A 56,005-nucleotide genomic window follows, 5' to 3' on the forward strand; every position below is an offset into this window, starting at 1 on the left:
GACGGAGGAGCCGACAGCGGAGCAGAAGGCCCCGCGGACGGCGGCGCAGCCGGCACACCCGGCGCCCACGACGGAGGAGCCGACAGCGGAGCAGAAGGCCCCGCGGACGGCGGCGCAGCCGGCACACCCGGCGCCCACGACGGAGGAGCCGACAGCGGAGCAGACGAGTCCGGCAGCCGCTCTTGAGTACCCCCAGCACCAAGCTTCCGGGCGCCGGCGCCACAGCAGGCGCCGGGGTTCTGGAGACGCGCTTGACCAACCTGAGCCGGGAGGAGTTCGCCCGCGACATCTGGGCGCGGACTGCTCTGCTGACCCACCGTGCGAGCGATTTCTCCGACCTGTTCTCCGCCGACGACGTAGACGAACTGATCTCGCGTCGCGGACTGCGCACGCCCTTTCTCCGCGTTGCCAAGGATGGCGCCACCCTTCCCGATTCGTCATTCACCTCGTCCGGCGGCGTCGGCGCCACCATCTCCGACCAGCTCGACGACACCGCGCTGTGGCGCGGGTTTGCCGACGGCGCAACACTCGTCCTGCAGGCTCTGCAGCGCACGTGGCAGCCGGTCGCGGACTTCAGCGCCAGACTGAGCACGGAACTGGGACATCCAGTGCAGGCCAATGCCTACGTCACACCCCCGCAGAACCACGGGTTCGGCGACCACTACGACGTCCACGATGTCTTCGTCCTTCAGATCGAAGGCACCAAGCACTGGCTCGTCCACGAGCCCGTGCACTCGGACCCGCTGACCGATCAGCCCTGGACCGATCGCCGCTCCGCCGTGGCCGAGGCCGCGAAGAGCAAGGCCTACATCGACACCGTGCTCAAGCCCGGCGATGTCCTCTACCTACCTCGGGGCTGGCTGCACACTGCCCAGGCGCAGGGCCAGGTCTCGATCCACCTGACGCTCGGAATTCACAGCTGGACGCGCTACGCACTGGCCGAACAGCTCGCCCAGTCCGCACTCGCGGTGCTGCGCGAGGATCCCCAGATGCGCTGCACCCTGCCCTTGGGCGTGGAGGGGCCGGCCGGCGAGATCGACATCGTCCGCGAACGCCTCGTCGCCGCCGTCACAGAGGCCGATTCCGCCCCGCTGTTCCACCGCACCCGGCGCGGGCACGGACGCCCGGCGCCGCTGGGACCGCTGGCTCAGCTCACGGCCGTCGACGACCTCGGCCCTGAGTCCCCGGTGCGGCTCCGTGAGGCGCTGGAAGCACGGCTGGACGGCTCGCGCCTGACCACACGCGTGGGCTGGCTCGACTTCCCGGAGACCGACCTGCCGTCGGTAGCCCGCCTGCTCGACGGAGAGGCCCGCACCGCCGGTGATCTCGGCGTCCGACTCGTCGAGAGACTGCTGCGCGCGGGCGTACTGGTGCCCGCCGAACGGTGACTGCGCCGCGGTGAGTGCAACAGACCGCTTCTTCTGCGCCGACGTCGCCCGGATGCGCGGCGACTCGATCGTGGGCACCGCACCGCACGGCTCTGTCTGGGTCCTCATCGAGTACCGAGGCGGCTGGCCTCCCAACGGCTTCGACGGCCTGAATCTTGAGCCTGCCACCAAAGCACGCGTGTTCTCCGCCGCCCAGGCGATGCGGGCACGAGTGCTTCTGGTCAGGCGGCAAGGGCCCCGCAGGCCCGAAGGCCCCAGGCGCTGGGCTGTACTGCGCTATGACAGCTCCGGCGCCTACCGCCAGCAATGGGGCACGTGGAGCCGTGACGAGGACTTGGCGCAGATCGTCGGAGCCCTCGGTGCCCCCGGAGAGCTCGGCCGTCCGCCCGTCGTCCTCGTCTGCACCCACGGTCAGCACGACACCTGTTGCGCCGTGCACGGGCGGCCCGTGGGACGCGCCCTGAGTGAGCGCTGGCCGAACCTGGTGTGGGAATGCACCCACGTGGGCGGTGACAGGTTCGCCGCCAACGTCGTCGTCGCACCCGACGGCGTCTACTACGGCGGGTTAGATGCCATGTCGTCCGTCGCAGCGATCGAAGAGCACCTGGCCGACCGTATTCACGCAGAGCACCTGCGCGGATACACGGATCTTTTCCCGCCGCAGCAGGCCGCTGTCGCAGCCGTGCTCAGACGCTTCGGCCCCGCCGGCCGCCACGACTACGTAGTCGCCGAGACTTCCCGCGACATCGACCACTGGCGGATCCGCATCACCGGACGCCCGCCACGTCCCACGGCCATCGACGTCGAGGTGCAGGCCTACCGCACACCACCGTGCCAGCTGACCTGCCGCGGACCGTCAATGAGCTCGGCCGTGGACTACAAGGTCACGTCGATCCGCATCGGGTGAGCCTGTCGTCCTACCCACCGGCGTTGGGACGTGGATTCGGGGCGACCGGCCCGAAGGGGCGCTAGCTCGCTACCTCGGTCGTCTTTCCCCGTCCGCACCGACTACCGCCCATGCGTAGCTCGCGGCTTCGAACCCGCTGCAAGCCCTCAGCCACACGCCCGCCTCGTTGCGAACCCCCATCGACACCAACGCACTCCGGCGCCGATGGCCAGGGCTGTGAGCGCGGTGCCGGAGTGAGCGGTTAGTGCGTGCTCGTCGAAGCCCGGTGGCCTGCCACCGCTTTGGCCACGCCATTTATCGCGCGGATGCCGCGCTTCCGCAGGTCTCAGCGACATCAATTCACACCCAGGAAAGCGACGAGGTCCCCGGCGTAGCCGAACTGAGTCTTCATGGCCCGCATCCGTATCGCTTGGGACTGGAAAAACTGGTTCAGGGCGATGTCGTACTCGAAGACCGGCGAGATGGTCGGCTTCGATCTGGGCGGCGTGCGGGTGCCGGCCTTCGCCGAACAGGGCCCGCAGCTGTGCCTCGGTGATTTCGTCCCCGGCCGCCAGGCCGAGGGCGGGCAGGCCCCGGCCGGTCCAACGCCCCACCGGGACGCCTGCCTTCTCTTGAGCCTTGCGCAGCGGCTTGCGGGCCGGACGGCGGCCGTCGCCGACGATGACGACCTGGTGCAGGTAGTAGCGGTACATCTGCCCGCCGGTGACCTTCGCGATATCCATCATGCAGGCCACGCCACACCGCCCTGACCTGCAAGAAAAAACCGGTCAGCGGCGCCTCCCGCCAGGCGGGCGCAGCGGCCGAACTTTCATTCCGAGCGCCCGTCAGGCGGGAAGCGGCTCCGGCCGGCCGGCGAGTGTCATCACTCTCCAGCAATCCCATCAACACCACCGCCAACCAGCAACGAGCCCGCAGCACCACAGACCTCCCGCCCCAACCCGACACCCCTATCCCCGAAAACCAGCGGGGCTTCGGTCGGCAGTGAAGCCCCAAAGCCGCTGGACGCTGCCCTCGCCATGGACCTCCGCCGACCTCAGGACTACTACGACCGCGTGTGGACGCTCGCCCTCCGCGCCAACGATCTCGCAGCCCTCGACGGCGATGCCCCCGACTCCTACGAGGCATTCGCGTGACTGCCTCATCGCACCGCACCGCCCAGGCCCTCGACGCCCGCAGGCAGAAGACCGCCGCCAGCCTGGTCAGGATCCGAACCACGGTCGACAAACTCGCGGCCAGCGGGGGCACGACCACCATGGCCGTTGTCGCTCGCCAGGCAGATGCCTCCCGCACCTTCCTCTACGAACACCCCGAAGCACGACGGCTCGTCACAGACACCGCTGCCCAGGCTCGCGGACTTACGGTCGATGCCGAGGAAGCCCAGCACCAGATGATCGAGGCTTCCTGGCGTGAGCGCGCGCTGAACACCGAAGATGCCCTCAAAGCCGCCCTCGCCGAGATCGCCAACCAGCGCAAGCGCATCGCCGAACTCCTGGGCCAGATCGCCGAGCTGCAGCTGGACTGGACAGATGCCGACGTCGTACGCGTCACCACCGCCAACGTGGCCCTGCGCCGTGAGATCAGAGCATTGACGAACGACAACGAACGCCTCAGCAAGCGCCTCACGGCCGCCCGAGACAACGCTCGCTTCCCCGACCGGCGCATCGCTGCACTGGAGGCCACCATCGCCGAGCAGCTCATGGCGCCGCCCGCCGACGGCTGAGAACGGCACGTCGCACCAGATGGTGCCCACGGCCCCGTCCGCCCGCGTAACCGCGCGGGCGGACGGGGCCAGCGCCTCACGCTGCCGCAGCGCATAAACATGCACGCTTCCGTGGTTCGCAGACGGCCGGCTGCAGGCTGGTCATTCCTCTGCGTCGCGGACCCGGAGTGCGATCTGCACCCGGTTCTCGACCGCCAGCTTGGCGAACAGGCTGCCTGTGTGCGCCTTGACGGTCGCGATGCTGATGTGCAGCCGCTGGGCGATCTCCGGGTTACCCAGTCCGTCCGCGATGGCCCGAGCGGTTTCGAGTTCTCGTTCGGTCAGTGCGGACAGCTGTTTCCGTGCGGCTTCGCGGGATGAGCTGCGAGCGTGAGCGGACTGCGGACCGGTGGCTGCGGCGATCACCCGTACCGTGGCCGCTGGAGACAGCACGGGCTTGCCGTCCGCGACGGTCCGCACCGCATCGAGAATCTGCGGCGGTTGGGTGTCTTTGAGGACGAACCCGAGGGCTCCGGCGCGCAGTGCGCCGAGCACCAGATCGTCGGAGTCGAATGTGGTCAGCATGAGCACCCGCGGCGGCGCCGGTCGGGTGAGGAGTTCCCGGGTTGCGCTGAGACCGTCACGGCCGGGCATGCGCACGTCCATCAGTACGACGTCCGGCCGATGCTCGTCCACCACAGTGATCGCGGCGTCCCCGTCGGCCGCCTCCGCGACGACGGTCAGGTCCGGTTCGCCGTCGATGACGAGCCGCAGCGCCATTCGCACCAGCTGTTCGTCGTCGACGAGGACGACGCGCACCGGCTCCCGCTCGCTGTCCACTCAGGTTCTCTTTTCGTGGGTGGGGTCCGGCCAGGGTAGTTGGGCGGTGAGGATGTATCCGTTGTCGGGTGTGGGGTGGTGGTTGAGTTCTCCGCCGGCGAGGTTGATTCGTTCGGTGAGGCCGAGCAGGCCGAATCCCGATGCCGGTGGTTGTGCGTTTCTTGTGGTCGCCGGGGAGTTGCGGACGCTGACGTTGAGTTTGTCGCCTGCGTTTCCTTCGAGGGTGATGTGTACGTGTGCGCCTGGGGCGTGTTTGGCGGCGTTGGTGAGTCCTTCCTGGACGATCCGGTAGCAGGTTCGTCCGGCGACGTCAGATGGTTTTCCCGTCACGGTGGTGGTGAGCGTGACGTCCAGTCCGGATGTGCGTGCGTCGGCTACCAGGTCGGGGATGCGATCGAGGGAGGCTTGGGGTGGTTCCGGGCGGCCCGGGTCGGCCCGGAGCACTCCGAGGACATCCCGTAGTTCTTCCAGGGCTTGGTGGGAGCCGTCGGCGATGCCGCGGACCAGCACGCGGTTTTCCTCTGCTGCGAGGTCGCTGCGATGGTCCAGTACTCCGGCCTGCATGGCGACCAGGGAGATCCGGTGCGCGAGCACGTCGTGCATCTCGCGGGCGATCCGGTTCCGTTCCAGGGCCCGTGCCTGCGCCGCTCGTGCGGCCTGTTCCCGTTCCGCGCTCTCCGCCCGCTCTCGCAAGGACCGCACTTCGACACGCCGCGCGCCGATGGCCATGCCCACGGCCACCGCGATGCCCGCGGTCAGTGCCGGGAACGCCAGCTGGAACCATAGCGAGCCGGGCGTGCTCTGGACCGGGTAGAGCCCGACGGCCAACTGTGACGCGGTCACGTAGGCCAGCCCGACGACCCCGATCTCCACCGGACGGCGACGGGTGGAGAGCGAGGCCAGCGCCAGAAGCGCGGCGCCGGTGGCGAGTGCCGACGCGGGCGAGGCGACCGCGACCGCCATGGCGACGGCGAGCGGGAACCGCCGTCGCCACAAAAGCGCCGTCAGGCAGCCGAGAGCCACCAGCGGATCACCGATGAGGAACCAGGAGCCCGTTCCGGCCGCCTGCCACCTCAGCAGCACACCGATGGAGAGCCAGGTCGGTATGCCCACTGCCGCGGCTGCCGCCAGCCGCCAGGTCTGCTGCCACCCCCCGAGCCGTGGCGCGACGTCTGTATTCACCTGGCCATTGTCGCGAAGCCGTACGGCCGGTGAGTCAGACCGGAGGCTGATGTGTCCTTCGACCAGAGTCGAATCACCGTCTCGACTCTGGTCGAAGGCGATCGAGCCGCCGGGCTGATGTGCCGGCGGCGTCGCACGGACAGACTCGTCGAGGCGGTCGGGATGGTGATCGCAGCCCTGTCCGCCCCAGCGCTGATCCGCGGCGGGGCCGTCCCAAGCACGCCCGTTCCGGCGCCCCCGTGCGCCCCTCAGGAGGACATCAGATGCACCGAACCTTGTCCCTCGCCATCGCCGCCACCGCGGTGGCGGCGACCACGATTCCTGGAGTGGCGGTGGCGGCGACGCCAGACTCCGTGCGGTGGGGCCCGTGCTCGGAGAAGGCCGCCTCGGAAAAGGTCGCGGTCGCCTCGGAGATGGCCGCCTTGCCCCGTCTGGAGTGCTCGACACTCGAAGTCCCCCTGGACTACCGGGATCCGGACGGCCGGCAGATCGAGATCGCGATCTCCCGGCTGGCGAGCAAGGAACCCTCGCAGCGCCGCGGTGTGCTGCTGACCAATCCGGGCGGCCCCGGCATCACGGGACTCGGCTACCCGGCCGTCCTCGCCGGCTCAGGGCTGCCGCAGGAGGTGCTGGACTCCTACGACCTGATCGGCTTCGACCCGCGTGGCGTCGGACGCAGCACGCCGGTGACCTGCGATCTGACGCCGGAGCAGCAGGCACGCGGCAACGTCCCGCCGTACGCGCACACCGCGGCCGATGTCGCGCGGGAGGCGGCGAAAGCGCGGCCCATCGCCAAGCAGTGCGCCACCTCACGGACGGCGTGGATGCTGCCGCACACCACCACCGCGAACACCGCGCGCGACATGGACCGGATCCGGGCGGCGCTGGGCGAGCCGAAGCTCTCGTACCTCGGTGCCTCCTACGGCAGCTACCTCGGTGCGGTGTACACGACGATGTTCCCGAAGCGCAGCGACCGGGTCGTGCTCGACAGCAACCTGGGCCCCGGCGGTTACGACGTCACGGCCATGCGGTTGCTCGCCCGTGGACTGGAGGACCGGTTCCCGGACTTCGCGGCGTTCGCGGCCGCGCACCCCGAGTACGGTCTGGGCGCCACACCGGAGCAGGTGAGGGCGAAGTTCTTCGATCTCGCGGAGCGGCTGGAGGCGAAACCGGTCCAGGGCTTCGACGCGACGTCGTTCCGCGGGATCACGTTCGACCGCCTCTACAGCGATGCGGACATGCCCCTGGTGGCCAAGACCTGGCAGGCGCTCGACACGGACCAGCCGCCGCCGCCCATCCCACCGTTTCCGAACATGGAGAACTTCATGGCCGCCCGTTTCTCAGTGATATGCGGTGATACGCGCTGGCCGGAGACGGTCCAGGAGTATCAGCGCAACGTCGCGGTCGACCGGCTGAAATACCCGATGCTGGGCGGGTCCACGGCCGGGATCGGACCGTGCGCGTTCTGGCCGGACGAGCGGGCCGAGCCGCCGGTGCGCATCGGTGACCGGGGCCCGTCGAACGTGCTCATGGTGCAGAACGAGCGCGACCCGGGGACTCCGCTGGCCGGCGCTCAGGAGCTGCGGCGGGCGTTCGGGAAGCGGGCCACGATGGTGACGGCCGACCAGGGCGGGCATGGTGTCTATCCGTTCGGCCCCAACACGTGCGCGAACGACGCGGTGACCGCGTTCCTGACCACCGGGCAGCGCCCGTCGCAGGACCTCGCCTGCGCAGCGGAACCCAGCAAGTAACAGGAGTAGAGGCATGCTCAAGGAGTGGCGGCATCGTCGGGCTGTGCAGCAGGTCAAGCCCGGGGACGGGCGACCGTTGAAGCGTCTCCGCTGGTGGCAGATGCTTACCCGCGCACTGTTCCATCTTCGGCTGATGAACGACGACGGCCGGCAGACGATCTACGCCGTCGACGTCAAGCATCAGAATCAGTCGGAGGGCTACGTCAAGGCCCACCTGTACCTCGACGGCCGGCATCACGCCGAGTCCAAAGTCCCTGCCGTCTTCCCCGTCCAGGGCGGCACCGTCGAAGTAAGGACGAGCAGCTTCGGGCTCAAGAGCTGCCACTACGTCACCGCCGAGGGGACCGAGCACCAACTCATCCCGGACCCCGCCTCCGCCGAGGGGCGCCGCGCGCGCCTCGACCGCGTGCACCCCGCGCTGAGCCGCTGTATCGGTTTCCTCTCGTCGATCGTGCTCGTCATCGGCCTGGTTCTCCTGCTCCTTCAGCTCGCCGAACAGGTCACCCGGGCACCGGAGGGCGTCGCCCAGTACGTCGGGACGTTTACCTCGCCCATTGATCTGTCGGCATGGGGCAACGCCGTGGTCGGGCTCGTTACTGTGGCGGCCAGCACGGAGCGGGCGCTGCGGCTGCGCTACAACTGGCTGCTCGATGGCGGGGTGGGCTGACCCCCGCTTCTTCGGACGGTCGTTGTGAGAGTCATTCCGTCGCTGTGACGACCGCGACTCCAGCGGCCGACCTCATGTCCGTGATGGGCGACACCACGAAGGTGACCGACGACAAGCGGTGCAAGCAAGGTCGCTTCGGGGAGCTGGAGTGCACGCTGGGGGACCTGGCAGCCGGTGCATCACAGACGGTGTCCCTGAAGACGCAGGAAGCCTCAGAGCAGTGCAACGGCGAGTATGGCGGCCTCTTCTGGTCCTACAAGGCGGGCAACTTCCCTGAGCAGCCTGCGCCTGAGGCGAAGACGAGCATCTGTCCTCGAAGGTTGTTACGAACGGTGTTACGGGCTGGCGGCTGCGTCTGCGACTGCTGGCCCAGCTGATTGTGGAGGGCTGACGGGGCTGCGGCGCATCAGCCGGACGGGTGCGCGAGCGCCCTGCTCATCGGGGGATGCGCGCCAGCGGCGCCTCGTCACCTGCTCGGACCTGCTATCCCTTCGTCGAGGCAGTGGGCCCAGTCATCGCGGTGGACGTAGCAGTCGGCGGGCTGGTGCGGTGCGACGGCCCCGCTGCGTGTGCCGGTCACCAACGTCGGTCATACGCTGAAATCCCCCGAGGAAGGGCGGCGACAGGATGCGCTCCACGGCAGTGTCCTCCACCACAAGCAGTTCGCCGAGCAGCTGAGGGCTGCCCCCGTGCCGCCGCCCTTCGCTTTGCCCGTCCAGCTCGCCTTGGCCCGCCCGGTCGAGGAGATCCCCGAGGGGCCAGGCTGGGCGCTGGAGCCGAAATTATGGGGACGGGGATTGGCACGGCGCGGGTGTCCGGGAGGCGCCGGTGTGCCATGCCTTCCACGCTACGTCGCACGCCCCGCGGGTAGGGGGTGGAGCTTGTACCCCCCATAAGCCCGACCTGCCACGCCTGGCGCAGAAGCGGTCTCCTGGAATCGCGCCTCGGTCACGACACCACCGACCGTCGCGCCTTTCCTCCACCGACCGAATATGAGGTCCACTCCATGGAACGTCGCAAAGCGCTCGGACTGATCGCCGCCACCGGCGCCGCCTCCTCCTTCACGGCTCTGCCCTCCTTCGGTGCGGAGACTGGCCGCGCCGCGGGCGCCACAGGACAGGGCAGGGCCGCGGCCAAGGGCGGCTACACCTTCGCGCTGGACAAGAACGTCAAGCGGACCTCGGTGCGGTTCAAGAACCGCTATGGCATCGAGGTCGCCGCGGACCTCTACGCGCCGAAGAACGCCAGGGGAAAGCTCTCCGCCCTGGCGGTCAGCGGACCGTTCGGCGCGGTCAAGGAACAGTCCTCGGGCCTCTACGCCAACGAGTTCGCCCGCCGCGGCTACGTCGCCCTCGCCTTCGACTGCTCCTTCAACGGGGAGAGCGGCGGCACGGTGCGCGACGTGGCCTCCCCCGACATCTACACCGAGGACTACAGCGCCGCCGTCGACTTCCTCGGCCTGCAGAAGATCGTCGACCGCGAGCGGATCGGCGCGCAGGCCATCTGCGGCCTGAGCGGTATGGCGCTCACCGCGGCGGCTGCGGACAGCCGTATCAAGGCGGTCGCCACGGCCTCGATGTACGACATGTCGCGCAGCATGTCCCGCGGCCACGAGGACTACTACACGCCTGAGCAGCGCCGGAAGGTCGTGGACCATCTCAGCCGGCAGCGCTGGATCGATGCCGAGCACGGCACCTGCGCGCGGCTCTCCCACGAGGTCCCCTTCGACGAGAACGGCAACGTCGCCCCCTCAGACCGCGTCCTGCCCAAGACCCTCCCGGCGGACGCCGACCCGATCACGGCGATCTTCTTCGACTACTACCGCACCGAGCGTGGCTACCACCCGCGCTCGATCAACTCCACCACCGCGTGGACCGCGACCACGCCGATGTCGTTCTTCGCCTTCCCGCTCATGACGAACATCGACATGCTGGCGCCCCGCAAGGCCCTCTTGGTGGCCGGCGCCGACGCGCACTCCCGCTACTACTCCGAGGACGTCCAGGCGAAGGCCCCCGACACCGTCGACCTCGCGATCGTCCCGGGCGCGGACCACGTCGACCTGTACGACCGCAGGGACCTCATCCCCTTCGACAGGCTCGACGAGTTCTTCACCAAGAACCTCGCCTGACCGAAAGTGCCCCGACAGGCCGGTACCGCCACCGGCCTGTCGGAAAGCGATGAGAGTTGAACGTGCGGGGGGGCGGGTCAGTCGTCGAGTGTGGACGTCGTACTCGCCCTTCGGGCTGATCAGGAACGGCTGCCCCTCCGGCACGCCCCGATCGTCCAGCCACTCACCGAGTCCGGCGAACAGCGAGCCGAACTCCCGCACGAACGAAGTCACTTCGCGTGGCCGTGCCAGTTCCCGGCGAGTGAAGTGCACCCGCCATCCCGTGATCGACATAGCGCCGGACTCTGTCCCGCGGACAGTTCAACAGCGCATAACCGAAATGGGATGGCTGGCGCTGCCAGATCCATACCGGCTCGGGACGGGTGTGGAGCCGGCACGGCACGGACCTCACTCACGCATTCTCCGATGTCGCGCAGGCCGCACGGGGCCTGCCGGACGTGGCGCTCGACGGCGAGCTCGTCGCCGTCAAGGATGCCGGTGAAGTGGCCTTCGAGCGCCTCCAGAGCCGAGCCGGACGCGGGCCACGGCCCGGTGCGGACTTCGCCGTCCACGTCGCCCTCTTCGACATCCTCGCCGTCGGCGACACCGACCTGCGCAGACTCCCCTACAACCAACGCCGCGCCGACCTCCTGCGGGCCCTCGACGGCGCGCCGGCCACACTGCAACCGGTCCCTCCACCCGCGACGTAGAGGTGGCGACCGCCTGGGTCGGCGCCCTCGGCGGAGTGGAAGGCATCGTCGCCAAACCGCAGCACTCGCGCTACGTGGGCGGGCGAAGTTCGGGGTGGGTGAAGTGGCGCCAGCGTCACACCGTCGACGCAGCAGTCATTGGAGTCACCGGCACGACCCCCGCGACGCAGGCCTTCATCCCGGGGCAGCCCCGTTCCGGCCGGATGCGGCCCGTTGGCGTCAGCCTCCCCTGTGGGTGCCGAACTTCGCCGGGCGGCAGCTCCGCTCCTGCACCCGGCCGGCAACACGATGCGCGAACTGCCCGGCACCGTCGGCGGCCTGCCCGGTGCCGACCCGATCCTCTACCTGCCGGTGCTACCCGAGATCGTCGTCGAGCTGCAGGCCGACCAACTCCGCCCCGAGTTCGGCCGCTACCGCCACCGACCCCGAGTGCTCCGCATCCGGGCCGAATTGCATCCGATGCAAATCGAACCGCTTCCGGATCCGGGCGAATCCGCAGGTCGTCAACCTGGCGACGATCCGGGTGAGCGCCGCTGACCTGCCGTTCTCCAGCCCGGACACGTGAACGCCACGATGTTGCATTGGATGCAACGCGTGGACAGGCAAGAGCACCACCCTGGTGCGGCTCACTGGTGCTGCTCGACGGTGTGGTCCGCGCCGGTCCGGTCCGGTGTGCGATCAGCGGTTGCGGGCGGTGGTGACGATGGCGGGCAGGAGGGCGATGGCGAGGGCTGCGCTGGTGAGGGCCAGAAGGCGGAAGCTGGCTGCGGCGACGACCAGGCCGGAGGCCAGGCCGCCGGTGGCGCCGGCGATGGCGATGGCGACGTCGACCAGCCCCTGGGTCTTGGCCCGGGTGGCCAGGGGGACGGCGTCGGTGACGATGGCGGTGCCGCTGAGCAGGCCGAAGTTCCAGCCCAGGCCGAGCAGGACGAGGGCGAGGACGAGGAGGGCGACGGAGTCGCCCGGTGCGGTGGCGGCAAGGATGCCGGCGGCCAGGAGGGTGACGGCGGCGACGCCGGCGATGGCGGTGGGCCCGTAGCGGTCGACGAGCAGCCCGGTCAGCGGTGAGGGCAGGTACATGGCCCCGACATGGAGGGCGATGACCAGGCCAGAGGCCGCGGTGCTGTGGCCGTGGGCCTGCATGTGAAGGGGGAGCATCGTCATGACGGCGACCATGACGAGTTGGGTGAGGACCATGGTCACCACGCCCAGCGGCAGGCTCGGGCCACGCCGCTTGGAGTGCGGCGCGGGCGGGGACGTCGAGGGCGTAGCGGTGTTGGCTGCCGTGCCCTGCGTTGCGGCAAGGGAACGGGCGAGCAGGAGCGGGTCGGGGCGCAGCCAGAGAATCAGGACGAGGGCGGCGAGGGCGTAGGCGGCACTGGAGATGAGGAAGAGGCCGGTCAGGCGGGGCAGGCCGAGGGCGGCGGCGAGGTCGCCGGTGGGGCGGTGAGATTGGGGCCGACGATGCCGCCGAGCGTGGTGGCGACCATGGTGGCGGAGACGGCGCGGGCGCGGTGGGCCGGGGCGGCGAGGTCGGCTCCGGCGTAGCGGGCTTGGAGGTTGACGGCGGTGCCGGCGCCGTAGAGGAACAAGGAGGCGAAGAGCAGGGCGGGGCTGTCGATGGCGGCGGCGATGATGACTCCTACGCCGCCGAGAGCGCCCATGAGGTATCCGGCGGAGAGCCCCGGGCGGCGGCCGCGGGCCTGGGATATGCGGCCTACGGCCACGGCGGCGAGGGCGGAGCCGGCGGTAAGCAGAGCGCTACCCAGGCCGGCCAGGGCGGTGGTGTGGAGCATGTCCTGCAGGAGGAGGCCGGCGACGGTGACACCCCCGGCGAGTCCGACACCACTGAGGCCTTGGGGTATGAGCAGGACGGTCAGAATGTGCTTTTGCGTGCGGGCGACGGGCGCGCCGGTGTCCGGCGCGGTGCTCTGCGGTGAGGATGTGTTGGCAGGGGCCGTTGGGTGGCGGGTCATCTTGGCTCTCCATGGACAAGTCCGCAGTGGGCGCGGCGGATGGCACCTCCGGCGGGCCGGAGTGCGGCGGGCTGCGGAAGAGCAGCGAGCGGGCCCCGGCATCACGCCGGGGCCCGCCGCTTCAAGACCATGCGCTTAGTCCCGAAGGCCGGACTCCGGGAAGCATGCCGGGGGCGCCGTATTGGTCTTTGCCAGTTGGTTCAGGGGCGCTGGCCCCAGTCCAGGCGGTGGGCCAGAGCCGCGGCGGTGAAGGCGGCTGCCAGCTCCTTGCGGCCCTCCGTGAAGTGGGCCCAGCTGTCGTAGTGGACGGGCACCACGCGGCGGGCGCCGAGGAGCTGGGCTGCTTCAGCGGCCTGAGCACTGTCCAGGACGATCAACTCGCCGTCGAAGAGGTTGGCGAAGCGCGGCGCGCCGGCGAAGAGGATGGCGGTGTCCACCGGGGCGAACCGCTCGGCGATCTCCTTGATTGCGTCGAGGGAGGCGTTGTCGCCGCTGACGTAGACGCTGGGCAGGCCTTCCCCGGTCAGGATGAATCCGACGACTTCGCCGCAGATCGGCTCGACCTCCTCGCGCGGGCCGGGGCCGTGGATGGCGGGGACGCCGGTGACGGTGATGGTGCCGCCGTCGGGGCGGTTGAGTTCGATGGACTCCCAGTCGGCCAGGCCCGTGGCCTTCTCCCCCAGGCGCCGGCCGCCACCAGGGGTGGTGAGAGTGAGGGGGACGTCGGCGAGCAGGGCCCGGCCGGAGGTGTCGAGGTTGTCGGCGTGCTCGTCGTGCGAGAGGAGCACCACGTCGATGGGGCCGAGGTCGGCGGGGGCGCCGGCGGAAGGGGCGGTCTTGGTCAGGACCCCGCCGGGCACCTGGTGGTCGCCGGGGGCGTCGAAGGTGGGGTCGGTCAGGAAGCGCAGACCGCCGTACTCGAAGAGGGCAGTCGGGCCGCCGAAGACGTGGACCGGGAACTGGTCGGTCGCTGCAGAAGGAGCGGACACAAGTAAACACCTCACGGATAGAACTGGGTGAAACGTGAGATGACAGTAACCACTTCTCACGGAAGCATGCAAGCCGTACCATGAGAGATATGAAGGAGTCCGTGGTTGAACAGCCCGCCCTGCCGCCCGCCCAAGGGGAGGAAGAGCACCTTTCCCTCGCCCTGGCCAACAGTGCGATGGCCATGCCCGGCGGACACACCCTCGATCGCCTGGGGACTCCTGCGCAGACCAACCACTGGCTGACGGAGCGCGGCCTCGCACCGGTCGACGTCGGCATGCTGGAGATGTGTGCCTCGCAGCTGCGTTCGCAGCGCGAACAGATCAGGTCGCTGTTCGCCTCCCGCGCCGCAGGGCTTCCCGCCCTCCCCGCCGCCGTCAGGGCCATCAACGATGCGATGACCCGCGTCCCCACGGCCCCGCTGCTGCAGTGGGACGACAAGAACGGCCCCTACCGCGCCACTCCCCACCCCACAACCGAGATCGTCGACCACGCCCTGGCAACCCTCGCCGCCGACGCCGCCGACCTGCTCACCGGCCCCGACGCCGAACGCCTCACCGCCTGCGGCTCCCCACCCTGCAACCGCTACCTGCTCCGACACGGCCGCCGCCACTGGTGCTCCACCCGCTGCGGCGACCGCGCCCGCGCCGCCCGCGCCTACGCCCGACGCACCCAGCCCAAATCAGAGTGAACGGCCTGCCTACAGCGTGTTGCAGAAGGCTGTGATCGGGCAGGTCAATGTCAGGTTTGACGGTCTTCGTCAGGCAGCCAGGGCGAGGTTGTGCATGTGCGCGACGACCTGGACCGCGCGGTGGAGGCCGTTTCCCCTATTGCCGGCAGTGGCCAAACGATGCCGAACACCGCAGCTTTCGAATACGGCCGGTAGCCATCCGCGGCGACATGACACCCGACATGCTTATCGACGCGCCCTGATTCCTGGCTGGCAGGCAGCTGCTTCACACAGTCGGTAGGTGCTTCGGTAGGTACGTCGGTAGGTATGGCTTCGTCCACGAGGACGGACAGCTCTTCGACAGCGTTTCGGGAGGCGTTCGGCCGTCTCCGCCTGGTGAGATGTTCACGAGTTTCGGTTCTGGCTCCACTTCTGTGGTCGGTCACGCGGGGTCAGCCGGTCACGGAAGAGTTTGCGCAGGGGCCCATCCAGGCCAACCGATGCGCCCGGGTGCGACATGCCACCTCTGGCGTAATCGGCTCGTTGGGTCGGCCGGCGGTGTCAGGCTGTACGAGTTGATCGCTGTCGTGCGAGGCGCCACGTGTATACGGGGCGTGTTAGCGCTCTTCGAGCGGATCGCCGCTGACTGCCCGCTGGATCGAGTATGCCGAGGGCGTGTTGGGCTGGGCACTGTGACCCGGAACAGTTGGCCGGGGTGTTAAGGCACCGGCGCGGAGCCAGGGAGAAGCCGCTTCCCGTCCTGGCCGGCACAGCCTCGCAACCGGGCTCCGCACAACCGCCCACTGAATTCCCGTGCCTGGGGACGAAGGGATGCGAGCAGCGATGACCGATGGCGGGCGGAAGCCGGGCAAGGCCGGTGTGGACCGGTCAGAGGGGTTTGGCGAGCGGTTGCTGGGTGTGCTGCTGGACCGGGCTCACGAGATGCCGCCGCAGTTGATCGCCCCGCTCGTCGCGGAAGAGGTGGCCAGGGTCGGTGGTCGGGACCTTTCGATCCTCTTGCAGGACTACGAACAGATGCTGCTGGTTCCGCTGCCGGGCCGAGGGCTGACGGTCGGTAACTCCGAGCCGGTTGAGGACTCTCCCGCCGGTGAGGCGTTTCTGAGCCGCAGAACGGTAGAGGTGCCGCAGGACGGCAGTGTGCGGATGTATTTGCCGCTGCTGGATGGCAGTGACCAGGTCGGGGCGATGGCCGTCACTCTGGAGAGCGTCGATGACGACGACCGGCGGCTACTGCGCAGGCTCGCCGGTTTGGTCGCGGACATGATTGTCACCAAGGACGCTTACACCGACCTGTTCTTCCAGGCCCGACGCAGCGCCCCGATGAGCGTGGCCGCAGAGATCCAGTGGTCGTTGCTGCCTCCGCTGTCGATGATTGTTCCGCAGGTTGAGGTGGCCGGAATCCTGGAGCCCGCGTACCAGGTGGCCGGCGACAGTTTCGACTACGCCCTCAACGGCGACATCCTTCATGTGGCCATGATCGACGCGATGGGCCACGGCCTGGACGCGGCGACCATGGCGACGGTGGCCATCGGCGCCTACCGCCACACTCGACGGGCCAACACCGGTCTGTCCCAGGTGTATGCGTTCATGGACAAGGCCATCAACGAGCAGTTCGGCCACGACCACTTCGTCACCGCGCAGATGATGTGTCTGAACATCGCCACGGGCTTGCTGCAATGGGTCAATGCCGGCCACCCGGCACCGCTGCTGATCCGTAACCGTGCCGTGGTGGACCGGCTGGAGAGCCCGACCACACTGCCGGTCGGCTTCGGCGGTGAGGAGCCGGAGGTCAGCGAGCGGATGCTGCAGCCCGGGGACCGATTGCTGTGCTTCACCGACGGCCTGATCGAGGAACACCGAACCGGAGGGGAACAGTTTGGTGAGCAGCAACTCATCGAGTTGACCAACCGAGCCGGCCGTGACCACACCGCGGTGCGGCCGGTGGTGCGCGCGCTCTCCCACGCCCTGAAACAGGGGCGGGGCGGCATCACCAGCGACGACGCGACCATCTTCCTCATCGAGTGGCGGGGAGGCGACGCCGATCATCTGGCCACCCTCGATTGAGCGGGTGCAACCTTCTCGCCGTTGGTGCCAAACCCTCACGACATCAGTCATTCGCAATTCGCCTCGATGCAGAGGACAAGGACAGCCGTCACCACAGGATCTGTTGGACCTTCGGACGCCGCTCTGCCCTGCCTGCACTGGGAGCCGTCCCAGGCGGGCATTCGCCACTCAGCGTGCATGCTCACAGGAATTGACCAGAGCCGGATTCGGATCAGGAACAAATTCCGTGAGGACGATCAAGGGATTCGGTCTTGGTGACATAGCGCCATCTGGGAGCGATCGTGGTCGCCGTTCAGGACGCGGCTATCGGACCGGCCCTTGCTCGTCGACGAACACGGTGGGCGTGGACAGAAACACCTCGTCGTTCACCGGGCCGTAGGCGATGTTGAACGTGTCCAGCCAGTACGACCAGTCCTGCATGCCTGCCATGCTGCTGAAGCGATAGTTGAGCTGCCAGCGCACCCACTGGCCGGGGGCAAGTCGCACTGCCGGGGGCCGTCGCGGCCGGGGCGGCAGGGCAAACAAGGGCTTCACTCGGGGCAAGACCCTCAGCCGTCCGTCGGCTTCACGGAGCTGGACATCGACTTTGCCGCGCTCTACCTGGGTGTCATACGGCTCGAAGCCGTCTCGCTCGTGCATACGAATTACGTGTGCGGAGGCGGCCTCGACACGCGGGAGAGCGAAGCCGATCGGGGCCGCGTTCCTGCGCGAAGCAGCCTCCCCTCCCCGAGACTGCTTCGTCCAGGACGTCCGTATCCACTGGACGGTGATCTCCATGGCGAACCCCTGCCGACTCGTCGAGGAACTCACTCTATGTCCGTGCTCAAGAATCACCGGGCCCCTCCGGCAGCTACTGGCTGTGCCGACAGGCGGGCAGTGAGTAAGACGCGCTTGCGGAGGAGCGGGAGCTTGGCTCGGCCGAACATCTGGCGCTTGATCATCTTGACGTGGTTGACCCGGCCCTCCACAGGACCCGAGTTCCAGCAAGTGGTCAGGCCCTGGACGACGGCATCCCAGTCCTTCTCCAGCCCGGTGGTGCAGGTGTGGAGTCCAGGCAGGTCATCGGCGCGGGTGGCGGCGATCCAATCTTTGAGGTGCTGGCCGGAGCGTACTGTGAGGATCTCAGCGAATGCGCGGACGTGCCCATGAAGGGCGGTCAGTTCGGGGCTGGGCGAGGACGGAAGTGAACTGGCGGCGTTCGTCATCGCCCAGGCGCTCAGGGTGCCGCGTCATCCAGCCGGTAACCTGCCGAACGCCCGGTGGTGCGGGGGCGACAACACGGATGCGACGTTGGCGCCTGGGTCGTAGGTAGTCGTTGATCGTTTGGTAGCTGCCGCGGTAGCCGAGTTCCTGGAGCTCAACGTGCAGATGAATCGCGTTGGTGTGTCCTTCGGCCCAGCGTTTGCCAAGGTGGGGTTTGTAGGGGTCGAGCTGGCTGGGCCGGGGCCGGTGTCGGCCGGTGAGCAATTCTTCGGGGGGGGGTGAGGCGCGGGCGGTGCGGCGGACGGTGTTGCTCACCCGTGTGTGCAGGACAGATGCCAGACGGCTCCCAGCCCGGCCACCGAGTGCGAGGGCGACAGCCTCCAGAACCCGCCGAGCGGCAGGCGTGCTGCGACCATAACGAACTGTCAGGCCCTTGACCTGCTTGGCGAACGTACGCCGCGGACAAAAAACGTTCTCGCAGTACAGCAGCCGCACCGTCAGCTCGATCAGGACTGGCCGATCCCCGACAGGCGTACTGGCAAGGCATCTTCCGTACGTGCTGTGCACCCGGTCGGAAAGCCCCGCGCACCGCGGGCAGGCCACCTCGGCCTCCCGGGTTCTCGCCACCACGTGAACCGCTTCGCGCTTGGAGAACACTCGCTTCACCAGCAACTCGCTGATGTGCGGAAATAGGCCACCGCCGAGCTCATCACACCGGACCACGATGCCAGATGACGCTATGTCACCGAGACCGAATCCCGTTGATCGTCGTCACGGAATTTGTGCCTGATCCGAGTTGGGGCCACCGATATCAGGGGGTAACCGTCATGTTTTCTGTGAAGGGTTCGATGCCGCGCTGACTGCCGCCGCGGGCTCGGGTGTGCCAGATGGAGGGCCCCGGCCTGGAACAGCCGGGGCCCTCGTCGTGCTGTGGAGTGTCTGGGGTCAGCTCGGCTGGTCGCCGGTGTAGCGGTAGATGGCGCTGGCGGAGTTGACGCACCACACGGTGCCGTCGGCGGCCGCGCCGATGTCGACCGCGCTGCCGGGGATCCCGGTTCAAGGGTTTCGCGTCATGGCCGGTGTACCGGTAGATCTGGTTGGAGCCGTTCACGCCCCAGACGTTGGTCCTGGACCCGACCGAGATATTCGAGAGCCCGCGAGAGATCTTCTGCCAATCAGCCATGCACGTGCGTTTCAGTTGACGTTGCGCTCGGATACTTGGTCGGCAACGAGAACAACCAAACGGACACACTTGCTGATAGGCCGAGCGGACCATCCAACAGGGACGGCTATGCCTCTGCGGTGCCAAAGGCACAGGGCCCATGCGCTCCCGCGCGAGTCCACTGACGGCCGGAAACACAGTCACCCACGAGAGGGCCATTCATGCCACCCATGGCAAGGCCCCAGGGCTACTCAGCAAGACGGTTCAGGGAAGGTACTGAGGTCGAGGGGCGCGCGCATGTGGTCGAGGTCGGCCCGGGCGGCCTTGAGGGTCTCGTCGCCGGCGCCGCCTCCGCGGGCGCCTGGCATCGTGTGAGATCGGTGGTCCGTCGCCCGGAGTACGGTGAACGCATCGGGACATTTCGAGCACTCCCCCTTGCCGGCGTTCCCCTCGGCGAGAACGCAAGGAACGCTAGCTTCCACCGCAGCGATGCCTTGCCGGAGCGGGAAGAGCGGCGGTGGGCCCGGCCCGGATCATCCCGCCGTCACGTCGGCAACTCGCGGACAGAACGATGAGGGCGGTGAGGACGCCAACGCTCCATGACGGCGGCCGTAGGTGTGAGCCTTCACCTCACCCGTGGGCACCTCGTCTGACAGAGAGGCCAGCATGAGACCAATAGAAACGATGCCTTCGGCAGGGATGGCCGAGGTCCGCATCGTTGCCGGATCCCCCGGCCACCCGCCGCGTCGCAGAAGTTCTGTGGCACTGCTTCCCGCCACCGAACAGAGCAGCTACCCCGCCGGCCAAGATGGCGACCCGGCTCCACGTCACCGTGGACACCACCCACAGTTCCGAGCCCTACGCGACGGCCCGCCGTGGCTGGTGACCAGCAAGTCAGCCACGCGTGGCCGCCCGCATCCAGACGAGGTCTAAGGAAGCCCATCCTCAGCTACACAGCTACGCCCGAGTCGGCTCCTCGACCGGGTGTCCCCTTCCGCCGCGATGAGCACGGCGCATATTCCCCCGAGGTGGCAGTCATGGCATCACTAGGCGACCGGAAGGCTTACCGCGAGAAGATCATGCAGGCTCTCTACGAGGCCACGGAAGGCAACCGCCTGCTGGGTGTCACCGGAGCGAAGCTGCTCCAGGAACTCGCGATCCCCGAAGAGGATCTGGCGGCCGCCTGCACCTATCTGGTGGGCGAGGGCCTGATCACGGTCGACTGGGCCTCGGGCAATACGCCGACCATGGTCACGCTGACGCACCAAGGCATTCGACGCATGGAGGCTGAAGAAGAACAGCACGGTTGAAGCAATGCTCAGGCGGCGTCCGGACCGTTCGACTGCCACACCGCGTGTAACGCCAAAGGATGCGTGGGGGGGGTGGGCGAGGAGTCGCAGTCCACGTCTCGCTCGCGGGACTCAGATGCGACGGCACGAGGAATCTGTCAGGGACGGGAGCGCGTGCCCTACCGGCGCAGTTCCGGAGAACAACCCGTCCGGCCGTTAGTGCTCGGGCTGTGCGGAGGGTACCGGTGAACCATGGCTGGCACCTTCACCACCCGCACGATCAACGTCACAACCGGCTCCACTGAGACCCTGCACGACCTGACGAACGCATGCTCCGCGTTCCTCCGGGAGGCCGCTCATGGGCGAAACGGGCTGCTGAACGTATTCACCGCCCATGCGACGTCCGGCCTGGCGATCATTGAGACGGGCGCGGGCAGTGATGACGACCTGCTGGCGGCCCTCCGCGACATTCTTCCCGCGGGTGATCGTTGGCGGGACCGCCCCGATGGTCCAGGCCGCGGCGGCGCCCACGTGCTCCCGGCTCTGGTGCCGCCACACGCCACGTTGCCCGTAGTCGATGGTGAGCTTGAGCTGGGGACCTCGCAGTCCGTCGTACTGGTGATCACCGACGGGGACAGCCCGGAACACCAAGTCCGGCTGTCATTCCTCAGCTGACAACCCGACAACGTCCCGCGGCTGATCGTCCCCAGCTGGCAGTCCGTGCCGTACGAGACCGCCCAGATGCCCGCACGGGAGGCTTCGTCTACTCCCGCACCGGCCACCCCGAGGACTCCTGTGGCGCCCCCCCGCTCCGCATCGGTCCGGCTAGCCTTACCAGGAGTAAACTACCCGAGGGCACTTCGTACACCCGTTCTAATGCTCGTGTCGTTTTCGGCGATTCACGACACCAGGCCGGTTGCGGTCGGCTTGGGGCAGGGTCCGCATCATGACCACGACCATTCGGTATCCGCCAGCGGTCGAAGGCCGGACCGCTTCGCTGCCCCTCCGACTCGTGCTGGCGCCGGCCGGCACCGCTCCAGCTCTGCTCGACGGTGCATGGTGGCCCCCGCTCCCGTGACCTCGCGGCGGAACTTCCCGCGCTGACAGCCGTCCTCGACCTGTGGGGGCGGATCACCCACGTCACGGTGAAACCCCACGTTCTGGCCGGTCATCCCTCGGAAGGTGTCCGTCGACGGGCATGTGGTGGGTCTCGGCTGGTTCAAGGCCGAGCAAGATCCACACAAGTTGCTGCTGCTCTCCTTCGACATCGGGCGTTGGGACCTTCTTGTGATTCCTCCGGAGACCGGTCCCTTCGAGAGCGCGGGCGCGAGTCACCTACATGGCCGGTAGCCACGGACTGCTGGCCGGATCCGGGTAGCCGCCGGCTTCCAGCGTGATGCGGACCCGGGCGCTGTCCGATGGGCGACCCATCGGACAGCGCCTAACCACTTACGTCACCCGCCGCCCCCGGAGTCACAATCTGAGAGGGCCGACAAGTCCGCTCTCACCGGCCGCCTGCCACCGCCCGGGAAAGGGCCTGGTCACGGCTACTGCTTGGTGCGGCCGGCGGAGGCTTGCTGCGTGTCTGCTCCGGAGCTGACGTGTCGCTGGGTCTCCTGGGGGCCGTGCCAGTCCAGGCACATCACGGTGGCATCATCTTCGAGCACGCCGCCGGCGGCGTCCCGGACCGCGGACGTCAGCATCAGTGTGGTCTCCCTCGGGTGGAGATCCCTGGTGCTCTTCAGCAGGGCGGGCAGGTCGACCCTCTCCCCATGACGTTCGAGCATGCCGTCGGTGAGCATCAGCAGACGGTCACCGGGGCGCAGGTCGATGTCCTGAGCCCGGTAGGGGTGGGGCGCGACCGCGGACAGCCCGAAGGGGGGGTCCACCTCGCAGGGGATCACCTCCACGGCCCCCTCGCGCATGCGCAGCGGCCAGGGGTGGCCGGCGTTGACGAGCTGGGCCTGGCCGGTGTGCAGGTTGATGCGCAGCAGCTGTCCGGTGGCGTGGTCGTGCCCGTGGTCGGCCAGTGCCCGGTCGGCACGGTGGGCCTGGTCGGTCAGGCCGGCTCCTGCGCGGCGCGCGCCGCGCAGGGCGCCCACCAGGACCGTGGCGGTCAGGGCGGCGTCGATGTCGTGGCCCATGGGGTCGGTCACCGACAGGTGGAGGGTGTCGCGGTCCAGGGTGTAGTCGAAGGTGTCGCCGCTGAGGTCTTCGGAGGGCTCCAGGTTCCCGGACAAGGCGAACTGAGCCGCCTCGCACGACAGCGACTGGGGCAGCAGCTGGTATTGGATTTCTGCTGCCAGGGTGGGGGGTCTGGAGCGTTTGCCCCAGGTGTAGAGGTCCGTGAAACGCCCGTTGGCGATCACGATGTAGGCCAGGATGTGGGCGGCTTCTCCGACCGCGTCGAGGACGTCCTCGCCTGGGTCGGCGGGCAGGAACAGTTCCAGCAGCCCGATGGCGTCTCCCCGGTTGGTGACCGGAAAGATCAGACGCAGTCCCTGGCCGGTGGCCTCCTGATAGCGCCGCTGGGTACGGATCACCTGCTCGTAGACGCTGCCGAACAGGGGAATCCGCTCCGCCTCCCGCCCGCCCTCAACGGCGGGAGCGGTGGACAGCCGTGCCACGGCCTTGCCCGTCAGGTCCACGATGAGGAAGGAGACCTCCGTGGCCGCGAAACGCTGCCGCAGGTGCTCGGCGACCACGTCGACGGTGTCCACCGGGGCCGCCGTCTCCGCTGCCGTCAGTAGCCAGGGAAGTTCACTGTGTCCACCATCCACGGCAACGGTCCCTTTCACCGGCCCCGCCTACCAGCTTGGGAACCGCCGCGGTGAGCGTCAAGTGGGGGTCACGGTAAGGCAAGGTCGTTACGCTATGCGTTCGCAGAAATGAGTACGTCCAGCCGACGGGCACGGCCGTCACGGATGCCCTGGTCACGAAGGCCGAGGACCGCCCCTCTGCTGGGCAGCCAGGGCGCGATGCTCACAGAACCCGGTCCTTTCAACGGGCCCGCGTCTCATGAGACACCTCGCACTCTGGAGAACGACGGCTGGAGATGCCAGATCCATACGACACGCCCTGAGCTGCCTGCTCGGACTCACTTCATGAGGACGGTCGAATCCGTGAGGCAAGCCGTCATTGTGGACGGCCCGCTGCCGGTCCGCGCTCGGACCTGTCCTTCTTCGCCCAGTCGGCCGCGGAGGGTTCGCCGCGGCGGACCGATCCGGGGGCGCGGCCGGTGGGCCGGTGGGGGCGGCGTTCGTAGGAGCTGAGCTGCCAGGGCACGCTGATGACCATGACGCCGGGGACGAAGAGCAGGCGGCTCTTGAGCCAGAGGGCGGACTGGTTGTGCAGCAGGTTCTCCCACCAGTGGCCGACGACGTATTCGGGGATGAAGACGCTGATCACGTCGCGGGGGCTGGTGCGAACGATTGAGCGCACGTACTCCACCACCGGCCCGGTGACCTCCCGATAGGGAGAGGCCAGCATCTTCAGCGGCACCTCGAAGCCGGCGGCGTCCCAACGTGTCTGCAGCTCCCGGGCCTCGTCCCGGTCGACGTCGACCGTCAACGCCTCCAGGATGTCGGGGCGGCTCGCCCGCGCGTAGGCCACGGCCCGCAACGTCGGTTTATGGATCTTGGAGACGAGGACGACGGCGTGGACCCGGGAGGGCAGTACGAGCTCGTCGCGCGGGTCGGCGACGGCGAGTTCGGCCGCGGTGTTGTCGTAGTGCCGTCGGATGCTGCGCATCATCAGCCACAGCACCACGGCCGCGATCACGGCCAGGTAGGCGCCCTGGGTGAATTTGGTGAGCAGGACGATCACCAGCACCAGGCCGGTGACAACGGCGCCCACGGTGTTGATGGCCCGTGCGGTGTGATGGCGCCGCCGGCGGGCCGGTTCGTCCTCGGTGCGCAGGACGCGGTTCCAGTGCCGCACCATGCCGGCCTGGGAGAGCGTGAAGGAGGTGAAGACGCCCAGGATGTAGAGGTGGATGAGGCTGGTGACGGAGGCGTGGAACGCCCAGAGCAGGGCGGCGGCGACCACGGCCAGCGCGACGATGCCGTTGGAGAAGGCCAACCGGTCACCGCGGGTGTGGAGTTGGCGGGGCAGGTAGCGGTGCTGGGCCAGGATGGACGCCAGGAGCGGGAAGCCGTTGAAGGCGGTGTTGGCGGCCAGGACCAAGACCAGGGCGGTGGCGGCCTGGATGTAGAAGAACCCGACGCTGTGGACACCGCCGAAGATCGCGGCGGCGAGCTGGGCGATGACCGTGCGCTGCGGTGTGGTCTCGCAGTTGCCGTTGAAACCGGTGAGCCGGCAGGTGTCATCGGTGATGTGGACGTCCGACACCAGGGCGAGGGCCGTGATGCCGGAGAACATCACGATCGCGGTCAGACCCATGGCGCCCATCGTGGTCGCGGCGTTCTTCGACTTGGGCTTGCGGAAAGCCGGCACCCCGTTGGAGATGGCCTCGACACCGGTCAGCGCGGTACAGCCACTTGAGAACGCGCGGAGTCCCAGCATGAGCAGTGCGAGACCGGCGAGGTGAGCGTCGCCGGGGGCCGGCGTGATGCCGTACGCGGCGGATTCGGCGACCGGGGCGTCGCCGACGATCCACCGGAACACCCCGGTGGCGCACATGATGAGCACTCCAGCGATGAACAGGTAGGTGGGTGCGGCGAACGCGCGCCCCGACTCGCGCATGCCGCGCAGATTCACCGTCGCGAGAAGGGCGACGAAGGCGACGGCCAGCCCCGTCCGGTACTCATTGAGCGATGGAATGGCGGAGATGATGTTGTCCACACCGGAGGCCACGGATACGGCGACCGTCATCACGTAGTCGACCAGCAGGGACGCGGCCACCACCAGCCCCGCCAACGGCCCGAGGTTCGTGGACACCACCTCGTAGGAGCCGCCTCCCGACGGATAGGCATGGACGACCTGACGGTACGACAGGACCACCACCGCCATCAGCCCCACCACCGCGACCGCCGCCCAGGTGGCCAGATGCAAATAGGCCAGACCGCCCAGCGTCAGCACCAGCAGAATCTCCTGCGTGGCGTAGGCGACCGAGGACAGCGGGTCGGACGCGAAAATCGGCAACGCCAGCCGTTTGGGCAGCAGCGTCTCCTGCAACCCTTCACTCGGCAGCGCACGGCCGATCAGTATCCGCTTGACGGCATCCACGACTTTCGCCACGCCGGGAGCGTATGGGCACCTCAGGGCTAGGGACGGCTTTGGCGTGGCCGAAACGGAGTACCGGGCAACATGTCACGCGAGATGCCGCTCGGCGCCCGTGCCCGCGGCCTGCCAACCCCTCAGGTGTTCGCCGTCGGCGAGCCCGGTGCCGGGAACCCGCGCGTTCCCGCTCCAGCCTGGTTAAGGCCGCTCGAAATGGGTCGCCGTGCGGACCCCGTCCACAGACCAGTGACAGGAAGACCTCATCAACGATCTCGGCGCGTCGGGCACAGTCGGGACCCGAGCATCACATACTCGTTGTGCAGCAGCGCCATGGGGCGTACGCCACTCAGGGGCGCAGTGCCTCGGGCGCGGCGTCGCCGCGGGCCACCGCCCGGCCGAGCAAGGCCAGCCAGGCCGCCTCGCGCGCGCCGTCCGCCACCGGTCGCGCAGCTGGGCCAGAAGCTGCGGAGGCTGCGAACTCGGTATCGCCTCGTGCGGTCCGACGGGCGGCTGCAGCGAGCACAGCGACTGGAGCGTAGGGCTGCGCTCGGAGTTCTTGAGCCGGTGGCGATCTCCCCGTGCTCACAGTGCCGGACCTTGGTGGCTTATTGCGTTCGAACGGATGCAGAGAGTGCTTGTGGGTGTGCGGGCGTGTGCGGATCATGAGTGGTCCGTCAGTCTCGTGGAAGGACGCCCGGCTCATGGCTCACCGCAAGGTGTATCTCGCCGTCGGCAGGACCAACACCCGGATCTACCGCTTCGACCCCATCGACGGCGACACCCGCGTCGCCGACAACGTCCCACCCTACGAGCCCGGCTACACCGCCATGGGTGCGCAGTACCGCGGCGACGACCAGGAACCCTTGTTGCTGGCGGTGAGCCACAACAAGCTCATCACCATCGACGTGGCGGCCGGCACCCTGAAGGAACAGGTCATCGACGGACTGCCGAGCGGGCCCTGGTTCGACGGTGACATGGATCCCGACGGGAAGATCCTCTTCGTCGTCAGCAACCCCGACGTACACAGCTATGCCATCGATGTGGCTACCAGGAAGGCCATGCCTCGGAACGCACCGGGAGGCGGCCGATGGGATGACTTCGCCTATCACCCCAAGGACAGGCGGCTGATCTCGGTGGAGGGCGACAACGGTGACCTGCTGCTTGTCGACCCGAGCCGGCAGCCCATGAAGACCGTCCTCAAGGAGGGGGTCTTCCCACCCGCGGAAGCCAGCGCCGCCGCAGGCTCGCGCAAGTCGTACTCGGCCACCTTCTTCGACCAAGATGGAAACTTCTACGCGGTCGACTCCGCGGGCAACGTCAACCACCTCGACTTGACCACGTCTACGATCCCCGACCGCTCGCAGCGCATCGGACGGGGAAGGGTGCCCGTCGGCGCCCTTGAGATCATGAACGGCGCCGGGCGCATCACCCCCCTGCCGGTCCCGCCCAGTTACGACGAGATCGCCGTGTCCAAGAAGTTCAACCGGACATGGGAGAACAGCGAGCCCCGGGGCAGGGTCTACAGCTTCGAGCTCACGCTCACCGCCGTCAGCAAAGCCAGCGGCAAAGCTGAGGACGTCAAGAGGTTCCGGATCTCCTTCGACCTTCCCACGGTGAAGGGCGCGAAAGCCGAGGCATCCGGCGTGGGCGTCATCGCCCAGGACGGCAAGGCATACCTGGAATCCGTAGCCGACCAGTTCCTTGCCGCGGGCACGTCCCGGCCGATCACCGTACAGATCACCGTGCCGGGCGACCCGGCTCACCTGCCCAAGGAGTACCCCGTCGACGGCCTCAAGGCCACGCGCCTGCCCAGCCGCTAATCAAGTCTGCACTGGACAACGACTTCTGTCGCGGGCCCGATGCCAGGCGTCACCTCCCGCACACCTCCAACCACCACCGCCGCCATAGCGCAACGGCGGCCGGCCCCCATCACCCGCGCCAGCGACCCAACGGCTCCGCACATTGGGACGGGCCGCTGGACACGTTCACGGACTGTGGACCGCCCGCCGCTCCATAGTCCCGGGCCTGCACTGCCTCATCCGCAGGTGAGCCCAGCTCCCCGAATGCGCAGGTCGGCTAGCTGAAGTCCGTCGCAACGTGCACCAACGCCGATGCGTTGGCCCCGGAAAGTCGCTCAATTATCCCAGCCCGACGTGGCGCGTCCATGCGCCGCGTTCCCCAGAAACACGAAGGAGTCATCTCGTGAGCCTGACCGACGCCCAGACGCCCGCCGACCACCCGGAGTACGGGAAGGAAGAGTATCCCTTCCACATCACCAAGGAAGAGAAACGGCAGTTGCGCCTCAAGGGTGCCGAGGCCGTACCGTCGCTGGTGATCGGGCAGGCCACCTCCTTCGACGAGTACGCCCGCCAGCTGATGATTCCGCCAGCCGTCATGGACCTTGCGCGCAAAGCCGAGGACCTGCGCCTGTCCGCGTGGGAGGTCGAAGCGATGCGCAAACATCTCACCCCCGCCGCGGAACCCGGTGACAGGGTAGGGCTGCTGCGCCAGATCCTGGTGGAGAAGTACAAGCATGACCAGACCCATCCGCCGTACATTCGCGTCGCCTGCTCCGGCCGGGGCGAGTACGACCACCTGGCCACCGAACATGGCCACCTCCACCCCGATGACCACCCGAAGGGCGACATCGGCTCACCCGTCGTCCTGGAGATCTGGCCGGCACAGCACTACTCGCCTATCCACTCCCACGGCCACACCACCGGCATCGTCTTCTGCCTCGCCGGCCAGCTCGACGTCATGGTCTACGAACACCTCAACTGGAACGCCCGCAAGCTCGGCCTGCTCACCCTCACCCCCGGCCAGTGCGCCTGGCTCTCCAAGGACAACTACGCCGTGCACCGGGTGTACTGCCCGATGGACGGCGGCGGCGGCACCACCGGCCCCGGCTACATGAACTCCACCGCCGAATTCGGAGCCAGCTTCCACGTCTACCTCAACCCGGAGCAAACCGCCGTCCACGACGACGATGGCGACAGCTACAACCGTGACTCCTTCAACTACATCGATGAGAAGTCCAAAAAGCAGCGCGCCTTCGCTACCGAGTCCGACCTCTCCTGGGGCATTCTCCGCCGGGTCCTGGCCAACACCCCGATGACCTGAGCCCGCCAAAGCTGCCGACGCGCCACATCCCTGGGCCGGGTCCTGGCTACCAGTGGCCTGGTGCCGACTTCGGCGACCTCGATCCGCTCCAGGACAGGACTCTTCCCGGAATCGCTGCCCAGGACGCCGAGTTCCGTGAGGTGGGCGAAGTCGCCCAGGCCCAGCAGGCTCACCGCCTACGCCGTGGTAGTAATGGCGGCAGGCCCACCGGCGTCGATGCGGCGCGCTATGTCCGCAGGAACGAAGCCGAGCGACTAATCAACCGATCGACGGCAACCGGGCAGTGGCCATGCGCTTCGACAAGAGAGCGTACGTCTATTGCGGCACCGTGGCCGTCGCAGCCCTTCGCCTCTGGCTTTGCGCATGACCCGCCAGACGCCTAGCCCGTTTCCTTCGGATCTTCTGATCGTTGGTTGATGTGTGTCGTTGACTGACGCGCAGTGGGCGCGAATCGAGCCGTTGCTGCCGGACCGGACCCCTGGGCGGGGTGGGCGGTGGCGTGATCACCGGCAGGTGATCGATGCGATCGCGTTCAAGTACCGCACCGGGACGCCGTGGATGGATCTGCCCGAGCGCTTCGGGTCGTGGAAGGGGGCCCACAACCGGCTGCGGATGTGGGCCGCCGACGGCACCTGGGAGAAGGCCTTCCCCGCCCTGCTCGCCCGGGCTGACGCCGAAGGCGACCTCGACTGGGTCATCGCGATCGACTCCATCGTCGTCCGTGCCCACCAGCACGCGGCCGGGGCCCGTCAAAAGGGGACCGGGCCGGCGAGCCCCACGATCACGCCCTCGGTCGGTCCCGCGGCGGGCTGACCACCAAGATTCACCTGGTGGCCCAAAGCAGGTGCCGGCCACTCGCGTTCGTCATCACACCCGGCCAGGCCGGTGACGCCCCCGCCTTCCCTGAGATCATGGCTCGCTTGCGGATGCCGAGGCCGATCGGTCGCCCCCGAACGACAACCGAAGCGGCCCTGGCCGACAAGGCGTATTCATCCCGCGCGATCCGTTCTCATCTGCGGCAGCGGGGAATCCGGGCGGTGATCCCCCAGCCCTCCGACCAACTCGCCAACCGCAAGCGGCTGGGCAACCACGGCGGCCAGCCACCGTCCTTCGACCGCGAGGCCTACAAGCAGCGGAACACGGTCGAGCGCTGCATCAACAAGCTCAAGCAGTGGCGCGGCCTGGCCACCCGCTACGACAAGACCGCCACCAGCTACCTCGCCGCACTCCACCTCGCCGCCATCTTCATCTGGTCAGCCACATGATCCCAAGGAAACGGCCTAGTCCCGCTGGAAATCGGAGAGGGTGAAGTCCGAGCCCATGGCGACCATGCCCTCCCCCTCCATTCCGATCCCGGCCTTCAGGTCGGCCGCGACCTTTCCGACCTCGTTGAACTCGAACTGTGCGCTGTCGACGAGGCTGCCCACCTCTTCACCCTTCTCCGGCAGACCGAAGGTGAGGTACGCCGAGGCCGACTGGGACGGGGCGAGCTTGAGCCCCTCCCCCGTCGGGTCGGCCTGCAGCTCGACCGGAACTTCCTTGCTGTTCTCCCACAACCGGAGGTCCAGGACCTTCGGGAGGTGACAGGCCGCGGAGCCGGTGTTCTTGGCCTGGACCGTGGCGGCGCCCACGTTCTGCTCACCCGGCTGAACCGTCAGGGTCACCTTGAGGTCAGGGTTCGAGCAGGGGTCGGTGCTCTGCTCGCCGGAGCCGGCCGAGCCACCCGAGCCGTTGGCCCCGGTGGATCCCCCGCCGCCCGAACCGTCGGCGTCGCCACCGCCCGAGGCCAGGTCCGGCTCGCCCTTCGCGACGCCCTCGCCCTTGCCCTTCGATGGCCTGGAATCCCCTGCGGGCGCGGACTGCGTCTTCCCGTCCCCCTTGGCCGCGTCTGCGTCCCCGTCGTTGCATCCCGTGAGGGCCACTGCCATCGCCGCGGCGGACAACAGAATGCCCATGCTGCGTATCTTCACTGGTTCTCTCTCCATCGACCATCAAACGGCCCCGGGCGCGCGGAAGCGCCAGGACCCTGTCACACCGTCAACTCGCGGCGGCGCCACATCGCCTGCCCGAGCGCGCCGGCTTTGCCGGCCGAACGGGCGGCGCCGAGGACGACGTCGAACCCGCTGAAGTGGCCTTCAACCTGCCCGAGTGGCCGCGCAAACTCCCAGGAGTCGACGCTGCCGACGGCACGCCCTTGTCCGAAGGACGGATTGAGGCTCTGAGCATCGGACACGAGCCCCTGGGCACGGTAGGGCCGGTCCGCCTGGTCGGGCATGAGGAATCATTACTCAACTGCACTGCCCGATGCGGGCGTCCCGGCAGGAGGAGTCCTCGTGCGCTCGCTCCCCTCGCTGTACGTCCGGGCGACGCGATCGATGTCCGTCGGCGGCGGCCAGGTCAGGGCAGCCGCCGCCTTTCCTCTCGCCGACTGCCGATCAGGCGCCGGCCCTTGGGGAAGGGCTAGGCCGTTTCCTTGGGATCATGTGGCTGACCAGATGATCCCAAGGAAACGGCCTAGCCCACGGTGTTCACTCTGTGGGCGTGCCTACCCGTAGGCGGTTGCCGTCAGGATCACGCAGTTCAATCTCGCGTGCCCACGGCACGTCCTTCACCTGGACACCGAACTCACCTGCGATGGCGTCGACTTCACGGAGACCAACGTGTCGGGGTGGGCGTCGCCCTTGTGCTCTGACAAGAACAACCTCACCCCGCCACGGGCGGCTTCGACGAACGCGGGAAGCCTCGGCTCGAAGCGATGTTCCCGCAGGAACACCAGCGAGGTGAGGGCTTGGGCGGGGCGGCGACCGCCCGGTAGTCGTGCTCAAGTCTTCGACTGGTAGCCGTCGTAGTCGTTCCAAGAGGGGGGCTGGGTCATCAGTTGTTCCCAGGTGGGGAAGGATTCCTGGGTCTTTTGGCGGACCAGCTCCCCCGGCATGCTGAACGGTGGGGCCTTGTGCGGTTTGTCGAGTGCTTGACCGACGATCGTGTCGTAGAGCACGGGTGCGGCGTGCAGGCGAGGCAGTGCGGCATGGATGTGGTGGACGTAGCTGGCCGGGGGTGTGTGGCCCTTGGGGTCCGAGGTCGTATCCGGCACCGGCCGTCACCAGGGCGATTTCTGGGCGCTTGCGGTTGGCAATCTCGTAGTGCAGGTGCAGGGCGACCGCATCCCATACGATGTCGACCTTTTCGGATGACAGCCCCTGGTCGGTGAGGAAGCGGGCGGCCAGATCGGCGCCGTCGAGATCGAAGCGCTGATCGCCGTTGCCCTCGGGGCTGAGCCCGGCGTCGTGCAGAAGGCAACCCAGAAACAGCAGTTCGTCGTCATAGTCACGGTCGGGTTGCAGACCTTGCTGCTCGCCGAGGAAGCGCCCGTAGAGATAGCTGCGCACGCTGTGGTTGAAGATCGCAAGGGCTTCGATGCCTTCCACGTAGCGCACCGCTTTCAGCGCCATGTCGGTACGAGGAAAGGGAAGTTCCCGGTATGCGTTGTCCATCAGGTCAACCTTCCTGGGACCTGGTGAGTAGGGGGTTGGCTTGCTCGGGCACGGTTTTGGATCGCCCGCAGGGCGAGCAGCCCGCCAATGCCCGGGATGAGGGCGCGCCATCGGGCCCCGGGCGAGGTGGCCGGCGGGATCATCCAAGTGGCTGCGATGACGACGAGGTAGGCGGTGCCGTGCAACGGGCCGAGGAGCGCCGTGATCGCTTGCGTGTGTGTGCTGAGCAGGTTGCCCAGCAGGATCGTGAGAGATACCGCTTCGGCGCCGGCCGCGATCCGTAGTGTGCGCACCGGAATCACGCGCCCGTGGTGGAGCCGGGGCGGACGATCATCAGGACGACGACGATCGTCCAGAGGACGTTGAAGATGCCGGTGAGCATCGTCAGGCGGGTCGCCGCGGGACGTGCTGATTCCTGGGTGGGCACGTCCTGGGTCAGGGCGAGCAGGCGCTGCTGGCCGGGCAGGATGGCCAATGCGAGGAGGGCCGCGGCGATCGCGGTCAGTGCGAGCGATGCGATCAGCCAGGCGTCGGTGAGGACGCCGAGCTGGGCGCCGGTGGCTATCCCGAACACCGGGACGGCGAGACCGGCGACAGCGTAGCCGCGGCAGATTCGGTGCAAAAGCGTGGCGATCCCGGCGGATCGGCCGTCCTGCTCCTCGCCGCTGGATGCCCGCAGCGCATAGCGCGGGAACATCGAGGCGGCCACGGTGATCGACCCGATCGCCAGGATCGCGGCGAGGACGTGCGCGGACAACAGCAGCTTGGTCACTGCGGGTGCCTCCAAGGCAGAGCGCGAATATATTGGCTACCAATACATACCCTGTCTATAGCAATCTTGGGTAGGCTGCCTACCTATGAGGGCGGATGCGGTGCGAGGGCACCTGGATGGACTGTTGCTGGCCGTGCTTGAGCCGGGGCCGCTGCACGGCTACGCGATCATCGCCGCGGTCCAACGCCGCAGCGGGGGCGTACTCGAGCTGCGCACGGGCACGATCTACCCGGCTTTGAACCGGCTGGAACGGCTCGGACTGCTGAGCAGTAGTTGGCAATCTGCCGGCGAAAGGCGTCGTCGGTGCTACGAGATCACCGATGCAGGACAGCGCACCCTGGCCAGCGAGCGGACGGCATGGAGCGAGTTCACCACAGCGATCGGCTCGGTCCTGAACCCCGCCACACCGCCCGGGCTGGCCACGTGAACGCCACCGGCAGGCAACCCGACCTCATCGAGGAGTACGTGGCGGCCCTGACGGCCGCCCTGCACGGACCGGCCCGGGCCAAGTCCCGGATGATCGAGGAGATACGCGACGGCCTCGCGGACACGGTTGCGGCCCACACCAGCGAAGGAATGCCCTACCAACTCGCCGCCCACCAAGCAGTGCGGGAGTTCGGGACCATCGACGAGCTCGTGCCGAGCTGCCAACGGGAACTGACTATCGCCCAGGCCCGGCACACGGCCCGGGCCGTCGCCCTCACAGCCCCCTTCGTGATCGCCTGCTGGTACCTGGCCTGGGCCGGCAACCACCACGATCAGCCCGGGCTGCTGCCGCGCACGGCTCAGCTGCTGGCCGTTCATCTGGCCGGTGTTGCAACGGTCGCCGCGCTGCTCGCCGCAGTGACGCTGGCCGCTACCGGAGCCTTTGCCCGCTGGCTGCCCACGCCGCATCGGCTGCCGCTCGTGGTCGCCTGGGCCGGTACCACCGCCAGCGCTGCCATGGCGGTCACAACGCTCGCGCTCGCCACCGGCTCCGCCCTGGCCACGAACTGGCCACTGCTCACGTTCGCCGGCACGCTCGCCGCCGCCTCGCACGCCGCAGTAGCAGCTTCCGCCCGTGCCTGCCGTCACTGCGCCCGCCTGCCCACCACACAAAGGGCGAACGTTGCCTGATGCGGCACTAGGCAGTTTCGTTTGGATCAGTGGGACGTTGAGCCGGGTGTGTCGTTGACTGATCTGCAGTGGGCGCGGATCGAGCCGCTACTTCCGGAGCGGACACCGGAGCGAGGTGGCCGCTGGCGGGACCACCGTGAGGTGATCGACGCGATCGCTTTCATGAGAGTGCCCCCCAGGAGTTCTACTGGAACGAGCTGTCCCTCGCCCCCGGCTGGAAGGCCGGTGGCTGGCCCCCGTGGGGCCTCACCGATCCCATCGCCCGGTTCTGTGTCGCCTGTGGTGCCGGGATGGTCCCGCTGTGTCCGCTGTGCTGCCAAGGACGCCGGGGCCGGAAGGCGGTGGCCGCGAAGAACTGTGCGGGAGCAAGGACTTCAGCAGCTCCGGACGCTTGTCCGTGAAGAACTCAGTTCGCGTGCGGCCGACCGTCGCGGACCCATGTCACCACGGTCAGAGCTGCGGTGATGTACATCAGGACACTGAAGGTGGCTACAGATTCAACGTACTGCTCATAGCCGTGTGCACGGAGCTGGAGCGCCATAGCGCCCAGCGCAGTCCCAAGCGCCGCGGTAGCGATGGAAACGGAGACGAACGGGGCCTTGCTCATTGGTACTTCCTCCAAGCCACGAGGCGACTGATCAACACCGAGACTACATGCACTGCGACTCACTGCCGGAAGGGGATGTAGACGGCCGTGCAGTTAACTCTCCCTCCATACCGGCCAGTTGTACTCACGATCCCGAAGGGAGGCGGCCCGAGAGTTCAGCCGACTGACAGTTGGTACCGCAGCTTCTCCTTCGCCTGTCCCCCCAGCCGGTCGTAGAGACCTGATGGCGTCCGCGTTCCAGGGCGGGGTCCGCCACTGGACTTGTCCGAGCTCCAGCTCACGTGCTTCGGCTACCACGGCCTCCACCAGCAGGGGGCCGACCTTCAGCGCCCGATGACCATCGCGCAGGAGCAGGCAGGCCATGTGGAGATACTCCGCCCCGTCCCATGTGGACACCTCCGGAGCGCACGTGGCGTACCCGATGATCTCGCCGTCGTTCAACTCCGCTACGAAGCAACGCAGTCGCGGAGTCTGTGAACCGACAGCAGCGCCTCCAGTCGTCGAGACAAGCCGGGTAGCCGGCGGCGCCGCCCTCTCGTACGCTGCGCGCTCGGATGCGAGCTGGGCAACATGAGCACGATGCGCCACCCCGCGCCCGCCATCGTTGAGCCCCGAGCGGGGTCATGACCGCCCCATCACCGTCACCAAATATCCCCGCCCCCAGGAATACCCGTGTCCAATTAACCGGACCTACTTGGCACTTGGTGTAGACCTTCCCCGTGATCCCCGGCTACGCTCCGGCTGACACCGAATGAGAGCGCTCTCACCTGCTCGCTGTTCCACCCCACCACACTGGAACACAGAAGGGCCATCCGCCGTGAGACGTAAGACAGCGATACGCACCGGCCTGTCCGCATTCCTCCTCCTCGGTTCCTGGGCCACCGCCGGGTTCGCCCCGGCCTCCGCGGCCCCCTCTCCCATATCTGAAGCCCCCGCGTCCCACGGCCTGCTCGCCGCGATGCAACGAGACCTGGGCCTGACGGCTGGTCAGGCCCAGAAGCGCCTGGCCGCCGAGAAGACAGCGACGAGCCTCGAAGCCAAGGCGCGGCGCGCGGCGGGTGAGTCCTACGGCGGCTCCTGGTTCAACCCAAGCAGCGGCACGTTGACCGTCGCAGTCACCAGCGCCCGCAACGCCGATGCAGTACGGGCGACGGGTGCGACCGTACGACTGGTCGAACACAACGCCCGGCAACTCAACGCGGCCAAGAAACGCATCGATGCGCTCTCCGCCCCGCCGGCCGGCGTGAGCAGTTGGCACGTCGATCCCAAGGCCAGCCGCGTCGTGGTAGACGTCGTCGCAACTCGCAAGAAGGACAGCAACGTCCGCGAATTCCTCGACCGAGCCCGGCAGGCCGGCCCCGTCACGGTCAAAGAGACCGCGCAAAAGCCCCGGACCTTCGCTGCGGGCACGGTCGGCGGCGACCCCTACTACACGGGCAACGTCCGCTGCTCCATCGGCTTCTCCGTACACGGCGGCTTTGTCACAGCCGGCCACTGCGGCCAGGCGGGCGCCTCGGTCAGCGGCTGGGACCGCTCGGCCATCGGCAGCTTCCAGGGCTCTTCCTTCCCTGACAACGACTACGCATGGGTGAACGTCGGCAGCGGCTGGTGGACCGTGCCCGTGGTCCTCGGCTGGGGCACCGTGCCCGACCAACTGGTCCGCGGCTCCATCGAAGCACCGATCGGTGTTTCGATCTGCCGGTCCGGTTCCACCACTCACTGGCACTGCGGCACCGTCCTGGCCAAGAACGAGACCGTCAACTACAGCCAGGGCGCCGTCCACCAGATGACCAAGACCAGTGTCTGTGCCGAGGGCGGCGACTCGGGCGGCTCCTTCCTCAGCGGCGACCAGGCCCAAGGCGTCACCTCCGGTGGCTGGGGCAACTGCACCAGCGGTGGCGAGACTTGGTACCAGCCGATCAACGAGATCCTGAACCGTTACGGTCTGACCCTCCACACATCCTGATGCTGCGCCGCGCCGGGGCCTGACACCGCGCAGGCCCGATACCGCGCCGGGGCCCGCACTTCCCCGGAGCCAGATGCGCTGGCTGACCCACGGCGGCTTCATGCACCCTCTGCACCGCCAGGCTGTGGCAGTGCCTCATCCACCTTGACGCGGCGCGGCAACCCCGTCGACCGTGACGGTTCTCTGGGAGTCACAGCATCGTGGCCTCCTCGGTGCCGGGTACGAGCCGCGAGAGCTGCTTGACCCTCCTCGTCAGACCGGTCGGCTCCCCGGAGCCCTGGGGCGAGCCGATCCTCCAGCGCTCCGTCCTACAGGTCGCCCACCACATCTGCCAGCGCATCAAAGCGTTCACCGAGGACCCCACCACGCCGTATCAGCTCGTCGTAGGTCAGCCGCCGCGCGCTCGCCGACCTGTCCGCCGCACGTACCCGATGGCAGCACGCCACCTCACCCGGGCCGGTCCTCGCGTACCACCGGCCCACCTCCACCTACTGCACGCGTCTCCCGCTGGCCCAAGCCGACTGGTGGCCGGCCCCTTGGCTCAGCCGCCGGTAGAAAGAACACCCCTTAGCGACAACCCCCTCCAGCTGCCGCTCTCTTCTTGACTGCCTCCTCCTCCTCATTGCTGTTCGCCATGGAACTTGTCTCTGAAGGGCTGCTCTGCGAAATCTGTGGACTCCATCTGGCAGCGCTGAGGAGGTTCAGGTGGCTGGGCTCCCTAGGACCGTTCACTACACCCCGCCGCCTCAATCGCCGCGCGGCGCGGCGCCTGCTGACATTCGCACGGATGTCCGGTGAAGATGCATTCTGCTGGGCTCGCGGGTTGCAGCTCCTTGGGTCCCGGTCTCGGGGACGAGACCGTCCGGCAGTCCTTGTCTCGCCACGGCCCGGCCAGCGCTCAGACGTTACGCCGTGTTGCACGGGCGTCACCGTGCATAGCATGTTCCGACGTGCCTGGACCACCCACGCTGGGAAGACCACCCCACGCGTGACCCTCTATCCGGGCGAGCCCTAATATCGCTTGGCGTCCTGCGACGGACGCTGACGCCCGCTGGGGCGTGCCCGCCGCCCAACGCCCGGCACGACGACTCCACCACATGGCAATGGAGTTGAGCGCCGAGGAGAGGAACGTTCATGCGCGCCCGGACCATCGCCACGGCCACCGCAACAGCATTGGCACTGGTGGCTGCTCGTGACCTTGTCCAGAAGAAGCACGCATTGCTCCGGAACTTCCCCGTGCTCGGGCACGCCCGGTATCTGTTGGAGACGATCGGGCCTGAGCTGCGGCAGTACATAGTGACCTCCAACGACGAGGAGCGCCCGTTCAGTCGTGACCAGCGCACCTGGATCTACGCGTCGGCGAAGGGGGAGAACAACTACTTCGGATTCGGCACCGACAACGACGTTGAACACACGCAGGGGCACGCATACCTGAAGCAGCGCACGTTCGCCGGCACGCTGCCCGACATGCACGACCCGCAGGCCCCACTGCCGTCAGCCAAGGTGCTGGGTGGGCCGCGCGGGCGCGCCAAGGCGTTCCGACCGGCGAGCGTGGTGAACATCTCCGCGATGAGCTTCGGATCGCTCTCCGGCGCGGCGATCACGGCGCTCAACAAGGGGGCGGCGCTGGCGGGCACCCTGCACAACACGGGCGAGGGCGGTCTGTCGCCGTACCACCGCAACGGCGGCGACCTCGTCCTTCAAATCGGTACGTCCTACTTCGGCTGCCGCAACGAGGACGGCAGCTTCAACATCGGCAAGCTCAAGGATGTGGTCGCCGGCGCCCCGGTCAAGGCGATTGAGATCAAGCTCTCGCAGGGTGCCAAGCCCGGTCTGGGCGGAATGCTGCCGGGCGCGAAGGTGACCCCGGAAATCGCCGAGATCCGCGGCATCCCGCTCGGCGAGGACTGCGCTTCCCCATCCCGGCACACCGCGTTCGGTGACGTCGACTCGATGCTCAATTTCGTCGAACTGCTCGCGACCGAGACCGGCCTGCCGGTCGGGATCAAGAGCGCGGTGGGAGAGATGGAGTTCTGGCAGGAGTTGGCCACGCTGATGGCGCGTGGTGACCGTGGTGTCGACTTCGTGACCATCGACGGTGGCGAGGGCGGCACCGGGGCGGCGCCGCTCACCTTCTCCGACTCGGTGTCGCTGCCCTTCCGGATGGGCTTCTCCCGGGTCTATGGCGCCTTCGCCGAGCGGGGGCTGACCGACGACCTGACGTTCATCGCCTCCGGCAAGCTCGGCCTGCCCGAGAACGCCGTGGTCGCCTTCGCTCTGGGTGCCGACATGATCAACGTGGCCCGTGAGGCGATGCTGTCGATCGGCTGCATCCAGGCGCAGAAGTGTCACACCGACAAGTGCCCCACCGGAGTCGCCACCCAGAGCCCGTGGCTGGCCCGCGGCCTTGACCCGACCTCGAAGGCCACCCGGGCCGCCGTCTACCTGCGCACCCTGCGCAAGGAGCTGATGAAAATCTCGGCGGCCGTCGGGGTCGCTCACCCGGCGCTCATCACGGCCACGGATATCGAGATCATGAACGGCGACTACGAGGCCCGCACCCTGGCCGGCGTCTACGGCTACAAGGACGGCTGGGGCGAACTTGGCCCGCACCTCGCCGAGGAGATCACGGCACTGCTCACCACCGAGCAGTCCTCCGACCAGAAGCCGCCCGCCTGACGCGCCGATCACGGCAGGCACCGCCTCGCTGCTCCTCTGCCCGGAGCGCGCGCGTGGCGCCGGCTGATGGCACTCTTGTCTTTCCTGCTCCCCGAACAGCCCTGCCTAGGTGATCACAACATGAGCGAAAAAGTGAGATTCCCGAGCGTCGTCGGCCCCGAACTGGCCGGAGCGATCGACCTGCCCGACGGTGAGATCCGCGGCTGGGGGATCTTCGTGCACGGATTCACACTCGGCAAGGGCTCGCCGGCCGCGTCGCGTGTCAGCAAGCAGCTGGCACGCGAGGGGATCGGAATGCTGCGCTTCGACAACCTCGGGATCGGGGACTCCGACGGCGACTGGGGGGACGGTTCCTTCACCGTCAAGGTCCAGGACACGATCCGTGCCGCTGCCATGATGGCGGAGCGAGGGACTCCGGCAGACCTGCTGGTGGGGCACTCATGGGGAGGCGCCGCCGTCCTCGCCGCGGCGGCTGAGGCAACCGGCGTCCGCGCGGTGGCCACGATCGGAGCACCGGTCGATCCCAGCCACGTCGAGCGACAGTACGACGCGGTCGTGGATCGCGTGCTCAGTGACGGGGCGCACGAGTGGTTCGTCGGCGGGAGGACCCTGGTCCTCAAGCGCGCCTTCGTCGAAGACGTCCGCCGTGCTCACCTGCGGGATCGAATCGGCGAGTTGGACCTGCCGCTACTTGTACTGCATTCGCCGACCGACAACACCGTCGACATCGACAACGCTGGAGAGATCTTCCGCGAGGCACGACACCCGCGAAGCTTCGTCTCCCTCGAAGGAGCAGACCATTTCCTGACCGCCCGAGGACAGGCACAGCGAGCCGCCCACATCATCAGCGCCTGGGCCGACCAGTACATCCACGGGTGACGGTTGGTCGGCGCGCTGGGGGACGGGGGCTTTGATGCCTCGCCATGCCAGATATGCGCGGAAGCTGTGGACCGAATAGCCCTTGTCGGCCACGCCCCGGCTCCGGTCGGACACGGGGCTTCCCAGGCCGGCTCCTGCGACGCGGGCGCGGTCGATGACCGCTTCGGCCTGCCTTCAGGACTTCAGGGCGCCCTGAAGAGTGCCGGAAAGCGGGGCGCGAGCCACGGTTTGCGCCCCCGGACGAGGATTCGGCCCTGGGCGAGGGCGCTCCACTGGCCGCGGCGGCCGAGTGCCATCAGAAGGAAGGTGATCGGCTCGATGAGGATGGTGCAGTCCGGGCGGTTCGACGGCTGCGAGGTAACGGACACCGCACCGCTGTTCACCGTCACGCCGAAGCAGGCACCACCCCACAGACGGATGGCGTAGCGGGCGATCAACCCGGCGGTGCGGGCGGAGTCGGTCACCCGTGGCATGGCCGTGATCAGGAACGGCAGGGCCAGCTCGACCCGGGCCCGGTCGATCATGTGCGGACGCCCCAGCGCACGGGCGAGGTCGTAGCCGTGGCCCAGCATGTGCGTGAGAAGGTACGAGCCCAGTACGTCTGGGCCCATCGGGCCCAGCGGGGTGATGACGGTGTCGTTGGTGACACCCTTGTCCCACGCCTTCAGGTAGGCATCGGCCTGCGTCACGATCATTGCGGCCAGCGGCTCGGCTCTCCGCTCGTCGAACTCGGCAAGGGCGCGCGCATTGGCCGTGGCGAGACTCTGTGGCGTGCCGTCTCCGTAACTGCGTGCACGTCCCGCCGCGATGTCGGCCATCAGTTCGTTGGCCTGCGCCAGATGCGCTGCCGCCTCCCCGACGGTCCACTCCGACCTGGGCACCGGGAGCCCCATGTCTGCTCCCCCGCGCAGCAGCGCGGCGATCTCCTCGGCGGTCCCACGCAGAGCCGCACCGAGTCCCTCGGGCAGAGCGTCACGTACGTCCTGCCCAGCCGCTGATTCCACGCCGTTCACTTCATCCTTGCTTCGTGTCCGCGCCAGATATGTGCGCACCCGCGTCACGGATCGCCGAGAACAGGAGACCAGGCACAAATGGCTACGACAAGACCCTGAGCAGCGAGACCGGACGAACACCGCAGGCAGATGCTCCATGCCGCGTCGGTCGGGAGGTGGGAACCGGTCGCACCTCCCGGAAGGACCAAGCAGCGCGGCAGAGTCGCCTGACGCAACCAGGCGAGCTTTGAGCGATGACAGCCCTTCTTCACCTTCGGCAGCACAGCATCCCTCCACCTCACCAAATGAACATGAGCTACGGCCGCACCGCCCTGTCCTCCGTTGGCGCGACGCCAACGCCCTCCACCGCAACGTCCTGGCCGCCGAACGAAAGGAACGCGCCCGCATACGAAGCGAGAAAGGCATCCGCTGGGGCGGACACCCCCTCAACACCGCAGCCTGACCAACCGCGAACTTACGCGGCCACAGCGCATCATCGGTCCACTCGTGGCCAAGTGCGGACGACCGAAGCAATTGCTAAGAAGATCTCGGCGGCAGCCCCGGAGCGCCGAACGGGCCGGTTTCAGGGGGAAGGGCGGCGCCAGAGGAGGATGACTCAGGAGGCGGACGGCCCGATCTCCCCCGCGAAGACGATGACCTGGTCGATGAGGCTCCGCCGCAGATGGACGACGTCCATTCCCGCCAGGCGGGGGCCCCCATCCGGCGTCGTGAAGACCCACTGGTACCGGGCCCACTCGTGCGGCATGTCCACCGCCGAGCAGCGCACCATCGTGCCGGTCCCCGCCGGGTGGCACCGGAGGTCCAGCACGAACTGCTCGACCGCCCCGATCCCCTCACTGCGGCCCAACGGTCCCCAGAACACCACGTCCGAGGTCAGGGCCTGGGAGAGCAGGGCTGTCACATAGCTGTCGTCCGAGGCGTTGAACGCGGAGATGAACGTGTCGATCGCGGACCGCGCGGTGTCTTCCTGCATGCACCAGTAATACCAGTCGCCTCGCGGAACGCGCTCCTCCCGTGAGCCGACTTCCGACCACGGCGAACCATCCCGGTCACAGCACTAGCTGCGTGGCAGCAAGGGTTTCTACTCGGGCTGGGTTACCGTCAGGGCCCACCGGGTGTTCTCCTTCGAGGCGTCAATCCCCACAGTGAAGGATCCGCGCACGGCCCCTGCGTCCATGGTCACCGAGCGCACACCCGCAGTGCCGGCAGGGCACGTAACTTCGAACTCGGCTACCTGTACCTGCTGCGATTCCATCTTCACCGCCACACTGCCGCCGCCTTCACAAGCCACGGTGAGTACGGTCGGCAGCCCCTCCCACGCCCCACCGGACGCCACTCCCCCGTCCCCTGTTCTCTCCTCCACCCACACCAGGCCCTCCGGCCCAGGATGAGGGAGAAGACCCCTAGCCGCAGGGGCCGGAACCGCCCCTGCCTGTCACGGTCTTCCTCGTGTTCATCACACTTGCCCCTCCTCGTGATCTGTCATGACACGGCCAGTGTGGCGGAAGGACCTCAAAACATCTGAGTACAGAAACTCATGACGCCCAGTCGGAGATTTGGCCGTGCGGCGGCCTGCGCAGAGCCGGAGGCAGAGTTCGGGTGGCCCTCACAGTTCCGACCCGAGCGCAGTGGGCCCCGGAGTGCAAGAACCCGCTGCGCCCCAGGGGCGGCCGGCCGCCCAGGCTGGTGGTGAGTCAGGAGAGATTGGGAGCTGGTGTGACAGTGGGTCCGCTTCGCCCCCCACCCGGGCTCCTTCCAGCGTCACCTTCAGGGTCTGACGCCCGCTCGCTCGAGGCGTAGCCGGCTACAAGGAGGGCCCTATTCGATATACCCGGTACTCGGATCGACCTGCTCCAGGAAGTCCCGGACTGACGCTTCCAATTCCGGGACGCTCAGAGCTCTGGCCGGCTGCACCGCAGAAGTGAAGCCGTATCCGGGGTTAGGGCCTGTCAGCCAGGTGAAATCGTACGTGCCCCGCTGCCCGGGGCGTTTGGAGACCTCGAACCTCTCCCCGTCAACCACCAGCGTCTGCCGTGCACTGCGCCTCTTCATGGCTACCAGTCTGCCCGAGTCCGTGATGTGTCGTTCGTAGTTGAGTCCTGGAGTGCATGGATCGCTGTAGATCCGCGCCCCCTCCCGCCCTCGGCCGGACTATTAGCGGAGGCTCTGCGCGGCCAACGTCTCGCCTGTTGCAAACGGCACTTGTGGAGCACGCTGCCAAGCACACCTCCGCGCAGTCATGACGTTCCACCAGCGCGACCAGGAAGCCGCCGCGTTCACGGAGAAGATTCCGAAGTCTGGCGCCAAGCTGTACGTCGACAAGGTGTTCCAACAAAGCCCTGGCGCAGACAGAGGCCTGCCCAAGGCCTCGATCGACACGAAGGTGCCCAAGCCGGAGGCCGGCCGACACGTCCCACCAGACCGGTTCCGGTCGGCGTGACTGTGCAGCGACCACCTCGCCGCCGAGCGCCGCGAGAGTGCAGCAAAGGGACGTGCGAGTGGCTGGTCGCTCCGCCCACCGGTTCAAGACCCGGTGCGACCGAACTGGGCAGCCTCCCCTTGCAGCTGGGGTACGCCGCCGTGGCCGCTGGACCGGCACTGCGGTACCGGTGGCTCGGCCCACTTTGGTTGGGATGCGCAACGCGCGGCGCTTGAGCTCGCCCTGCCCGGCAAGACGTCAGGCTTGGCGTGCCTGGGTGTGTGTAGGGGGTGTTGCGTGGGGGTGTGTGGGCGCGGGGGCGTGTGCGCCGGGTGTGGTGCGGTTGTGTATATGTCCATGTTTTGTAACACCAAAGGGGATTTCTGGTGTGGGGATGTGGCGGGGCGTCACTGTGTGGGAGCCCGGCCAAACCGGACGAGTATCCGGTTTCCTGGGCACCCCCGCGGGGGTGCCTTGAGCAGGAGGTTCGACGTTCCGTAACGCTTCGCGTCTGGCCGCAGCCGTTGTCGGCTCCGCGGCCCTGGCGGCCACCGCCACCCTCCCGGCCGCAGCAGCCGGCCACCACCACACCCCGGCCCCGCACCACCGGTCGGCAGTGGTACTGGGCGCCATCCAATACGACAGCCCCGGGCGCGATGTGACCGCTCGAAGCGGAGCCTGAACGCGGAGTGGGTCACCGTCAAAAACACCGGGCGCCTGCCCGTCAACCCCAAGGGCTGGACCCTGGCCGACAAGTCCGGCCACACCTACCGCTTTAGCAACCTCCGCCTGAACGGCCACAGTCAGGTTCGTGTGCACACCGGCATCGGCCACGACACCCACCGCGACGCCTACCAGGACCGCCGCGCCTACGTCTGGGACAACAACAACGACACCGCCACCCTGCGCAACGACCACCCCCGCATCATCGACACCGCGCGCTGAGGCCACCGCCACTGACCCAACCCGTAAGAGTCCGGGGGCCGGTGACCCAAGCCGCCACTGACCGGACCCCGACCACGGTGCGCCGCGGCCCAGCCTGCGGCGCACCGCCACGCCCGCAGCAACTGCCGTCTCGCTGCGAGGTGCGAGGGCTATGCGGGCTCGTAGTCCACGGCCGTCTCAGCGCAGGCGGAGGCGAGTTCGCGCAACTTACTGCGCTCATCGGAGTCGACGGTCAGCGACCAGCGAAGCTTGGTCCCCACCCAGTCCGCGAGGTAGACACAGGTGGCGTCCTTGGCCGGCGGCATCCACTCGGCCGGATCCTTGTCACCCTTGGTGCGGTTGGGCCCCAGGCTGACAGCGACGAGGCTGCGCTCGGCATCCACGTCGTTGGCGTAACTCTCGCGGCGCTCGACGCTCCAACTCGAGGCGCCAGAGTCCCACGCCTCGGCAAGGGGCACCACATGATCGATGTCGAGCTTGCGCGCGTCAGTGACCGTCTTGTCGTCGTAGTAGGAGCGCCAACTGCCGCCAGTCAGCTTGCAGTCCTCACCCTGCCGCGGCTTCTTCACCGCCTCCGCAACGAGGACCTCCCGGCGCGTGTCGCAGCCATCGTGATCGGCATCGATCCATAGATGGAACTTGTCCCGCTCGTATCCGGTGCGCGACTCGGCCACCGTCTTGAGCCGGCTCACCGCATCAGACAACCGCAGCCCCCCGCCATTGCTGCCCGAGGAGCTCGCGCTCGGTTTGCCCTTCGCGTCGTCGGTCTCGGCCTCGGGCGAACACGCTGCCACGGCAAAGAGCAGAACAGGGCCAGCAGCGAAAGCGGCCAGGCGGCGCGTTCGATTCACAGGGAGCTCCTGGTCAGTGAGGCGATGTCAGCCCCCCGGGTCTACCCGCAACGAAAGGTACGCCAACCGGGAAGCCGCCGGCCGTCATCCGTGGTGGCACCCATCGCGTTCGTCAGCTTCGCGTCACAGCTGGAAGGTGCGCCATCGTAGAGCACGAGCGTGACCACTTGGAGGGTGAGGCGTTGGACCGCCTATGAACGACATGGACGATCGACTGCTGGCTCTGATGGACGGTGTCGTCGACGCCGAAGAGAAGCGCCTGCCGCTACTGACACTGCGGGAAGCCCAAGCCGCCGTGGAGCTGCTGCAGCGGTTGGCCGCCCATGAGGGAGACGGAGCCTACGCAGCCCGGCACCTGGCCGGGAACCTGGCGCGCCGGCTGCCGGCCGAGAACTGAACCAGCTTCCCGCGGGCAGTGCGGAAGCGGCGCAGGCCTGCGGATTCGAGGCGTTCACTGGGCACCCACGCGACTACCTGGTGCAGCATTTCGATGCACTGGGAACTTCTACAACACCGCCCGCCAGCGAGGCCTCGCAGTGGTGACCTGGATCGACTGACATGCCCGCTGCGCAGGGAGGCACCCAGGTGCGGCAAGAACGCCGCCCGCAAGACAGTCCCACTCGCCGTGCGGGGGGCGTCGCCCCGCACCTCGGCGGACGCGAGCGCCGCAGGGGAACTGACCTACGCGGAAGATGCAGCCGCACCCCCGTGGTGTCAGTGCCGGAGGCTGTAGCGCGTCAGACGTGACCGGGCGTCCTTCTCCGTGAGCCCGAGGGCTCTACCGATCATGTCCAAGGACGGCTCTTCGGCTTCGGCGGCATAGGCGGCCTCCCTTCCGACGCGCCCAGTGATGCGTTCCAGGGCCGCCACGGCCTTCAGCGCCGCCAGTGGCGCTTCCGTGGTGAGGGCGTCCAGCTGGTCGGCCAGCCGCTCCAGCAGGTCGTCTACTTCACTGGGCAGGGGCACGGAGCGTGCTTCGACCTCGGCAATGTGCTGGGCCCAGTCGTAGGGTGGGCCAGAGGTGTCGAGATCGTGGAGGCCGTCGTGGTCCCGCTGGGTCCAGTCGATGGGGTAGCGACGGGTGCTGTGCCAGCCGCACGAACACGCCCCCCGCACCGTCTCCGCCCGTGGCCGGCTCAGCTTGCCGTCATACGCCCACCACTCGGTGGTCTGGTGCATGTGACCACCACTCCCGGTGTCAAAAGAACACCGGCTTGGGCTCGCTCCCGTCGGCCAGCACCGCCCCCGCCAACCCTTCGTGCGACGACCCGAACTCCTCAGTCCGCCAACCCATCTCTACGCCCTCCCCGAACGATGCCAAGGCCTGCCCCTGGTCGACACTGCCCAAGTTGGCGCCCGAGGACCGGCAAATCCTCAAATCCGTCACCCAGGGGGATGGTCATGGTGCACCAGTGCGGGAGACGCTGCGCCGGCAGTGCGTGCGGCTTCCGATCGATGTCGTCTGGGCCGCGGATCTGACGTCCGCTTTTGGCCTGTGGACCGTGGAGCCGACAGATGCTCCGCGCGTGGGTCAGGGTCCGCTCCACCACGGACAAGATCTTCGCGGGACGTCAGAGCTTGGTGGTGCAGACGTAGCCGAGGGAGCGGAGCCCTTCGGCTTGACAGAGGCGGTCGGAGGCACCGCCGGTTTCGGTCTGGAGAAGTTGGTAGTCGGCCCCATGGGCGGCGCCCCAGGCCATGGCAGCCCGCCACAGACTCCGGCCATGACCGTGGCCTCGGTATTCGGGCAGGACACCGAGGTACTGCGGCAGCAAGCGCGTGGCCCCAACTGAATCGGTCAGGGTCTCCATGGGACCGATCGCCCCGACGACTTGCCCGCCATCAGTGACGGCGAGGACGGGCCCGACCGTGCCGGCTTCCATCTGGTGGTAGAGGAATGCGAAGCCGTCGCTGGTGAGTCGGTCGGCGAAGGCGGCGAACGTGGCCTTCACCGACTCTGACAGACCGTGCACAGGCCCGGCCCGCTCCTCCTGGTCCTCGGGGCTGGGCTGGGCGAATTCGCGTAGTTGGACGCGGGTGGTGGCGATCCCGGTGGGGAGGTCCTCGTTAGGCGCGTGGAAGGTGATCACACGCGCGGTGGAAGTGGCATGGCTCGCTGCGAGCTCGCTGGCTAGGCCGGCCGCTTCGTCGTACCCGGCCCCGTAGCTGTAGAGCGTGAGGACGCCCTGGCCGCGGCGGGCCACGGTGGGGATCAGGGTCCGGACAGCGGTGTGCTCGATCGCTTCCGGCAGGACTGTCTCGTCCTTGCGCTCGGCCCACCGCTGGTCCTTGTCGTATCGCAGGAAGCTGCCAGTGCCGGCGACGCGGACGATATCCGCGAAGAGACCGGGGCCGAGGGCCTCGGGGTGGACAGGGCCGAGCGTCGGCACGTACGGCACGGGCATCACCGGCTGCAGCCAGTCCCACTTCAAGCGCATGGCAATCACGCTACTCGCCTGGCGCACAGGGCTCAGGCCCCTGCGCATTCGCGCCGGGGCCTGAGTGGTTTTGATCCGTTTGCGATCAGTGGGGGTTGTCGTCGCCCGCGTTGCACGAGCACTTGGTGCTGTCCATCACTGTGTCCAGGTCCGCGACGGACGTGACCTCAGTGATGGGCGGTACGGCGGCCGCGACCGGGCGGGTCACGTACGGCAGCTCCGCCGGAAGTGGCCGCTTCGGAGAGATCTCGACAGCTACAGCGGTCATGTCACCCTGCTTTCTTCATCCCGTGCTGGCAGTAACTTGCGAGTGGTGCCTTCGCCTCCTGGTAGTGCTTGGCCAGGGGCCTGCACACGGTGCAGGCGCCAGACAGCTGGCAGCCGGAGCAACCACCGGTGCGAAGCATGAGGCGGTCCGCGATCTCGCCGAGCCGGGAAAGGCCTCGGATCCCCTCGGCGGGCAGGCTGATCTGGTCGTCGCGGCCGATCTTGCAGATGGACACCAGCCCGTGCGGGTCAGTGTGGAAGAAGGTGTGGCCCGCGTTGCAGCCGGTGAACGGCTTGCGCATCCGCAGATGGTCTTTCGACTGCGCGGTCAGGGATTCGGCGCCGCCGTAGATCGTCGGCGTCATGTTCGTGAAGACGTTGTACTCGACGCCCCACTGATCGCACAGTGCGGTCATTGCGTTTTCCTCGTGGGCGTTGTCCTCGGTGACGATGACGCTCATCCGCAGTGGCAGGCCGGCCGCGCGGGCGGCGCCCATGCCTTTGATGAACAGGTCCCAGGCACCCTTGCGCTGCGTCAGCTCGTCGTAGCTGTCTTTGGTTGCCCCGTACATGGAGACCGCGATCCGGTACGGCGGGCACTGCTGGAACATCTGAAGCAGGTCTTCGCGCCACAGCAGGGATGCGTTGGTGGAGACGGTCAGCATCATGCCGAGCTCGAACGCGGCACGGTAGGAGGCACGAAGTCCTTGTCGACCGTGGGCTCGCCGCCAGTGATCTGCAGCCACAGGACCCCGGCATCGTGCATGACCCGCAGGCAGGTGAGCTTGTCGGCCAACGGCATGCCGGAGTAGACCTTCAAACCCAGGTAACAGTGCTTGCACTGGTAGTTGCAGCCAAGGTTGATCTCCCAGCTCGCCCGCGAATAGCCCCAGACGGAGGGCTGGCGGACCAGCAGAAAGTCCCCCGTGCACCGGCCGGTGACGCTCATGGACCACTGGGCGTGGACAGCGTCGACGAACCAGCTGGGGGCGGGGTCGGCGGGGTTAAGGCTGCGCAATTCCTCGTACTGAGCCTCCGGCAGGAGCAGGCCGCCCCGGCGGCCGGGCCGCAGCAGCAGGTGCCTTTCCAGGAACGGGCTCGCGATCAGATCGTGCACAGGGGCCTCCCAGCACCTGACTCGCTCCAGGCTCCCAGGCCCAGGCCCAGGCCAGGGCCGTATCCCAGGGGTTCGGATAAGCGCCTCACACCGCACCCCGGGCCTTCTCCCGCAGGTTCACGGCCCGCTCGACCTGCATGCCGAACACCAGCACCTGGCTGGGGTTCAGGACGAGGTCGGCGTGCGCGGTGGAACCGTCGCGGAAGTGGACGAGAACGGGGAGGCTGCTGTCGCCGGTCCCGGCGTCGTAGCGCACGTCGCGACCGGCCGGGGTGACGTGCTGGACGACGGGTGCCTTCGCCGCCGTCTGGTCCGTCGCCCGAGGGTGTTCGGCGCGGGCGGGGGACGCCAGTTCGGTATGGGCCATCACGGTCTCCTCTTCGATGCGGGGTCTGCACACAAGTAACCCGCCTCCGCCGCCCCTTGGGCATGACAATCCCGTTCGGGCTGCTCGCCCACGCACTGACGTTTTGACCAGGCATTTACTTTTCGGAGTCAGATACCGCCTCTACCGTGACCAGATGGCGTGGAGTCGGAACGACGCCCTAGCGGCGTGGATGACGGAACACGAGATCGCCGCCCCTCATCTGGCGGAACTCGTCAACGAGGCCATGTCCCGCGTCTCCGGATGCCGAGGCAACGTAGGAGAACGCACGGTTTTCCGATGGCTGTCCGGAGAGAGCAGGTGGCCGCAAGAACGCATCCGCCGGGGCCTCGAAGACGTCACCGGCCTGCCCGCCACCCACCTAGGGTTCGTGCCCCGAGTCGGCACAGCCAAGGCCCCAACCGCACGCCAGGAGGACCCCCTGCACCGCCGCACGTTCATCACCGCTGCCACCGGAACCACCCTGGCCCTCACCCCCATCCCTACCGCCGCGGCCTCCGGCCGCCTCGGCCACAGCGACGTCGAACGCCTCTACACCCACTTCGCCGAAATCGTCGCCACCGACCACCGGCAGGGCGGTATCCGCTCCACCGAGGAACACGCCGTCGACCTGGCTGAACACGCCCTGCGGCTCCAGCAGAACACCACCGCCAGCCAGGCCGTTCGCAACGCCTTTTACGGCTGTGCAGCCGCCTTCACTTCCTCCGCCATGTGGGCGGCCACCGACGGCAAGCGTTACACCGCCGCCCAAGCCCACCTCCAACGCGCCGCGAGTCTTGCCGCCATGAGCGGTGACCAGCACATTCAGTTCAGGATCTGGTCGCATGCCGGCAGCCTCTACCGGCACATGGGCCGCCCCGCCGACGCCCTCGCCGCCAACGACGTCGCCCGCAACCTGGCCATCACCCGCCGCGACCCCATGTTCGCCTCCCTCGGACACGCCCGCCATGCAGCCATCCTCGGCCTGACCGACAACCCGACCGCCACCGACCGCTGCCTTGGATACGCCCGCGACGCCCTCGACCGCGCCAACCCCACCACGCGCCGGCCAGTGTGGATAAAGGCCTTCTACGGGCCCGCCGAGATCGACAGCCTCGCCACCGCCGCCCACCTCGCCCTCGGTCGCTACGAGCTGGCCGAGGCCGGAGCCCACCGCAGCCTGGCCCACCTCCAACCACACCTGCGCCGTACCCGGGCGATCCTCAGCTCCCGCCTCGCCCGCGCCCAGCTCGGCCAGGGCGATCTCGAACCGGCCGTGGCGAGCGCCATGTCCATCCCGGCCGCCGACGCCGCCCACCCCCGCGTGGTCGCCATGCTGGCCGCCTTCACCACCACCCTGAACACGACCGCACCCCGCAGCGGTGTTGCCCGCACCTGGCGCACCTACCTCAACGACCACCGGAAGGCCACCACCGCATGAGCGCCCAGAACGCCGAACTCCGCCGCCACACCGACACCAACGGCGTCTGGCAGACCCTCCTGGACGTGTACGCGGACGTCCGCGCTCCGCTGCTGCACCTGCCCCATTACGCCGTCGACGCGTACGCCGAACGCCTGGCCAGACACGCGGCGGAACCCGGCTTCGAGGTCGTCATCGCATACGCCGCAGACCAAGCCGTCGGATACGCCTACTGCAACACCGTCGACCCCGGCAACCGGTGGTGGAAACGCATGGACCCGCCCCTCCCCGACCACCTCACCACCAAGCCCGCCGCAGCCCTGAAAGAAATCATGGTCCGCACACCCTGGCGAGGCACCGGCACCGCACGCCGAATCCACGACGAGCTCCTCGCCCAACGCCGCGAGCACTACGTCAGCCTCCTCGTGAACCCAACTGCCGGAGAGGGCAAAGTCCAACGCCTGTACGAAACATGGGGCTACCAGACCCTCAGCAGCCAAACACCCTCCCCCGGCTCACCGCCCCTCGCTGCGATGCTCCGCGCCATCCGCTAGCCCGGAGGTGCGGGGAGCAGTACCTCGCCCATTCTCCGTACGGTGCCCAGCCGGCCCGCACGCAGCCAGATCGACGCGGCGAGCCTGCGCCGAGAGGGCAGGTCTTCCGTTGCTGCGCACGGACTGCCCGACACTCAGGTGACCGGCCCCTTGACCCAGGTTGGCCGCAACCCCAAGCCGCACGCCGTTCAGGCCGACAGCCCGCTCCGGTCCTGGGAGGTCCCGTCATTCGTCCCACAGGCCGGGATTGAAGAGCCCGTCGAGTTCGGCCAGAACAGCCGCTTGTTCCGTCGCTGGTCAGTGGGGCGCCATGGATCGGATGCCGGGGGTGGCGAGCTTCGAACCGACCGCGGGCGATCTCCAACGGACATCGCACCAAATCTCCAACACCTGAGGGTCGCGCGCGCGGCTCAAGCCCGATTGACGAAATCCCGGGATCGGTCGGCCAACAGGACTCCAAGACGGCACCAGCCGGCGCTTCTGCCAGCATCGTCCACATGGTGTCGCTGGCCGCTGCCCCAAGAGCAGAACTCCAGCGGCGCTGCGGCCAACCAGGCGGCTCGGTGCTCAGGACCTCGGCGTGAGCCTCCTTGATCATGTCTTGCTGAACAGCGGCAGCCCCAGGCGACGCGACAGGGCGCGGGCCAAAAACGTTTTCCCTGCACCAGGCAAACCATTGACCAGCACGGCGAGCGGCTCAATCATGCTGCGACCCCTCGGATGCTCGACGGCACCACTCTCCCGGGCCACCAGGAACCGGTGCGACTCCCCGCACCTGACGCACGGGTCTTCAGTCAGCAGTCAAACGGCGAAGCGCGCACCCAGTGATTACGGTGGACCTGTTCAACCCTCAATCCATAGATCACAAGCTCACGTTGGCCCCTTGATGCACACGCCTCGTTGAGGGACGGTTCCATGTCAGCCCGCTCAATGCGGTGCGTCACACCATCGCGATAGACCAGCTCAAGCGGTTGTTGGCCCCTCCACACACCTGCACGATGATGCCCGAAGACGCGAACACCACCATCCGGTGCCGCACCCGACACACCTTTGATCAAGAACTGGAAGGCCCCCTGGCCGCGAACGGCAGGCTCTCCGTATGAGTCAAGCGTCATCCCCGCACCGTACCGGCAGGCATCTACCGTCGGGGAGCGCAAGGGCACGCATCAGATGCCCCGCGGGGCATCCCCCGTCTGTGCCCAACCACAGGTCACGCACGGAAGAGAGGGGCAGCTGTGAGAAGGTCCCGCCCTCGGCCTTCGGCTGCCGTCCGCACGCGGTCGGACCTTCCTCGCCAGGGCAAGGCTGTGGGCCATTCGACGGTGCACTGCGAGATGCCCGGCGCCGCCTGGTTCGGGCCGGTCACCTTCCCCTTCTGGACCGGGGTGCAATTTTTCCCGCGGCGGGCGCCTAGGCCTTGTCGGACAAATCATCTCTGCGAAGCTTCAGTACCAGCCGCTAGGAGGGTCATGGGGATTGAACTGGAGCTGCACTCGGGGCGGCCCACGCGCAAGGCGTCGTCCCGGGAGACCTTGCTGCGGGGTCCTTAAGAGCACGGTGAAGCGTTGGCTGGGGCGCTGAACACGCTCGACCGGACCGGCTCGGGCAAGCTCGGCTGGGTGGATCCATACGGCGACACGCTGTTCAACGAGCAGGAAGCCCAAGTCGCCCGTCAGGAAGTCGCCGCCCTGACACAGCGGTGTACTGACGAGCAGCAGAAGGCGGCTCTGCTTGACCTTGCCGAGCTTCTTGAAGCGTGTGCGGCGACGCCGGGCAGCTACTTGTGGTTCATGGGTGACTAGCCAAACCTGATCATTGATCTTGTGGGGGGGGGGGGACGTGGTGAGATGCGGCGTGGGAGCGGATAGCTCCCCTAATGCCGCGGATGGTCGTGGGCGGACCTGGCGGGATCACCGCGAGGTATAACCGTGATCGTTTTGTCAGACACGGCCAAGGACATCATTCCTGGTCGGTGGCTCCTTTGACCGGCAGGGGATGCGGCCCGCCGGGCTGCTCGGGAGGCTCCCTTGCCGGATCCTTTCCCGCGCAGGCGGTCCATCTCGCGCCATTCCGGCCGTAATCCGGTCAGGTTCGTGGTGAGGAAGTACGCGGCTCCGCCGGCCAGCAGCACAGGCACGAGCCCGAAAGAGGCCACCGCCGCGCCAGCGATCAGCCCGCCCAGGGGGATGCCAGCCCAGGCCAGCGAGTCACCCAACGCGTTAACCCGCCCCAGCAGCGGACGGGGTACCCGCTCAAAGGAGACTGCCCCCAAAATCGGGTTGAGGAAGCCCGCACCGAACCCGCTGATGGCGAACACGGCGAGCACAGCCCACATCGGCGCGTGGGAGGCAAGGATCAAAAACCTGGGCGCCCCTGCGAGCAGGAACCCGGTGAAGAACACCACCCTGCGCCGCATTCTGTGCGCGACCGCCGCGGCCACCAGGCTCCCGACGATCGCCGCCACTCCCCCCACGCTGCTGTTCACGCCGATCACGGCCGGCCCGGCACCGGACTCTTTGGCCCACACCGGCACGAGCAACGTGGTGAACGCCGCGTCCAGCAGGTTCGTGATCCCGACCATGACGATGATGGTGAGGAGCAGCGGCTCGCTGCGCAGGAAGGTGAAGCCCGCGCCGAACCGCCGCCAGTAGCCCAGCTCCGACTCGTCCTGCGGCGAGCAAGCTTCCTCGGCGGTCTGCCCCATGCCGCGCGGCAGCGTGAAGGCGATGATTACCGATCCGAGCGCGAAGCATCCCGCGTTGAGGACAAGACCGGTCAGGGGACCGAGCAGCGCCACGAGGGAACCACCGACGGCGGGGCCGATGGTGGAGGCGAGCCGTTCGGTCACGCCGGACAGGCCGGTGGCTCGCTCCAGCGGTACCCGGCTGCGCTCGGCCGCCTCCGGAACCATCACCTCCTTGGCCAGGTCACCTGGGCCGCGCGACGCACCGATCAGCGCGACGAGAGCCAGCAGCAGCGGCAGAGTCAGCAGGTCCAGAGCGTGGAGGAGGGGAACAGTTCCGGCGGCGGCCGCGCTGGCCAGGTCGGTGGTCCAGGAGATGACCCGTGGGCCGGCCCGGTCCACCAGGGGCCCGGTGAGTGCCTTGACCAGGACGTAGGGGGTCATCTCGCAGAAGGCCACAAGCCCTGTCTGGATGGTGCTGCCGGTGGTGACGAGCACGAACCAAGGTAGGGCTATCGCCGAGATCCGGGTTCCGGTCAACGACACCGCCATCGCAGTGAGTAGCCCGCCCAGCGGTCGTAAGGTGCGTCTGCCGGCTATGCCGCACGCGCCGCCCGAAGCTCCTTCCATCACGGCGTCTTCCCACCTGTCGGTTGCTCAGAAGACGAATGGCCCGACGACTCGGCATGTGCATCCAGTTCGGGCAGGAGGTGCGTGATCACGGAGACCCGCTCGGCACCCTGGGGAGCCTCAGCCGCTTCTTGGGGCGTATCCCGCCGGTAGCGGGTGATGACGGCCCTCAGCTCCTCGTGCAGAGCGGCAGCCTCCGTGACGGTGAGCCGTAGGGGCCAGTCACTGATGTCGAACGTGTCCCGCCAGGCGCGCGGCATTGTCTGCAGCTCGTTGAGCGCCCGTTGGGTGCGCAGGGTGTAGGTCGCGGCGACCGACTGCAGATACGCCATCGTGGCCTCGGGCTCCCGCGCGGCCAGGTCCGGATCGTTGAACCACGTCGACTGATGGACCGAACGCCACCAGCGCTCCCGGGCGTTCCCCCGCTCCGCATCCTCCTCGACGAAACCTGCCGCACCCAGCTGCCGCAGGTGGTAGCTAGCGGTACCGGAATTGACGCCCAGCCGCTCAGCCAGCCGGGTAGCTGTCGACGGGCCGTACTTCCGCAGCAGTCCGACCAACTGCACCCGCACCGGATGCGCCAGAGCACGTAGCCCCTTCGCGTCCAGGAGAGCCGCGTCCGCCTCGGTATCCGGGCCGTGCAGGTCCTCGCTTGAGTCAGTCATGTGGGCACCGTAGACCGCAAACAGTCCTTTGCAAAGGATTGTTCGCGAAGAAGTCTTCGCGGTTTCGCGAACCTCCAGTACGCAACGGCTGCAAGCCCACCGAAGCGGTCTTCGCCCCGTCCCAGCCCCCACCCGCACACGTGCCGGCGAAGACCTCAGAATGATCGGGAGTCATTCCTCTGCGGCGGCACGACCACGGCTC

The 56,005-nt window shown here is 67.9% G+C and carries 51 protein-coding genes and 10 pseudogenes; 31 read left to right on the plus strand and 30 right to left on the minus strand.

The window, feature by feature from the left end:
- From ACH4FH_RS31670 to ACH4FH_RS31680, 3 genes and pseudogenes are all read left to right on the plus strand, one after another.
- Positions 1–186, plus strand: a pseudogene (locus tag ACH4FH_RS31670) (BatC protein); the annotation flags it as partial.
- Positions 183–1,388: a cupin domain-containing protein gene (locus tag ACH4FH_RS31675; RefSeq protein WP_398559398.1), complete on the plus strand. Its 1,206-nt coding sequence runs from the start codon at positions 183–185 to the stop codon at positions 1,386–1,388. The pseudogene ACH4FH_RS31670 and the gene ACH4FH_RS31675, both read left to right, overlap by 4 nt.
- A 10-nt stretch (positions 1,389–1,398) precedes the next feature.
- The gene (locus tag ACH4FH_RS31680) at positions 1,399–2,295 is read left to right on the plus strand and encodes a sucrase ferredoxin (protein ID WP_398559399.1); all 897 of its coding nucleotides are present in this window, start codon (positions 1,399–1,401) and stop codon (positions 2,293–2,295) included.
- Between the two features lie 146 nt (positions 2,296–2,441).
- On the opposite strand, the gene ACH4FH_RS31685 is transcribed toward ACH4FH_RS31680, so the two are convergent.
- Positions 2,442–3,020 carry a relaxase domain-containing protein gene (locus tag ACH4FH_RS31685; RefSeq protein ID WP_398559400.1) on the minus strand — a complete coding sequence of 193 codons (579 nt, stop codon included), beginning with the start codon at positions 3,018–3,020 and terminating at the stop codon, positions 2,442–2,444.
- A gap of 404 nt (positions 3,021–3,424) precedes the next feature.
- Between ACH4FH_RS31685 and ACH4FH_RS31690 the strand changes: the two genes are divergently transcribed.
- Entirely contained in the window at positions 3,425–4,015 is a 591-nt protein-coding gene (locus tag ACH4FH_RS31690; RefSeq protein WP_398559401.1) for a hypothetical protein, read from the plus strand.
- 141 nt (positions 4,016–4,156) lie between these two features.
- Here ACH4FH_RS31690 and ACH4FH_RS31695 read toward each other — a convergent pair whose 3' ends face one another.
- Together ACH4FH_RS31695 and ACH4FH_RS31700 are read right to left on the minus strand one after the other, a co-directional pair.
- Complete coding sequence (locus ACH4FH_RS31695; protein WP_398559402.1) at positions 4,157–4,834, minus strand: response regulator; 678 nt, start codon at positions 4,832–4,834, stop codon at positions 4,157–4,159.
- Positions 4,835–6,016 (minus strand): sensor histidine kinase, encoded by a 1,182-nt coding sequence (locus tag ACH4FH_RS31700; RefSeq protein WP_398559403.1) that lies wholly within the window; start codon positions 6,014–6,016, stop codon positions 4,835–4,837.
- A 263-nt stretch (positions 6,017–6,279) separates the two neighbouring features.
- Here ACH4FH_RS31700 and ACH4FH_RS31705 point away from each other — a divergent pair, with 263 nt between their 5' ends.
- From ACH4FH_RS31705 to ACH4FH_RS31725, 5 genes and pseudogenes are all read left to right on the plus strand, one after another.
- On the plus strand, positions 6,280–7,767 hold the full coding sequence (locus tag ACH4FH_RS31705; RefSeq protein ID WP_398559404.1) for an alpha/beta hydrolase: 1,488 nt from the start codon (positions 6,280–6,282) through the stop codon (positions 7,765–7,767).
- 13 nt (positions 7,768–7,780) lie between these two features.
- Complete coding sequence (locus ACH4FH_RS31710) at positions 7,781–8,434, plus strand: hypothetical protein (RefSeq protein WP_398559405.1); 654 nt, start codon at positions 7,781–7,783, stop codon at positions 8,432–8,434.
- A 1,006-nt stretch (positions 8,435–9,440) separates the two neighbouring features.
- Entirely contained in the window at positions 9,441–10,562 is a 1,122-nt protein-coding gene (locus tag ACH4FH_RS31715; protein WP_398559406.1) for an alpha/beta hydrolase, read from the plus strand.
- A gap of 329 nt (positions 10,563–10,891) precedes the next feature.
- Positions 10,892–11,251, plus strand: a pseudogene (locus ACH4FH_RS31720) (ATP-dependent DNA ligase); the annotation flags it as partial.
- Positions 11,252–11,539: 288 nt separating this feature from the next.
- Entirely contained in the window at positions 11,540–11,788 is a 249-nt protein-coding gene (locus ACH4FH_RS31725) for a hypothetical protein (RefSeq protein WP_398559407.1), read from the plus strand.
- Positions 11,789–11,929: 141 nt separating this feature from the next.
- Here ACH4FH_RS31725 and ACH4FH_RS31730 read toward each other — a convergent pair.
- Positions 11,930–13,227: pseudogene (locus ACH4FH_RS31730) on the minus strand (MFS transporter).
- Positions 13,228–13,427: 200 nt separating this feature from the next.
- Positions 13,428–14,216: an MBL fold metallo-hydrolase gene (locus ACH4FH_RS31735; protein ID WP_398559408.1), complete on the minus strand. Its 789-nt coding sequence runs from the start codon at positions 14,214–14,216 to the stop codon at positions 13,428–13,430.
- Positions 14,217–14,305: 89 nt separating this feature from the next.
- Here ACH4FH_RS31735 and ACH4FH_RS31740 point away from each other — a divergent pair, with 89 nt between their 5' ends.
- Both ACH4FH_RS31740 and ACH4FH_RS31745 read left to right on the plus strand, forming a co-directional pair.
- Complete coding sequence (locus ACH4FH_RS31740) at positions 14,306–14,905, plus strand: CGNR zinc finger domain-containing protein (RefSeq protein ID WP_398559409.1); 600 nt, start codon at positions 14,306–14,308, stop codon at positions 14,903–14,905.
- An 822-nt stretch (positions 14,906–15,727) separates the two neighbouring features.
- On the plus strand, positions 15,728–16,969 hold the full coding sequence (locus tag ACH4FH_RS31745; RefSeq protein WP_398559410.1) for a PP2C family protein-serine/threonine phosphatase: 1,242 nt from the start codon (positions 15,728–15,730) through the stop codon (positions 16,967–16,969).
- Between the two features lie 303 nt (positions 16,970–17,272).
- Here the strand turns inward: ACH4FH_RS31745 and ACH4FH_RS31750 are convergent, their stop codons facing one another.
- The 3 genes from ACH4FH_RS31750 to ACH4FH_RS31760 form a co-directional block, all read right to left on the minus strand.
- The gene (locus ACH4FH_RS31750; protein ID WP_398559411.1) at positions 17,273–17,746 is read right to left on the minus strand and encodes a hypothetical protein; all 474 of its coding nucleotides are present in this window, start codon (positions 17,744–17,746) and stop codon (positions 17,273–17,275) included.
- A 53-nt stretch (positions 17,747–17,799) separates the two neighbouring features.
- Positions 17,800–18,174 (minus strand): transposase, encoded by a 375-nt coding sequence (locus ACH4FH_RS31755; protein ID WP_398559412.1) that lies wholly within the window; start codon positions 18,172–18,174, stop codon positions 17,800–17,802.
- An 809-nt stretch (positions 18,175–18,983) separates the two neighbouring features.
- Positions 18,984–19,553 (minus strand): tectonin domain-containing protein, encoded by a 570-nt coding sequence (locus ACH4FH_RS31760; RefSeq protein ID WP_398559413.1) that lies wholly within the window; start codon positions 19,551–19,553, stop codon positions 18,984–18,986.
- Between the two features lie 818 nt (positions 19,554–20,371).
- Between ACH4FH_RS31760 and ACH4FH_RS31765 the strand changes: the two genes are divergently transcribed.
- The 3 genes and pseudogenes from ACH4FH_RS31765 to ACH4FH_RS31775 form a co-directional block, all read left to right on the plus strand.
- Positions 20,372–20,644: a hypothetical protein gene (locus ACH4FH_RS31765; RefSeq protein WP_398559414.1), complete on the plus strand. Its 273-nt coding sequence runs from the start codon at positions 20,372–20,374 to the stop codon at positions 20,642–20,644.
- Positions 20,645–20,875: 231 nt separating this feature from the next.
- Entirely contained in the window at positions 20,876–21,298 is a 423-nt protein-coding gene (locus tag ACH4FH_RS31770) for a YjbQ family protein (protein ID WP_398559415.1), read from the plus strand.
- Between the two features lie 271 nt (positions 21,299–21,569).
- Positions 21,570–21,946 (plus strand): annotated as a pseudogene (locus tag ACH4FH_RS31775) (DUF5994 family protein); the annotation flags it as partial.
- Positions 21,947–22,170: 224 nt separating this feature from the next.
- Here ACH4FH_RS31775 and ACH4FH_RS31780 read toward each other — a convergent pair.
- Positions 22,171–23,343, minus strand: a complete 1,173-nt coding sequence (locus ACH4FH_RS31780) for a PP2C family protein-serine/threonine phosphatase (protein WP_398559472.1) — start codon at positions 23,341–23,343, stop codon at positions 22,171–22,173.
- A gap of 415 nt (positions 23,344–23,758) precedes the next feature.
- Positions 23,759–25,822 (minus strand): APC family permease, encoded by a 2,064-nt coding sequence (locus ACH4FH_RS31785; protein ID WP_398559416.1) that lies wholly within the window; start codon positions 25,820–25,822, stop codon positions 23,759–23,761.
- A gap of 683 nt (positions 25,823–26,505) precedes the next feature.
- Between ACH4FH_RS31785 and ACH4FH_RS31790 the strand changes: the two genes are divergently transcribed.
- From ACH4FH_RS31790 to ACH4FH_RS31805, 4 genes and pseudogenes are all read left to right on the plus strand, one after another.
- A complete protein-coding gene (locus ACH4FH_RS31790) occupies positions 26,506–27,624 on the plus strand; it encodes a YncE family protein (protein ID WP_398559417.1) in 1,119 nt (372 codons plus the stop codon).
- A gap of 382 nt (positions 27,625–28,006) precedes the next feature.
- The gene (locus ACH4FH_RS31795) at positions 28,007–28,924 is read left to right on the plus strand and encodes a hypothetical protein (protein ID WP_398559418.1); all 918 of its coding nucleotides are present in this window, start codon (positions 28,007–28,009) and stop codon (positions 28,922–28,924) included.
- Positions 28,925–29,085: 161 nt separating this feature from the next.
- A pseudogene (locus ACH4FH_RS31800) lies at positions 29,086–29,291 on the plus strand (IS5/IS1182 family transposase); the annotation flags it as partial.
- 53 nt (positions 29,292–29,344) lie between these two features.
- A protein-coding gene (locus ACH4FH_RS31805; protein WP_398559419.1) for an IS5 family transposase occupies positions 29,345–30,189 on the plus strand; the annotation gives its coding sequence in 2 pieces (ribosomal slippage) (positions 29,345–29,687 and positions 29,687–30,189; 846 coding nt in all).
- 15 nt (positions 30,190–30,204) lie between these two features.
- Here ACH4FH_RS31805 and ACH4FH_RS31810 read toward each other — a convergent pair.
- From ACH4FH_RS31810 to ACH4FH_RS31830, 5 genes and pseudogenes are all read right to left on the minus strand, one after another.
- Entirely contained in the window at positions 30,205–30,879 is a 675-nt protein-coding gene (locus tag ACH4FH_RS31810) for a DUF4232 domain-containing protein (protein ID WP_398559420.1), read from the minus strand.
- A 74-nt stretch (positions 30,880–30,953) separates the two neighbouring features.
- Positions 30,954–31,199 (minus strand): hypothetical protein, encoded by a 246-nt coding sequence (locus ACH4FH_RS31815; RefSeq protein ID WP_398559421.1) that lies wholly within the window; start codon positions 31,197–31,199, stop codon positions 30,954–30,956.
- Positions 31,200–31,452: 253 nt separating this feature from the next.
- Positions 31,453–31,685, minus strand: a pseudogene (locus tag ACH4FH_RS31820) (glyoxalase superfamily protein); the annotation flags it as partial.
- Between the two features lie 430 nt (positions 31,686–32,115).
- A pseudogene (locus ACH4FH_RS31825) lies at positions 32,116–32,529 on the minus strand (HD domain-containing protein); the annotation flags it as partial.
- A 187-nt stretch (positions 32,530–32,716) separates the two neighbouring features.
- On the minus strand, positions 32,717–33,190 hold the full coding sequence (locus ACH4FH_RS31830; protein WP_398559422.1) for a hypothetical protein: 474 nt from the start codon (positions 33,188–33,190) through the stop codon (positions 32,717–32,719).
- A gap of 85 nt (positions 33,191–33,275) precedes the next feature.
- On the opposite strand from ACH4FH_RS31830, the gene ACH4FH_RS31835 reads away from it, so the two are divergent.
- The 3 genes and pseudogenes from ACH4FH_RS31835 to ACH4FH_RS31845 form a co-directional block, all read left to right on the plus strand.
- A complete protein-coding gene (locus tag ACH4FH_RS31835) occupies positions 33,276–33,617 on the plus strand; it encodes a PadR family transcriptional regulator (RefSeq protein ID WP_398559423.1) in 342 nt (113 codons plus the stop codon).
- The gene (locus ACH4FH_RS31840; RefSeq protein ID WP_398559424.1) at positions 33,614–34,306 is read left to right on the plus strand and encodes a permease prefix domain 1-containing protein; all 693 of its coding nucleotides are present in this window, start codon (positions 33,614–33,616) and stop codon (positions 34,304–34,306) included. The genes ACH4FH_RS31835 and ACH4FH_RS31840 overlap by 4 nt, the downstream gene beginning before the upstream one ends.
- Before the next feature lie 48 nt (positions 34,307–34,354).
- Positions 34,355–34,462: pseudogene (locus ACH4FH_RS31845) on the plus strand (transposase); the annotation flags it as partial.
- A gap of 250 nt (positions 34,463–34,712) precedes the next feature.
- Here ACH4FH_RS31845 and ACH4FH_RS31850 read toward each other — a convergent pair.
- Both ACH4FH_RS31850 and ACH4FH_RS31855 read right to left on the minus strand, forming a co-directional pair.
- Positions 34,713–34,913 (minus strand): SCO3870 family protein, encoded by a 201-nt coding sequence (locus tag ACH4FH_RS31850; RefSeq protein ID WP_398559425.1) that lies wholly within the window; start codon positions 34,911–34,913, stop codon positions 34,713–34,715.
- 93 nt (positions 34,914–35,006) lie between these two features.
- Entirely contained in the window at positions 35,007–35,501 is a 495-nt protein-coding gene (locus ACH4FH_RS31855; protein WP_398559426.1) for a GNAT family N-acetyltransferase, read from the minus strand.
- Positions 35,502–35,730: 229 nt separating this feature from the next.
- Here ACH4FH_RS31855 and ACH4FH_RS31860 point away from each other — a divergent pair, with 229 nt between their 5' ends.
- Entirely contained in the window at positions 35,731–36,879 is a 1,149-nt protein-coding gene (locus ACH4FH_RS31860; RefSeq protein ID WP_398559427.1) for a S1 family peptidase, read from the plus strand.
- Positions 36,880–37,069: 190 nt separating this feature from the next.
- Here the strand turns inward: ACH4FH_RS31860 and ACH4FH_RS31865 are convergent, their stop codons facing one another.
- Entirely contained in the window at positions 37,070–37,231 is a 162-nt protein-coding gene (locus tag ACH4FH_RS31865; protein WP_398559428.1) for a hypothetical protein, read from the minus strand.
- 782 nt (positions 37,232–38,013) lie between these two features.
- Between ACH4FH_RS31865 and ACH4FH_RS31870 the strand changes: the two genes are divergently transcribed.
- Entirely contained in the window at positions 38,014–39,558 is a 1,545-nt protein-coding gene (locus ACH4FH_RS31870) for an FMN-binding glutamate synthase family protein (RefSeq protein ID WP_398559429.1), read from the plus strand.
- Positions 39,559–39,678: 120 nt separating this feature from the next.
- Positions 39,679–40,437, plus strand: coding sequence for an alpha/beta hydrolase family protein (locus ACH4FH_RS31875; RefSeq protein ID WP_398559430.1), 759 nt, complete (start codon positions 39,679–39,681; stop codon positions 40,435–40,437).
- Between the two features lie 182 nt (positions 40,438–40,619).
- Here ACH4FH_RS31875 and ACH4FH_RS31880 read toward each other — a convergent pair whose 3' ends face one another.
- Entirely contained in the window at positions 40,620–41,441 is an 822-nt protein-coding gene (locus ACH4FH_RS31880) for a maleylpyruvate isomerase family mycothiol-dependent enzyme (RefSeq protein WP_398559431.1), read from the minus strand.
- 322 nt (positions 41,442–41,763) lie between these two features.
- Here ACH4FH_RS31880 and ACH4FH_RS31885 point away from each other — a divergent pair.
- Positions 41,764–41,892 (plus strand): annotated as a pseudogene (locus ACH4FH_RS31885) (IS630 family transposase); the annotation flags it as partial.
- A gap of 153 nt (positions 41,893–42,045) precedes the next feature.
- On the opposite strand, the gene ACH4FH_RS31890 reads toward ACH4FH_RS31885, so the two are convergent.
- The gene (locus tag ACH4FH_RS31890) at positions 42,046–42,423 is read right to left on the minus strand and encodes a nuclear transport factor 2 family protein (protein ID WP_398559432.1); all 378 of its coding nucleotides are present in this window, start codon (positions 42,421–42,423) and stop codon (positions 42,046–42,048) included.
- Between the two features lie 1,266 nt (positions 42,424–43,689).
- Between ACH4FH_RS31890 and ACH4FH_RS31895 the strand changes: the two genes are divergently transcribed.
- Together ACH4FH_RS31895 and ACH4FH_RS31900 are read left to right on the plus strand one after the other, a co-directional pair.
- Positions 43,690–43,890: a hypothetical protein gene (locus tag ACH4FH_RS31895; protein ID WP_398559433.1), complete on the plus strand. Its 201-nt coding sequence runs from the start codon at positions 43,690–43,692 to the stop codon at positions 43,888–43,890.
- A gap of 490 nt (positions 43,891–44,380) precedes the next feature.
- A pseudogene (locus tag ACH4FH_RS31900) lies at positions 44,381–44,814 on the plus strand (lamin tail domain-containing protein).
- 149 nt (positions 44,815–44,963) lie between these two features.
- Here ACH4FH_RS31900 and ACH4FH_RS31905 read toward each other — a convergent pair.
- Positions 44,964–45,665, minus strand: a complete 702-nt coding sequence (locus tag ACH4FH_RS31905; RefSeq protein WP_398559434.1) for an HNH endonuclease family protein — start codon at positions 45,663–45,665, stop codon at positions 44,964–44,966.
- Between the two features lie 193 nt (positions 45,666–45,858).
- On the opposite strand from ACH4FH_RS31905, the gene ACH4FH_RS31910 reads away from it, so the two are divergent.
- A complete protein-coding gene (locus ACH4FH_RS31910; protein WP_398559435.1) occupies positions 45,859–46,062 on the plus strand; it encodes a hypothetical protein in 204 nt (67 codons plus the stop codon).
- A gap of 317 nt (positions 46,063–46,379) precedes the next feature.
- Here the strand turns inward: ACH4FH_RS31910 and ACH4FH_RS31915 are convergent, their stop codons facing one another.
- The 6 genes from ACH4FH_RS31915 to ACH4FH_RS31940 all read right to left on the minus strand — a co-directional run bounded on the left by ACH4FH_RS31915 (position 46,380) and on the right by ACH4FH_RS31940 (position 49,854).
- On the minus strand, positions 46,380–46,844 hold the full coding sequence (locus tag ACH4FH_RS31915; protein ID WP_398559436.1) for a hypothetical protein: 465 nt from the start codon (positions 46,842–46,844) through the stop codon (positions 46,380–46,382).
- A gap of 392 nt (positions 46,845–47,236) precedes the next feature.
- Positions 47,237–48,103, minus strand: a complete 867-nt coding sequence (locus tag ACH4FH_RS31920) for a GNAT family N-acetyltransferase (protein WP_398559437.1) — start codon at positions 48,101–48,103, stop codon at positions 47,237–47,239.
- Positions 48,104–48,188: 85 nt separating this feature from the next.
- The gene (locus ACH4FH_RS31925) at positions 48,189–48,371 is read right to left on the minus strand and encodes a hypothetical protein (protein ID WP_398559438.1); all 183 of its coding nucleotides are present in this window, start codon (positions 48,369–48,371) and stop codon (positions 48,189–48,191) included.
- Between the two features lies 1 nt (position 48,372).
- On the minus strand, positions 48,373–49,038 hold the full coding sequence (locus tag ACH4FH_RS31930) for a hypothetical protein (protein ID WP_398559439.1): 666 nt from the start codon (positions 49,036–49,038) through the stop codon (positions 48,373–48,375).
- On the minus strand, positions 49,035–49,487 hold the full coding sequence (locus ACH4FH_RS31935; protein ID WP_398559440.1) for a hypothetical protein: 453 nt from the start codon (positions 49,485–49,487) through the stop codon (positions 49,035–49,037). Before ACH4FH_RS31935 ends, ACH4FH_RS31930 begins: the two co-directional genes overlap by 4 nt.
- Positions 49,488–49,572: 85 nt before the next feature.
- Positions 49,573–49,854: a hypothetical protein gene (locus tag ACH4FH_RS31940; RefSeq protein WP_398559441.1), complete on the minus strand. Its 282-nt coding sequence runs from the start codon at positions 49,852–49,854 to the stop codon at positions 49,573–49,575.
- 154 nt (positions 49,855–50,008) lie between these two features.
- Between ACH4FH_RS31940 and ACH4FH_RS31945 the strand changes: the two genes are divergently transcribed.
- A complete protein-coding gene (locus ACH4FH_RS31945; protein ID WP_398559442.1) occupies positions 50,009–51,292 on the plus strand; it encodes an XRE family transcriptional regulator in 1,284 nt (427 codons plus the stop codon).
- A complete protein-coding gene (locus ACH4FH_RS31950; RefSeq protein ID WP_398559443.1) occupies positions 51,289–51,825 on the plus strand; it encodes a GNAT family N-acetyltransferase in 537 nt (178 codons plus the stop codon). Before ACH4FH_RS31945 ends, ACH4FH_RS31950 begins: the two co-directional genes overlap by 4 nt.
- A 594-nt stretch (positions 51,826–52,419) precedes the next feature.
- On the opposite strand, the gene ACH4FH_RS31955 is transcribed toward ACH4FH_RS31950, so the two are convergent.
- Entirely contained in the window at positions 52,420–52,530 is a 111-nt protein-coding gene (locus ACH4FH_RS31955; RefSeq protein ID WP_398559444.1) for an AAA family ATPase, read from the minus strand.
- 860 nt (positions 52,531–53,390) lie between these two features.
- Between ACH4FH_RS31955 and ACH4FH_RS31960 the strand changes: the two genes are divergently transcribed.
- Positions 53,391–53,627, plus strand: coding sequence for a hypothetical protein (locus ACH4FH_RS31960; protein WP_398559445.1), 237 nt, complete (start codon positions 53,391–53,393; stop codon positions 53,625–53,627).
- 71 nt (positions 53,628–53,698) lie between these two features.
- On the opposite strand, the gene ACH4FH_RS31965 is transcribed toward ACH4FH_RS31960, so the two are convergent.
- Both ACH4FH_RS31965 and ACH4FH_RS31970 read right to left on the minus strand, forming a co-directional pair.
- A complete protein-coding gene (locus ACH4FH_RS31965) occupies positions 53,699–55,138 on the minus strand; it encodes an MFS transporter (protein ID WP_398559446.1) in 1,440 nt (479 codons plus the stop codon).
- A complete protein-coding gene (locus ACH4FH_RS31970; RefSeq protein WP_398559447.1) occupies positions 55,138–55,803 on the minus strand; it encodes an ArsR/SmtB family transcription factor in 666 nt (221 codons plus the stop codon). The genes ACH4FH_RS31965 and ACH4FH_RS31970 overlap by 1 nt, the downstream gene beginning before the upstream one ends.
- Positions 55,804–56,005: the final 202 nt, after the last annotated feature.

Origin of the sequence: Streptomyces sp. NPDC017993, assembly GCF_044328065.1 — a bacterium.
In the GTDB taxonomy this organism is placed as follows: domain Bacteria; phylum Actinomycetota; class Actinomycetes; order Streptomycetales; family Streptomycetaceae; genus Streptomyces.

Bases quoted from the DNA above. Each gene is read 5' to 3' on its own strand.
- ACH4FH_RS31685 (WP_398559400.1), bottom strand. From the start codon at position 3,020: ATGATGGATATCGCGAAGGTCACCGGCGGGCAGATGTACCGCTACTAC.
- ACH4FH_RS31705 (WP_398559404.1), top strand. From the start codon at position 6,280: ATGCACCGAACCTTGTCCCTCGCCATCGCCGCCACCGCGGTGGCGGCG.
- ACH4FH_RS31710 (WP_398559405.1), top strand. From the start codon at position 7,781: ATGCTCAAGGAGTGGCGGCATCGTCGGGCTGTGCAGCAGGTCAAGCCC.
- ACH4FH_RS31715 (WP_398559406.1), top strand. From the start codon at position 9,441: ATGGAACGTCGCAAAGCGCTCGGACTGATCGCCGCCACCGGCGCCGCC.
- ACH4FH_RS31725 (WP_398559407.1), top strand. From the start codon at position 11,540: ATGCGCGAACTGCCCGGCACCGTCGGCGGCCTGCCCGGTGCCGACCCG.
- ACH4FH_RS31740 (WP_398559409.1), top strand. From the start codon at position 14,306: ATGAAGGAGTCCGTGGTTGAACAGCCCGCCCTGCCGCCCGCCCAAGGG.
- ACH4FH_RS31745 (WP_398559410.1), top strand. From the start codon at position 15,728: ATGACCGATGGCGGGCGGAAGCCGGGCAAGGCCGGTGTGGACCGGTCA.
- ACH4FH_RS31750 (WP_398559411.1), bottom strand. From the start codon at position 17,746: ATGGAGATCACCGTCCAGTGGATACGGACGTCCTGGACGAAGCAGTCT.
- ACH4FH_RS31755 (WP_398559412.1), bottom strand. From the start codon at position 18,174: ATGACGAACGCCGCCAGTTCACTTCCGTCCTCGCCCAGCCCCGAACTG.
- ACH4FH_RS31760 (WP_398559413.1), bottom strand. From the start codon at position 19,553: ATGGCCCTCTCGTGGGTGACTGTGTTTCCGGCCGTCAGTGGACTCGCG.
- ACH4FH_RS31765 (WP_398559414.1), top strand. From the start codon at position 20,372: ATGGCATCACTAGGCGACCGGAAGGCTTACCGCGAGAAGATCATGCAG.
- ACH4FH_RS31770 (WP_398559415.1), top strand. From the start codon at position 20,876: ATGGCTGGCACCTTCACCACCCGCACGATCAACGTCACAACCGGCTCC.
- ACH4FH_RS31790 (WP_398559417.1), top strand. From the start codon at position 26,506: ATGGCTCACCGCAAGGTGTATCTCGCCGTCGGCAGGACCAACACCCGG.
- ACH4FH_RS31810 (WP_398559420.1), bottom strand. From the start codon at position 30,879: ATGGGCATTCTGTTGTCCGCCGCGGCGATGGCAGTGGCCCTCACGGGA.
- ACH4FH_RS31815 (WP_398559421.1), bottom strand. From the start codon at position 31,199: ATGCCCGACCAGGCGGACCGGCCCTACCGTGCCCAGGGGCTCGTGTCC.
- ACH4FH_RS31835 (WP_398559423.1), top strand. From the start codon at position 33,276: ATGAGGGCGGATGCGGTGCGAGGGCACCTGGATGGACTGTTGCTGGCC.
- ACH4FH_RS31850 (WP_398559425.1), bottom strand. From the start codon at position 34,913: ATGAGCAAGGCCCCGTTCGTCTCCGTTTCCATCGCTACCGCGGCGCTT.
- ACH4FH_RS31870 (WP_398559429.1), top strand. From the start codon at position 38,014: ATGCGCGCCCGGACCATCGCCACGGCCACCGCAACAGCATTGGCACTG.
- ACH4FH_RS31875 (WP_398559430.1), top strand. From the start codon at position 39,679: ATGAGCGAAAAAGTGAGATTCCCGAGCGTCGTCGGCCCCGAACTGGCC.
- ACH4FH_RS31890 (WP_398559432.1), bottom strand. From the start codon at position 42,423: ATGCAGGAAGACACCGCGCGGTCCGCGATCGACACGTTCATCTCCGCG.
- ACH4FH_RS31895 (WP_398559433.1), top strand. From the start codon at position 43,690: ATGACGTTCCACCAGCGCGACCAGGAAGCCGCCGCGTTCACGGAGAAG.
- ACH4FH_RS31910 (WP_398559435.1), top strand. From the start codon at position 45,859: ATGAACGACATGGACGATCGACTGCTGGCTCTGATGGACGGTGTCGTC.
- ACH4FH_RS31915 (WP_398559436.1), bottom strand. From the start codon at position 46,844: ATGCACCAGACCACCGAGTGGTGGGCGTATGACGGCAAGCTGAGCCGG.
- ACH4FH_RS31920 (WP_398559437.1), bottom strand. From the start codon at position 48,103: ATGCGCTTGAAGTGGGACTGGCTGCAGCCGGTGATGCCCGTGCCGTAC.
- ACH4FH_RS31925 (WP_398559438.1), bottom strand. From the start codon at position 48,371: ATGACCGCTGTAGCTGTCGAGATCTCTCCGAAGCGGCCACTTCCGGCG.
- ACH4FH_RS31930 (WP_398559439.1), bottom strand. From the start codon at position 49,038: ATGATGCTGACCGTCTCCACCAACGCATCCCTGCTGTGGCGCGAAGAC.
- ACH4FH_RS31940 (WP_398559441.1), bottom strand. From the start codon at position 49,854: ATGGCCCATACCGAACTGGCGTCCCCCGCCCGCGCCGAACACCCTCGG.
- ACH4FH_RS31945 (WP_398559442.1), top strand. From the start codon at position 50,009: ATGGCGTGGAGTCGGAACGACGCCCTAGCGGCGTGGATGACGGAACAC.
- ACH4FH_RS31950 (WP_398559443.1), top strand. From the start codon at position 51,289: ATGAGCGCCCAGAACGCCGAACTCCGCCGCCACACCGACACCAACGGC.
- ACH4FH_RS31955 (WP_398559444.1), bottom strand. From the start codon at position 52,530: ATGATTGAGCCGCTCGCCGTGCTGGTCAATGGTTTGCCTGGTGCAGGG.
- ACH4FH_RS31965 (WP_398559446.1), bottom strand. From the start codon at position 55,138: ATGGAAGGAGCTTCGGGCGGCGCGTGCGGCATAGCCGGCAGACGCACC.
- ACH4FH_RS31970 (WP_398559447.1), bottom strand. From the start codon at position 55,803: ATGACTGACTCAAGCGAGGACCTGCACGGCCCGGATACCGAGGCGGAC.